Here is a 56,317-nt window from a genome sequence, read left to right on the forward strand (position 1 = left end):
TATGAAACGCAGAACCCGTACGACCCGCACCACCCGCACGACACCTACGAGGAGAGCGACGTGCTACGTCGCGCATTCATGACCGGCGGGGGCGCCACGGTGGCCGCCGCCTCGCTGGGTCCCGTCGGCCTCGCCCTCGACGCAGCGGCGGCGCAGCGCCCCGTGCGCCGCGTCGGGGCGAGTGACGCGGGTGCCCTGGAAGAAGCCGTCCGCCGTATCCGGCTGCTCGACGACCGGCACGGGGCCGACGGCCTCTACCGCCGCGCGGCGGCCCCGCTGCGTGCCGCCTACGCCCTGCTGGACGCCGGTACGACCCGGCAGACGACGGCGGACCGGCTGTACGCGGGCGCCGGTGAACTGGCCATCTCCGTGGGCTGGCTGGCCCACGACTCGGGACGCTTCGACGACGCCCGCTCCCACTACGCGGAGGCGCTGGCGACCGCCCGGATGACCGGCGATCCCGGCCTGGAGGCGCACGCCTTCTGCAACACCGCCTTCCTCGCGCGCGACGCGGGCCGGCCGCGCGAGGCGGTCCGGGCCGCCCAGGCCGCGCAGCGCGTCGCCCGGCCCGTGGGCTCGGCCCGGCTGATGTCGCTGCTCGCGCTGCGCGAGGCGGGCGGCTGGGCGGGCCTCGCCGACCGCGTCGGCTGCGAGCAGGCACTGGCCCGGGCGCAGGCCCTCTTCGAACGGGGCCCCTCGGACGACGACCCCGAGTGGATGAGCTTCTACGGGGAGGCCGAACTGGAGGGTCTGGAGGCGCAGTGCTGGTCCACGCTCGGCGACTGGCCCCGGGCCGCACGGCACGCGCGGCGGGCGGCGGAGCTCCAGGATCCGCACTTCACGCGGAACATCGCGCTGTACACGGCGGAGCTGGCGGACGACCTCGCTCGGGGCGGTCGGCCGGACGAGGCCGCCGTGGCGGGGATGCGGGTGCTGGATCTGCTGGAGGAGGTCCAGTCGTCCCGGATCCAGACGATGCTGGCGGCCACGGCGCGGGTGTTGTCACCGCACCGGCGGGCTTCGGGGGTGTCGGCGTTTCTGGAGCGGCACGCGTCGATGCCGAGGGTGGTGTGAACCGGCTCAGCCCATGAGGTGCCCCGAGTCGTTCCAGCTCTCGATCGCCGGCTCGCCGTAAGCCCACCCCAGCACCGACAGCGAGGTCGGGTTCAGCCGTATCCGCGCCGCGAAGTCGATCGGCAGGCCCAGCCACCGCGCCCCGATGGAGCGCAGGATGTGCCCGTGGGCGAAGACCAGGACGTCCCGGTCCTCGGCGCGTGCCCAGGAGACCACCTCGTCCGCCCGGGCCGTGATCCCGGCGAGGGTCTCGCCCTCGGGGACACCGTCGCGCCAGATGAACCAGCCGGGCCGGACGGCCTGGATGTCCGCCGGGGTCATGCCCTCGTACGCCCCGTAGTCCCATTCCAGCAACGCGTCCCACGCCCGCGCGCGGTCGCCGAAGCCGGCCAGTTCGCAGGTCTCACGCGCGCGTGCCAGCGGGCTGGTGCGCACCTCGACGCCGGGCAGGCCGTCGTACGGCGCCCGGTGCAGGCGCTCGCCGAGCAGCTTGGCCCCGCGCCGGCCCTCCTCCAGGAGCGGCACGTCGGTCCGGCCCGTGTGCTTGCCGGACAGGGACCACTCGGTCTGTCCGTGGCGGGCCAGGAGGATGCGCGGAGCCATGGGGGACCTTTCCGGAAGAAAAACGCAAGCGGAACTCGTCCATCATCGCGCACCCTGTTCCCGGGCAACCCGGGGGGCGATCTCTGCGTCTTTGAGGTCCGGAGGGCGCCCCCAGGGCGCGCACCCACGCCGTAAAGTGGCACGACCGACCGGCCGGGCGCCGCGTGGAGATGAAGGGGGAGGGCGATCGGATGCCGCACACCGAGACACCGGGCACCGAGGCGGCCCCTGCGCTCCGGCTGCGCTGGTGGACGGAGCTGCCGCTGATCCTGCTGGTGTACGCCTGCTACACGGCGGGCCGGCTCCTCGCCCGGGGCGACGTGTCCGGTGCGGTCGACAACGGCCTGGCGCTCCTGCGCGCCGAGAAGGCGCTGTATCTCAACTTCGAGCACCCGCTCAACCGCCTCTTCACCCGCGAGGCCTGGATAGGCATACCGGCGGACTTCTGGTACGCGTCGCTGCACTACCTGGTCACGCCGGCGATCCTCGTGTGGCTCTTCCGCTCCCGGACGGTGCGCTACCGCGCCGCGCGCACGTGGCTGATGACGTCCACCCTCATAGGCCTGGTCGGCTTCACACTGATGCCGACCTGCCCGCCCCGGCTCCTCGACGCGAGTCACGGCTTCGTGGACACGATGGCCCAGTACAGCTCGTACGGCTGGTGGGGCGGCGCGGCAAGTGCCCCGCGGGGCATGGGGGGCATGACCAACCAGTACGCGGCGATGCCGAGTCTGCACGTGGGCTGGGCCCTGTGGTGCGGAGTGATGCTGTGGCGCCACGGCGGTACGCGCGCGGCGAAGATCGCAGGAGTCGCCTACCCGCTGATCACGACCATCGTGGTGATGGGCACCGCCAACCACTACTTCCTCGACGCGGTCGCGGGCGCGGCCGTCATGGGCGTCGGGCTGCTGCTGGCCCCGGTCGTGATGCGCGCGGCGGACCGGGTCAGGGCGCGTTTCGTGCCGCGGGTCGCACCGGTCACGGCGGCATCTTCCGCCGCGGGTTCCCCGATTGTCAGTGCCGGATGCCAGACTTCCGCGGGTGAGCGAATTCCACGGCAGCGCGAGTCGCGGCTCGGAGCGGGAGCCGAGCCGAGTGCCTCCCCCAAGGACGCGGGGGACGGCGCTCCGGCACCGGCTCGCTGAGCTGCGCGGTCCCGACGTACCGGCGAAGGCCCTGGACGCGCGCGCGTTGGCGGCGCTGGCCGCCAACCCCGGTTGTGCGCGCAGAGCGATCCTCGACGGGGCCGGGGTGAACAAGGCGGCGCTGGCGAGCGCGCTGGGCTCGCCGTCGGCCTTCGGGCAGTCCCAGTTCGCGCTCACGCGGGGCAACGCCTTCGAGGCGAAGGTCAAGGCCGACGGCGGCGCGGAGCTGCTGCGGCTCGTGCACGAGAAGCTCGACCGTTCCGCCGAACCGCCCGCCGAGGCGCGCGTGCCCGACCTGACCGCGACCGGCCCCCAGGGGCGCACGGCCCGTACGGCGCTGGAGCTGCGGGAGGCCACATCGCACCCGGGCGCGTGGACGCTGCTCGACCACCCGATGCTCGCGCTCGACGTCGCGGGCTCCCCCGCGTTCCTGGAGCCGGATGCCGTGGTGGTGCATCCGGACGGCAGCTGGACCGTGGTCGAGATCAAGTCGTTTCCGCTGCTGGACGGTTCGGCGGACCCGGCGAAGGTCGGGGCGGCGGCCCGGCAGGCGGCGGTGTACGTGCTGGCGCTGGAGGAGGTCGCGGCCCGTCTGGATCCGTCCCCGCACGTGCGGCACCGGATCCTGCTCGTCTGCCCCAGGGACTTCTCCAACCTGCCGGCCGCGTCCGCCGTGGACATCCGCAAGCAGCGCGCGGTGACGGCCCGCCAGCTGACCCGGCTGACCCGCATCGAGGACATCGCCGAGACGCTCCCCGAGGGCACGTGTTTCTCCCCCGAGCTGCCCGCCGACGAACTGACGGCCGCCGTCGAGTCGGTCCCGGCGACGTACGCGCCGGAGTGCCTGTCCGCGTGCGAGCTGGCCTTCCACTGCCGGGCCCGCTCCCGTGAGACGGGCGCGGTGACCTCGCTCGGGCGGCCGGTGCGGGCGGAGCTGGGCGGGCTGACGACCGTGGCGGACGTCCTCGCGGCGGCCCGCGGCGAGGCGGGCGACCCCGCCGATCCGGCGGTGGCGGCACTCAGGCGGGCGGCGGCCCTGCGTGCCGAGGCACTGGAGGCGGCGTGTCGCTGATCTCCACCCTGGCCCGGCTCGAAGCCGTCAGCACGGGCCGTGCCCAGCCCGCCGCGACGGTCCGGCACCGGCACCTGTCCGGCCACCCGCTGGTGTTCGTGCCGCTCACCACCGCCGGTGAGGCCGGCGCCCCGCTCGGCGCGCTGGTCGGCACCGACCGGGACGCGCCGCGTCTGCTGGTCGTCCCGCAGCCCCGCGACCGCGACCTCAGGTTCGCCTTCCTGGCCGAACTGGCCGACGTGGTGCTGCCGTACGTCGACGCGTACGCCGAGGTCGTGGAGGCAGCCGAGCGCACCGAGAGCGACCCGGAGACCGGCAAGCGGGTCAAGGTCGAGGTCGACCTGTGCGCGGACGCGCCGCAGCTGATCGTGCCGAGCCGGGCGGGCATCGACCTGGTGCGGCTGCTCGGGCGATCCATGCGCTTCCGGCGGACGGCCGAGCAGGACCCGGAGGCTCCGTATCCGGCGCCGCCCCGGGTGCCGCTGCTCGGGCGGTGGCTGACGCACTTCGGGGAGCGGGCCCGGGTGCCGGGCTCCTCGCTGCTGCTGGCCATGACCGACGTACTGGGCCGGCACTGGGCGACCGGGCAGTCCACGCTGGAGGACCAGCACCTTGGGGCGCTGCTCGCCTGGATCGACCCGCCGGAGGGCCTGCCCGGCGCCGAGGCGGCGCTGCGGGCCGAGCTGGAGCGGGACGCGCAGGGCCAGCTGACGTGTCCCCCGGCCGGTCCCGCCACCGACCCGGCGTTCGACAACAAGCTGCTCGCCCCGGCCATCGAGCGCTACGACCGTGCCCGCACGGCCCTGGCCGCCGCCGAGGACGGCCTGGAGGCCGACGACCGGCTCGGTGCGCTGACCGCCGCCGAGCGGGAGATCCGGGACCTGGTGCTCAGCCGCACCCTGCCCACCTGGGAGAAGGTCTGGCAGGGCCTCGACCTGCTGCGGGAGCTGCCCGAAGGGGCGCATGTCGAGGAGCGGTGGACCCGCGACCGCTGGTCCTTCACCGGCCACCGCGACCGGGTCCTGGCCGGCGAACCCCCGCAGCCGCGCCGCGACGACGCGGTCACCGCGGCGAACAAGCTGGCCACACGCGAGCGCGAGCAGGCCCGGCTGGAGGCGCAGGAGGCCCTCGACGACCCGCTGGTCATGGCCGGGCGGCGGCTGTCCGGCGAGGCGTTCGCGGGTGAGGTCACCGACGTCGTGATGGCGTACAGCGAGGGCAAGCGGCCCAGCCCGCGCCCCCTGGTCACGGTCCGCACGGACGACCGGCCCCATCTCGGGGAGCGGACGAAGGTGTACCGGTCGCTGGGCGGGAAGCCGCAGTCGGCGGAGTTCGCCGGGGCCGAGGAGGACGGCGCGTACGTCGTGCTGCGGATCCTCGACAAGATGGGCCGCGGCAAGGAGCCCGAGCCGGGGTCGGTGCCGGAGAAGGGCCACCGGGTCTGCTTCACGCTCTTCGAGCACGAGCAGCGGGGCGGCGCGAAGCTGCCCGACCCGGAGGAGACACCCTGGACGCACGGCGGGCCGCCCGGTGAGGCGACCCTGGAGGCCGCCGATCCGGTGACCGCGGAGGACCTGCTGTGACGACGCTGTTCGATCCCTCCGCCGCCGCGGCCCAGGCCACCGACGCGATCCTCCACGACACGCTGCACGGCACCGCGCGCGGTGTCGTCGTCGACTCCCCGCCCGGCGCCGGCAAGTCCACGCTCGTGGTCCGCGCGGCCCTGGAGCTGGCCGGGGCCGGCCATCCGCTGATGGTGGTGGCGCAGACCAACGCCCAGGTCGACGACCTGGTCCTGCGGCTCGCCGAGAAGAACCCGGAGCTGCCGGTGGGCCGGCTGCACAGCAGCGACGCCGACCCGTACGACAAGGCGCTCGACGGCCTGGAGAACGTCCGCAAGTCGGCGAAGGCGGCCGATCTCGCCGGGCTGGCCGTGGTGATCTCGACGGCGGCGAAGTGGGCGCATGTGAAGACCGACGAGCCGTGGCGGTACGCGATCGTCGACGAGGCGTACCAGATGCGCTCGGACGCGCTGCTCGCGGTGGCGGGGCTGTTCGAGCGGGCGCTGTTCGTGGGCGACCCGGGGCAGCTGGACCCGTTCGCCGTCGTGGGCAGCGAGCAGTGGGCGGGGCTCACCTACGACCCGTCGGCCTCGGCGGTGACGACCCTGCTCGCGCACAACCCCGACCTGCCCCAGCACCGTCTGCCGGTGTCCTGGCGGCTCCCGGCCTCGGCCGCACCGCTGGTGTCGGACGCGTTCTATCCCTACACCCCGTTCCGCAGCGGCACCGGGCACGACGACCGCCGCCTGTCCTTCGCCGTGCCGTCGGACGGTTCGGGCCCGGACCGGGTGATCGACGAGGCGGCCGAGTCCGGCTGGGGCCTGCTGGAGCTGCCCGCGCGGCACACCCCGCGCACGGACCCGGAGGCGGTACGGGCGGTGGCGACGGTCGTACGGCGCCTGCTGGACCGCGGTGGCGCGGCGACCTCGGAACGCTCACCGGACCCCGCCCCGCTGACCGCCGACCGGATCGCCGTCGGCACGGCACACCGGGACCAGGCGGCGGCGGTCCGTGCCGCCCTGGCCGACCTCGGCGTCACCGACGTGGTCGTGGACACGGCGAACCGGCTCCAGGGCCGCGAGTACGACGTCACCGTGGTCCTGCACCCGCTCTCCGGCCGCCCCGACGCCACGGCCTTCCACCTGGAGACGGGCCGCCTGTGCGTCCTGGCCTCCCGCCACCGGCATGCGTGCGTCGTGGTCTGCCGGGCAGGGGTCGGCGACCTGCTGGACGACTATCCGTCGACGGAGCCGGTGCAGCTGGGGACGGTGGTGAAGTTCCCGGACGGCTGGGAGGCGAATCACGCGGTGCTGGCGCATCTGGCAGAGCACCGCGTGGTGTGGCGGCCATGACCCGCACCAGCGGACACGCCGTCCCTGCCACTCTCCGCCGGCCGGAGGCCGGCACGCCGCCGGAGGCGGCCGATGAACACAGCCCGGATGGCTGGGAGGCGAATCACGCGGTGCTCGGGCACTTGGCCGAACATCGCGTGTCCTGGCAGCCATGACGAACGCCGGGGGGTGTCGCAGCCGTACCCACTACCGCGATGCCCACTTGCGCGCCCGCGAGACAATGGACGGTGGCCCACTCCACCTGGAGGGTCAGCGCGACGTACGAGGAGGAGTAGACATGGCGGAGCCCACGCCGCGTCGGAACGAACCGCGGCTACGCCCCGCGCCCCTGCTCTTCGAGCCCGCGGAGGCGGCCTCCGATCCTGAGCACTTCTTCGATCTCGAGTCGATCGACGACCCGCGCGCGCTGCTGTCCCGCGCGACGGAGCTGACGCTGGCGTTCCGGGCCGCGGCGGACCGGGCGGTGGAGTTCCAGGCGATCGCGGCGGCGCAGCTGGCCGATCCGCGGCGGTTCGACCGGCTGACGACCGCGGACATCGCCGAGCGGGCCGAGTGGACCGAGGACTACGCCAAGAAGATGGTGGAGTTCGGACGGGACCTGATGCGGGGCGGCGGCGAGGGCCTCGGGCCCGTCGACCCGGTGTGAGACCGGGGAGATCCCGCCCCTTCTCGATCTACCTGGCATATGCCAGGCGGGCAAGATACTCCCTCCCACCCCCTCCTGTCCCGATTTCCCGCAACCCTCGGGAACCGCGCGTTCACGGCCGGTAGACCTTGATGCCATGAGCAGCGCATGGAACGCCTCCTATGTCACCCCGGACGGGGCCGCCTGGCTCGCTTCGGCAGGAACGTATCCGCGGAGCACGCTCGCCCTCTGGGAGGAGCGGCCGGCCGCGCCGGTCGTGCTGCCCTGCGGGTCGGTCTTCGACGTCGTCAGCGCACCCGCGACGTTCGGGCGGCGGATGCTCGACCGGCTGTGGGACGACGGGCCCGGCTCGGGGCCGGTCGCGGAGTTCCGCGGCCGGATGCTGCTGTTCGCCGCGCCCGGCACGGCCCAGCGGCTGCCGGCACTGCTGGAGTGGGAGGAGTGGGGCAAGCACGGCGGGGACACCCGGGAGCCCGGCCGCACGGGCGGGGTCCCGCCCCTGCTGTGCCACGGCACGGGCGACGCGGTGACCGTCCCGGCGGCGGGGGACGACGCCTCCCCCAGCCGCTCCGGCGCCCGCTGGCTCGTCGCCCCCGACACCCGTCAGCCCTGGCTGCCCGGCCCCGAGGTACTGCTGTGGGCGGCCGTCCGGGCGGCCCGTCCGGCCGTGCGGATATCGATTTTTCCTCCCGCCGACCAGGGTGCTAAGGTCTACGACGTCAGCAGGCGCCGCTAGCTCAGTTGGTTAGAGCAGCTGACTCTTAATCAGCGGGTCCGGGGTTCGAGTCCCTGGCGGCGCACAGACGGCAAAGGCCCCTCGCGAGAGCGAGGGGCCTTCTGCGTGCCCGTGACGGAGCACCTTCAACGGCCCGCCGTGATCTTCACCGTCCAGGCCCCGGACGCCGTACGTCCCTCCACCTCCACCCGGACACCCTCCCCCGGCACCGTGAAGCTCTCCCCGGGGCCGATCGGCGCATCCGCGAGGGGCGGGTAGACCGAGTCCTCCCAGCAGGCCTCGGTGCCCGGGTGGGCGTCGATCACCTCGATCGGCCCGCCCCCGGACTGCGCCCCGCCCCGCACCCGGTACACGAGCACCCCCTGCCGGCAGGCGGCCAGGTCGTTGCCCACCGGCCCGCGCGCCTCGAAGGCGAGCACACTGTCGCGGCCCGTCCGCAGCACCGCGAGCTTGGTGCCCCGCCCGAGACCGAAGGCCGGCGCCCCCGCCGCACCCGCCACCGGCACCCCCGGCCCGGCCGCCAGCGGCTCCAGGGTCAGCCGGGCGGGCCCGGCGTCCTGCACGCACCGCACCTGCCGCCGGCCCAGCCAGCCCAGCTTCCACTTGTGCCAGCCGAACAGGTCGGGTGCCAGTCCGAACTGGCTGCCCATCAGGTCCCAGTCGCCGACGTGCGTGTCCCAGTCGCCCTTGCCGTCCACAGGCCGGTGGTAGAGGTCGGGCAGGTCGAACACATGCCCGGTCTCATGGGCGAGAACGAGCCGGTCCGGCGGATGCTGCTCGAACACCGTGACAACCCGGCGCAGATCGGTGCCGTCGGCCCGCATCGGACTCGTGAGGTTGACCACCTTGGTCGCGTCGGAGTCCACACCGGGCGCGTCCGGGTCGGCGACGAAGTACACGACGTCGTAGCGGGAGAAGTCGACCTGCGGATCGGCCACGGAGAGCGCGTCCCGCAGGTACGCGGCCCGGTGCGCGGCGCTCCAGTCGCGCTGTATGTCGTACGCCGTGGACGGCTGGGGCATCTGGATCCAGTGCCCGAGCGGATGCGGGCGCAGGGTGAAGCGGCCGTAGGAGGCGCGTTCGAAGAACCGGGTGGTGGCCGGGAAATGGTCGGCGGTCAGCTCCTGCGGCGTGGTCAGCGGATGGGCGTCCGGGAACGACAGGAAGACCATGACCGCGTCCAGGGCCCGGGCCGGGCGCGGATAGGCGGCGTTCCAGGTGTCCAGACCCTCGGAGTGGTGGGCATCGGTGCGGGTCAGGGCGCAGGGCGCGGCCGAGTCGGGTTCGGCGGCCGACGGGCCGGTGCCGAGGGAGGTCGCAGCGAGCGCCGACATGGTGGTGAACACGGCCGCGGTGCTGCGCAGTCGGGCGCGCGGAAACTGACGCGGCACGGGTACCTCCGGGTACGGTTCGCGGGACACCGCACCCAGCCTGTGATGATTTGTCGTACTGCGTCCTGTTTGCTTGCACCAGTCGGGTGAAGAAGCCGAAGAATCGCGGACGCCGACACCCGCGAAGCACTCACAGAACGTCACAACTGGTCGGGGGCCTGAAGAAGCCGTCCAGGCGTGAGCAGAAACGATCTGGCAGAAGGGCGGGTTGGCCCGGGACACTGGACACCGGCTGGAAGGCCCTGGGGCCAGCCTCTATGATCGGCACACTTTCCTGACCTTTCCTGCACGGACAGAGATCGAATACATGCGGGAGCGAGCGGTGAGCGGAACCTCCGAAGGGCCGGCGCCCGCGGCAGACCTCGACCGGCCGGTCGTCACAGAGAGTGAGATCGACACGTCTCCCCGTACCGAGCCCCGGGCGCATCCGCCCTACCGCTCCGTCTTCACGGCCGCCCCGCTCGCCATGGCCGTCGTCGACCGCGAGGGGATGGTCGTCAGCGCCAACGACTCGCTCGGCGCGCTGCTCGGCACCGCGCCGGACGAGCTGGCCGGGGCCGTCGCAGCCGACCTGGTCGACCTCACCTCCGACGCCCGCACCTGGCACGCGTACCGCGAGGTGCTGCGCGGCCGGGAGTCCCGGCTGCGCTGCACCCGCCGCCTCAAACATCCCGACGGGCACTCGCTGTGGGTGCAGGTGACGGTCGCCCCGCTGCCCGCCGAGGACCGGGCCGTCCTGCTGTCCGTCGCCGACATCAGCTCCCGCCGCGAACTCCATGACCGGCTACGGCACTTGCAGATGCACGACCCGGTGACCCGGCTGCCCAACCGCACGCTGTTCTTCGAACGACTGTCGGCCGCGCTGGAGGCGGAGTCGTACGAGCGGAGCGGCACGGGCCGGGTCGGGCTGTGCTATCTGGACCTGGACGGTTTCAAGGCCATCAACGACACCCTGGGCCATCGCGTGGGCGACCGGCTGCTGGCCGCCGTCGCCGAGCGCCTCACGCGCTGCGCGGACGAGGCCGGGCAGGCCCGGCCCAGCAACCCGCTGGTGGCCCGGCTCGGCGGTGACGAGTTCGCGCTGTTCGTCGAGGACTCCACGGGCACCGAGCAACTGGCCGAGCTCGCCGAGTCGGTGCTGGAGGCGATCCAGGACCCGTTCGACATCTCCGGGCAGCGGCTGTCGGTCTCGGCGTCGATCGGCGTGGTGGAGCGGCACGCGGCCGGCACGACCCCGACCGCCCTGATGCAGGCGGCGGACACCACGCTCTACTGGGCGAAGGCCGACGGCAAGGCCCGCTGGACGCTGTTCGACCCGGAGCGCAACGCCCACCGCATGACCCGCCAGGCCCTCGCCTCCACCCTGCGGCCGGCCATCGACCGGGGCGAGTTCCGGCTGGAGTACCAGCCGCTGGTCGGCATGGAGGACGACCGGCTGCACGGGGTCGAGGCGCTCATCCGCTGGAATCATCCTCAGTTCGGCGTACTGACGCCGAATCGGTTCATCGGACTTGCCGAGGAGGACGGCTCGATCGTTCCGCTGGGCCGCTGGGTGCTGCGGACGGCGTGCCGGCAGGCCCGTCGCTGGCAGTTGGACCACCCCGACGAACCGCCGATCTTCGTGAGCGTGAATGTGGCGGTGCGTCAGGTCTGGGACTCCGACCTGGTCGCCGACGTGGCGGAGACCCTGGCCGAGACGGGCCTCGCGCCGCACCTGCTCCAGCTGGAGCTCACCGAGTCGGCGGTGATGGGCTCGGCGGGCCGGCCGCTCCAGGCCCTGAAGGCCCTCAGCGACATGGGCGTGCGCATCGCCATCGACGACTTCGGCACCGGCTACTCGAACCTGGCCTACCTCAGCCGCCTGCCGGTGTCCGTACTGAAGCTGGACGGCACCTTCGTCCGCGGGTTCCAGTACGACGACCGGGACAACACGGCCACCCGCCCGAACCCGGCCGACGAGGTCGTGGTCGAGGCGATGATCCAGCTCGCACACCGGCTGGGCCTGACCGTCACGGCCGAGTGCGTGGAGACCTCGGACCAGGCGACCCGGCTGCGGCGCATCGGCTGCGACACCGGACAGGGCTGGCTCTACTCCCGTCCGGTGCCGCCGGATCGCATCTCCGAGCTGCTGGGCACGCCGGGTGTTCAGGCGGGCGTCGGCAACCCGTAGGCGTCGGCGATGAGTTCGTAGGAGCGCACGCGTACGTCGCCGCCGTGCGCGTTGGCCGTGATCATCAGCTCGTCGGCGCCGGTGCGCTTGTGCAAGTCGTCCAGGCCGGAGCGGACCTCGTCCGGGGTGCCGTGGATGACGTTGGCGTTCCAGGAGTCGACGAAGTCCCGCTCCATCGGGCTGAACTCGTAGGCCTCCGCCTCTTCGGGGCTGGGCACGAGGCCGGGGCGTCCGGTGCGCAGCCGGACCATGCTGAGGGCGGCGGCCAGCACCTGGCGGCGGGCCTCCTTCTCCTCGTCGGCGGCGAGCGCGGAGACGCCGATGAGGGCGTAGGGCTCGTCGAGCACGGCGGACGGCTTGAAGGACTCCCGGTACAGGTCCAGGGCCGGGACGGTGTTCTGCGCCGAGAAGTGGTGCGCGAAGGCGAAGGGCAGTCCGAGGGCACCGGCCAGCCGGGCGCTGAAGCCGGAGGAGCCGAGCAGCCAGACGGGCGGGCGGTGCGGGGACTGGACGCCGCCGGGGCTGGTCGCCTGGATCGGACCGGGGACGGCGTGGATACGGCGGTAGGGATGCCCGTCGGGGAAGTCGTCGTCGAGGAACCGGGTCAGCTCGGCGAGCTGCTCGGGGAAGTCGTCGGCGCCTTCGCGCAGCCGGTCGGTGCGGCGCAGGGCGGCGGCCGTGGCACCGTCCGTACCCGGCGCGCGGCCGAGCCCGAGGTCGATGCGGCCCGGGGCCATGGCCTCCAGGGTCCCGAACTGCTCGGCGATGACGAGCGGGGCGTGGTTGGGCAGCATCACGCCGCCCGAGCCGAGGCGGATGCGGCCGGTGTGGGCGGCGAGGTGGGCCAGGATCACGGCCGGGGACGACGAGGCCACACCGGGCATGGAGTGGTGCTCGGCGACCCAGTAGCGGTGGAAGCCGCGGTCCTCGGCGAGACGGGCCAGGTCGACGCTGGTGCGCAGCGCGTCGGAGGCGGTGCGGCCGGCCCCGACGGTGACCAGGTCCAGTACGGAGAGGGGGACGGGGGCGCTGCCCTGCGCTGCGCCGCGTATCTCGTCTGCCGCCACGGTGGGGTGCCTCCTGCTGTGGGCCGTGTGCTGTCGTTCCGGCCTTAACAGGGGACTGTCTCCGGTTATTCCCGGGAAGTGCCGCCGGGGCCCTTCTGATGGATCTCAGGCGGCCCGCTCCCAGTCGCGCTGCACTCCGCCGGACGGAGGCCGCCGGGCGGCCTTCTCGCGGACGCGGAGCACGATCCACGCCAGGGCGGCTCCACAGGCGAGCCACCAGGGCAGGGACCACACGGCACCCCACCAGCGCACGTGCGGATCGAGGACGGCGTCCACGGCGGCGGTGATCATCGCTGCGGCCAGGCACCAGCACAGCAGGCACCCGGACAGCCGGACAGCGCTTACAGGGGATCTGAACGGGCCCGTTTCGGCCATCGGGGAGTCCTTCACGGCACGACTGGCTGCGGACGTGGCCAGTGTGCACGGGATGGACAACTGAAGGGGAACGCGCTTTCGGTCAACTCAAGGGCCCCACGAGACGGCGGAGTTGAAGGTTCCTCACCTCTGGGCGGCTCGTTCACCCCCTATGCCCGGATCTGCCCCACCGAAGAGGTGGGACCGATTCCGGGCGTCGGTGGCGGGCACGGCGCCCGGACTCAGGCCTGGACGAGCGGCTCCCTGGTGAACAGGGCGCCCAGTTCCGGCGCGTTCACACGGCGGTCCGCCAGGCGGAGGCCTTCCCAGACCGAGACCTGGTTGGCGGTGAGGACCGGCTTGCCGAGCTCCTTCTCCAGGGCCGGGATGTGGGCCGCCGTGTGCAGGGCCGTGTCGGGCAGGAGCAGGGCCTCGGCTTCGGGGTGGTCGGAGTGCCGGGCCAGGGCGAGGAGTTCCGCCTCGCCCCAGGTGCCGACCTCGGCGGCCGTGATGATGCCGGAGCTCTTCACCGAGACGACGTCGACGCCGTCAGCCCGCAGGAACTCGGCGAACAGCTGGGCCACGTCGTCCGGGTACGTCGCGCCGATCGCGACCCGGCGCGCCCCCAGCTCCCGTACCGCGTGCACGAACGCGAAGGACGTCGAGGAGGCCGGCATGCCCGCGGTCTGCGCCAGGGTGCGCACCTGGTCCTGGGCGCCGTCCCAGCCGTAGACGAAGCTGCCGCTGGTGCAGGCCCACACCACGGCGTCCGCGCCGGCGTGCCGCAGCTCCTGGACGCCCGCCGCGAGTCGCCCGGCCGAGCCCATCTCCAGCAGCGCGTCCACCCGGTGCGCGTCCTCACCGATGTCGGTGTGCACCAGGTCCACCCGGATGTCGCTGCCGAGCAACTGCTCGATGCGCGGATAGTCGTCCTCTGCGGAGTGGCCCGGGTAGAGAAATCCCAGTGCTGTCATGTCCAGCCTTCCTGCTGCTGCTCTTCTTCCGGCACGACGGGACCGGGGTCCGCCCCCGGCGATCCGAGACCGGCACGCGCCTCCGGATTGATCAGCGCTTGATACGGTCCCACCGCACGGGTACCCAGTCGGCGCAGCGCCGCCCACATCGTCACTTGGTTGGCCGAGATCACCGGGATCCGCAGTTCGGCCTCCAGTTGGGGGATGACGTCGTAGGTGGGCAGGTTGGTGCAGCTGATGAAGAGGGCGTCGGCGTCGTCGCGTACGGCCTGCCGCGCCATGTCCACCACCTCCCGGTAGGGGACCTTCCAGATGTGCCGGGTCAGGCCCATGAAGGCACACCCGGAGATCGTCACGCCGGCCTGCGCGACGTACGCCTCCAGCGACTGCGTCACCGACACCGTGTACGGCGTCACCAGCGCCACCCGCCGGACGTCCAGCTCCACGAGGGCTTCCAGCAGCCCGCCGGAGGTGGTGATCGCCGGGACGGCGCCCGCCCGGCTCATCGCCTCGCACATCGCGCGCTCGCCCATGACGCCGCCGACGAAACTGCCCGACGTACAGGCATAGGCGATGACCTCGGGGGCGATCGCGTTGAGCGTGCGGACCGCCTCGCTCAGCGTCTGGTGTTCGCTGACCATGCGGGCGAGGTCGAGGCTGACCTCGACCGGCACGAACGGTGTTCGCGTCATGTGCAGGGAGACCTCGTCCGGCACCCACCGCCACAGCTCGCGGTCGAGAGCGAAGTCGAAGGGGGCGACTACGCCGACCCCGCGCTGCGGGCTGGGCCCGCCGAGAAATGAGACGTCCATGGCAGGGCACCGGCCTCACACTGGGCAACGAGTGTGCAACGGATCGTGGGAACGCCCGTGTTGACGACGGTAGGTTCGGGTGCGAGCGTGGTCAATCCGCCCGGATCATTCCTTGGTCAACACCGTGTTAACTCGTCGTCACCGGCCGCCTTGCGAAGGCAGGCCGCCCCCGCCGCACGGCTGGAGAAACGGCTGCTCATGCCCACCCCCACCCTGCTCGTCCTGGACGCCGAGCCCCTCCCCCGCCTCGGCCGCCTCACCGGCCACGCCCGTATCGAACACACCGACGCGGAGGGGCTCGCCGCACGCCTCCCGCGTGCGGACGTACTCCTGGTGTGGGATTTCACCTCGCGCGCCGTGCGGGACGCCTGGCCCGGCGAGGGCCCACGGCCACGCTGGGTGCATACGGCGAGCGCCGGTGTGGACCATCTGATGTGCCCGGAACTCGCCGCCTCCGACACGGTGGTGACGAACGCGCGCGGCATCTTCGACCAGCCGATCGCCGAGTACGTCGCCGCGCTCGTGCTGGCGATGGCCAAGGACCTGCCGCGCACGCTGGAGCTGCAGCGGGAGCGGACCTGGCGGCACCGTGAGTCGCAGAAGGTCGCCGGGAGCCGGGCCGTCGTGGTCGGCACCGGTCCGATCGGCCGGGCGATCGCCCGCACGCTGGAGGCGCTGGACATCACGACGGCGCTCGTGGGCCGCGCCCCGCGCCCCGGCGTGCACGGCCCGGAGGACCTCGACCGGCTGCTGGCGCGCGCCGACTGGGTGATCGCCGCGGCGCCGCTCACGGAGCAGACGCACGGCATGTTCGACGCCCGCCGCTTCGGCGTGATGCAGCCCTCCGCCCGGTTCGTCAACATCGGTCGCGGCCAGCTGGTCGTCGAGGACGCGCTCGCCGAGGCCCTGGCCAAGCACTGGATCGCGGGCGCCGCCCTGGACGTCTTCGAGTCCGAGCCGCTGACCCCCGACAGCCCCTTGTGGCAGGTCCCGGGCCTGATCGTGTCCCCGCACATGAGCGGCGACGTCGTCGGCTGGCGGGACGAGCTCGGCGCCCAGTTCGTGGAGCTGTACGAGCTCTGGGCGGCCGGAAAGCCGCTGGAGAACGTGGTCGACAAACAGCGCGGGTATGTACCCGGACACTGACGTTCCTTGGAGGGTGCATGACCGAGCTCACCGAGCTGACCGCCGTACGGCTCCTCGACGGCTACCGCAAGGGCGAGTGGAGCCCTGTGGAGGCGACCCGCGCGGCGCTGGAGCGGGCCGAGGCCATCCAGCCGGAGGTGAACGCCTTCGTCCGGCTGACCGCCGAGGACGCGCTGGCCCGGGCCCGGGAGTCGGAGGAGCGATGGCGGCGCGGTGAGCCCCGGGGGCTGCTGGACGGGGTGCCGGTCACGGTCAAGGACATCCTGCTGCTGCGCGGCGCGCCGACCCTGCGCGGGTCGAAGGCCGTGGATCCGGCGGGGCGCTGGGACGAGGACGCCCCGTCCGTGGCCCGGCTGCGGGAGCACGGGGCGGTCTTCATCGGCAAGACGACGACCCCCGAGTACGGCTGGAAGGGCGTCACGGACTCCCCGCTGAGCGGGGTGACGCGCAACCCGTACGACCCGTCGCGCACCGCCGGCGGATCGAGCGGGGGCAGTGCGGCGGCCGTGGCGCTCGGCGCGGGACCGCTGTCGCTGGGCACGGACGGCGGCGGCAGTGTCCGTATCCCGGCGTCGTTCTGCGGAATCTTCGCATTGAAGCCGACGTACGGGCGGGTGCCGCTCTACCCGGCGAGCGCGTTCGGCACGCTGGCGCACGTCGGGCCGATGACCCGGGACGCGGCGGACGCGGCGCTGCTGATGGACGTCATCGGCCACCCCGACTCGCGTGACTGGTCGGCGCTCGCCCCGCCGCCCGGTGCGTACACGGACGGCCTGACGGGCGGGGTGCGCGGGCTGCGCGTGGCCTACTCGCCGTCACTGGGCGGGCAGGTGGCGGTACGCCCGGACGTCGCGAGGGCGGTGCGGCGGGCCGTGGAGCGGCTGGCGGAACTCGGCGCCTACGTCACGGAGACCGACCCGGACCTCACCGAACCGGTGGAGGCCTTCCACACGCTGTGGTTCAGCGGGGCGGCCCGGGTGACCGAGCACCTGGGACCGAAGCAGCGGGAACTGCTGGACCCGGGTCTGCGCGAGATCTGCACACAGGGCGCCCGCTACTCGGCGCTGGACTATCTGGCCGCGGTGGACGTCCGGATGGACCTGGGGCGCCGGATGGGCCGCTTCCACGACACCTACGATCTGCTCGTCACGCCGACCCTGCCGATCACGGCGTTCGAGGCGGGCGCGGAGGTACCGAAGGGATCCGGCCATCGGCGCTGGACGGGGTGGACGCCGTTCACGTACCCGTTCAACATGACGCAGCAGCCCGCGGCGAGCGTGCCGGTCGGCGCCGACGGGGACGGCCTGCCGATCGGACTCCAGCTCGTGGCCGCCCGGCACCGGGACGATCTGGTGCTGCGGGCGGCCCACGCGTTGTACGAGGCCGGCGTGGCGTCCGCCGGCCGGCTCAGGCCCTCCGGAAGCTGAGCGTCTCCCCCGCCGCTCCCGACCTCCACAGGTCGTTGCACGCCTCGGCCATGGTGTCCAGGCCCTCGACGATCTGGCCCCAGACGGTGCCGGGGACCCAGCCGACATCGCCGTTCAGCAGCAGGTTGTTGCGCTCGTAGAACAGGGCCAGGTCGACGAGCGTGGTCCCGGCGCGGACCTCGCGGTCGTAGCCATAGGCCTTGGTCCCCAGCTCCGCGCCCGCGAAGGCGAAATAGCACAGGTCGCCCGGAATGGGAGTGACGGTCGGGTTTTCCAGGGGTGGTTCGGTTTCGGCGAAGGGCGGGAAAAGGGCGTAGATCTCGTTGCGGGCGTACTTCGCGTGGTAGACGTCGCCGGCCAGCGGAAGGGCGTCCCAGACGGCCGCGCAGGTGATCGGCGCGCGGTCGTCCAGGAGCCTGGCCCTGCAGGTCACGTCGCGCTTGACCAGCGAGACTTCGATATAGCGATCAGCCATGCCTCCATGGGAGTGCCCGCCGCCCCCGCGGTCAAGGGCGCACCGGGAGACGTGCGGGGCTTGAAAAGATCGGCATAACCCGGATGCGGTCGGGTAGCCGCGCGCCCATGGCTCCACCACAGAGAAGCCCACTGAGAAGTCCGGAACCCATATCCCAGGCCGCCTCCAGGCCCACACGCCGGTCGCTGCTCGCGGGGGTCGCGGCGCTCGGCGCGCTGGGCGCCGCCGGATGCAGCCGCGTGGCCACGGCGTCGAGCACCGAGGGCGGTGACCTGCTCGGCCGGCTCCGGGCGGCGGGCGTCGTCCGGCTCGGCATCGCCGGTGAGATCCCGTTCGGCTTCATCGACACGAACGGCGAGCTGACCGGTGAGGCACCGGAACTGGCCAAGGTGATCTTCAAGCGTCTCGGCGTAGACCGGGTACAGCCCGTGCCGACCGAGTTCGGCTCGCTCATCCCGGGCCTGAACTCCCAGCAGTTCGACGTCGTGGCCGCCGGGATGTACGTCAACCCCGAGCGCTGCGAGCAGGTCATCTTCTCCGACCCCGACTACCAGATGCTCGACTCGTTCATCGTCCGCAAGGGCAACCCCAAGGGGCTGCGCAGCTACAAGGACATCGTCGAGAAGAAGGCGAAGTTCGCCACCGGGACCGGATACGCCGAGATCCAGTACGCCGTCGACGCGGGGTACAAGGAGAGCGACATCCTCATCGTCCCGGACCAGGTGGCGGGGCTGAACGCCGTCGAGGCGGGCCGCGTGGACGTGTTCGCCGGTACGGCGCTCACCGTGCGCGAGGTCGTGAAGAAGTCCGCCAAGGCGGAGGCCACCGAGCCGTTCAAGCCGATCGTGGACGGCAAACCGCACGTCGACGGCGGCGCCTTCGCGTTCCGGCCGACCGAGACCAAGCTGCGGGACGCCTTCAACGTCGAGCTGCACAAGCTCAAGAAGAGCGGCGAACTGTTCCGCATCCTCAAGCCCTTCGGATTCACGGAGGCGGAGATGACGGATCTGACCGCGAAGGAGCTCTGCGGCGGATGACCTCAGGACTCTGGGAACTCGTACTCAAGGGCGTCTGGGTCACGATCCAGCTGCTCGTGTGCAGCGCGCTGCTGGCCACGGCGGTCTCCTTCGTCGTCGGTGTCCTGCGCACCCACCGGCTGTGGATCGTCCGCTTCCTCGCGGGCGTCTACACCGAGGTGTTCCGCGGGACCTCGGCCCTGGTGATGATCTTCTGGGTGTACTTCGTGCTGCCGATCTCCTTCGGCTGGCAGCTCGTGCCGCTGTGGGCCGGCTCCCTCGCACTCGGCCTGACCTTCGGGGCGTACGGCTCCGAGATCGTGCGCGGCGCGCTGAACGCGGTCGACCCGGCGCAGAAAGAGGGCGGGATCGCGCTCAGCTTCACGCCCTGGCAGCGGATGCGGCTGATCCTGCTGCCGCAGGCGGTGCCGGAGATGATCCCGCCGTTCTCCAACCTGCTCATCGAGCTGCTCAAGGGCACCGCCCTGGTGTCGATCATGGGTATGGGTGACCTGGCCTTCAGCGGCAACCTGGTGCGTCTGGCGCTCCAGGAGAGCGCGGAGATCTACACGATCGTGCTGCTGATCTACTTCGCCATCGCCTTCCTGCTGACCCGCGGCATGCGCGGCCTGGAGCGCAAGCTCAAGGCCGGCACGGGCAAGCCGGTCGGGTCGACGGCCGACCAGGAACTGAGCCGGCCGGAGACGACCGGTGTGGGAGGTGCTGTCGCGTGAAGTGGGACTGGAGCGCAGTCAGCGGCTTCATGCCGCAGTTCTGGGAGGGTCTGCTGGTCACCCTGCAGATCCTGGCCCTCGGTTCGCTGATCTCGTTCGCCCTGGGCCTGGTGTGGGCGCTGCTCATGCGGGTGCCCTCGCGATGGGTGACCTGGCCGCTCGGCGTGGTCACGGAGTTCGTCCGCAACACCCCGCTGCTGGTGCAGCTGTTCTTCCTCTTCTACGTGCTGCCCGAGTGGGGCCTGACCTTCTCGGCGCTGGCCACCGGTGTCTTCGCCATCGGGCTGCACTACTCGACGTACACCATGCAGGTCTACCGCGCCGGTATCGAGGCCGTGCCGGTCGGCCAGTGGGAGGCGGCGACGGCACTGAACCTGCCGCTGCGCCGGACGTGGACCGCGGTGATCCTTCCGCAGGCGGTGCGCCGGGTCGTCCCCGCGCTCGGCAACTACGTCATCTCGATGCTCAAGGACACCCCGATGGTGATGGCGATCACCGTGCTGGAGCTGCTCGGCCAGGCGCGTCTGTACTCGCAGGAGCACTTCCAGTTCACCGAGCCGCTCACCGTGATCGGCGTGGCCTTCATCCTCATCTCCTATCTGGCCTCCCTTCTCATGCGAGCCCTGGAGCGACGCCTTGCCCACTGACACTCTCCCCAACCCCGAGAAGAACCCCGCCAGGAGTACCGGCGAGCTGATCCGGCTGGAGCAGGTCACCAAGCGGTTCGGGAGCAACACCGTCCTGGACCACCTGGACTTCTCGGTCGACGCCGGCAAGCACGTCACCCTGATCGGACCGTCCGGGTCCGGCAAGACCACGATCCTGCGGCTGCTGATGACCCTGCTCAAGCCCGACGAGGGCACGATCACGGTCGACGGGCAGAAGCTGTTCCCGGCCTCCGACAAGGAGGTCCGGGAGGTCCGCAAGAAGATCGGGATGGTCTTCCAGCAGTTCAACCTGTTCCCCAACATGTCGGTGCTGCGGAACATCACCGAGGCACCGGTCACCGTCCTCGGCATGTCGAAGGACGAGGCCGTGGAGCGGGCCAAGGGCCTGCTGGAGATGGTGGGCCTGTCCGACAAGTGCGACGCGCACCCGGCGCAGCTGTCCGGCGGGCAGCAGCAGCGGGTGGCGATCGCCCGGGCGCTGGCGATGCGGCCGCAGGTGCTGCTCCTGGACGAGGTGACCTCCGCGCTCGACCCGGAGCTGGTCGCGGGCGTCCTCGACGTGCTGCGGGACATCGCCCGTTCCACGGACATCACCATGCTCTGTGTGACCCACGAGATGAACTTCGCCCGGGACATCTCCGACCAGGTACTCATGTTCGACTCGGGCCGGGTCATCGAGTCGGGCCCGCCGGAGAAGATCTTCAGCGAGCCGGAGCACGACCGCACGCGGGAGTTCCTCAGCGCGGTCCTCTGACTACACCGGGTGACCAGGCGGAACGTCCGGGCCCGGCGACTGGGGCATGCTCCTGGCATATGCCAGGGGATCGATGCCCCAGTCCGGGGGCCCGGGAATCTTGTCAACCCCCGCTCTCCGCAGGCCCTTTGCCGGTTATCGTGGAGGGGAATCGCTGTCCGGATCCACGGCCCAACAGCAAGCGCAGGGGGAGACCACCGTGGCGCTGAAGCACGAGCCGCCGACCACCCCGTACCACTCGGCCCAGGAAGCCCTGCGCGTCCTGGAGACAGTGGCGCGGAGTTCCACCGGAGTCACCGACACCGAGCTCGCCCGGCACACCCGCATAGCACCGGAGCGGCTGACCGCACTGCTGCGCATGCTGCGCCGCGAGGGCTACGTCGAGCAGGTCGACGACGGCGCGTACGTCACGGGCGAGACGCTGGCCCGCCTCGGCTCGGCCCAGCACCGCGAGCAGGCCCTGCGCGACAAGCTCCAGCACACCCTCGACCGGCTGCGCGACTCGGTCGGCGCCGCCGTCTACATGAGCCGGTACGTCGACGGCGAGATCAGCGTCACCCAGTACGCCGACAGCCCGGCCATGCCCAAGGTCAACGAGTGGGTCGACTTCCGCTCCTCGGCCCACGCCACCGCGATCGGCAAGAGCCTGCTCACCCAGCTCGACCACGCCGGCCGCCGCGACCACCTCGCCCGGCACAAGATGGCCCGCCTCACCTCGCGCACCATCACCAGCGACCGGCTGCTGCTCTCCCGGCTGGAGTCCCAGCCGCCCACCGTGCCGGTCCTGGACCTCCAGGAGTACGCGGTCGGCACGGTCTGCGCGGCCGTCCCCGTCACGGCCGGCTCCTCCGTCGGCTGCCTGGCCCTGTCCCTCCCGGTCGAGCACGCCCACCGGCTCCGCCAGGCCGCGGACGCCCTCAACCGCAACGCGGCGCCGGTCCTGCTGTCCATGGCGATCTAGCCACCCGGACCCCGCTCCGGGTGGTCCGAAGCACCCCTCAGGACCAGGTATTATTTTTCCGTCGCCAGCCGCGAGAACGCGATGCGAACGCGGTCGGCGGGAGTCATGCGCCGCTAGCTCAGTTGGTTAGAGCAGCTGACTCTTAATCAGCGGGTCCGGGGTTCGAGTCCCTGGCGGCGCACCGATGAAGGGCCTCTCGTGGGAGCGGGAGGCCCTTCGGCGTGTTCGAGATCCTCCCTGGTCAGCAGGCGGTACGCGCTCTCCCCCGGCGGCCGCCACCACACCGGGTCCGCGCACCGCAGGCCCTCCCGCCGTAACGCCGCCCGATGGATCTTGTTCGTGGCCGTCACCGGCATCCGCCCCGCCACCCGCACGAACCGGGGCGCCATCTTCGTCCCCAGGTCGGGCTGCGCGAGCAGGAAGCGCGCGAACCCCTCCGGGTCGAAGGTCCCGGCGATCGTCGCCATCACCTGGTCCCCGGTCACCGGGTCCGGCACCGCGTACACGGCGACGGCGGCGGCCCCCTCGTACCGGGCGAGGATGTTCTCGATCATCGCCGCGGCCAGGTTCTCGCCGTCGACGCGGAGGCGGTCGTCGGTGCGACCGGCGAAGTAGAGGTAGCCGTCGGCGTCCCGGAAGAAGAGGTCGCCCGTCCAGTACCAGCCCTCCCTGCGCCGCTCCGCCTCCGCCGCCGCATTGCGCCAGTAGCCCTCGAAGGGGCTGGGCCCCTGATTGACCAGTTCGCCGATCGCCTCGTCCCCGTTGAGCAGCCGCCCCGCCGCGTCGAAACGGGCCGGCGGGCACTCCTCGCGGCTCTCCGGGTCGAGGACGACGAGCCCCGAAGCCGCCCGGCCGACCGCGCCCGGCGGTGTCCCCGGCGACCACTGCACCGCCGCCCCGCCCTCCGAGGAGCCGTATCCCTCCACCAGCCGCACGCCGAACCGCCGCTCGAAGGCCGCCGCGTCCACCGCACCGGCCTCCGTGCCGAAGCCCAGGCGCAGCGGGTTGTCCCGGTCGTCGGGGCCGGGCTCGGTGGCCAGGACGTACTGGATCGCCCGGCCGACGTAGGTGAAGTACGTCGCCCCGTGACGGCGGACGTCCGGCAGGAAGCGGGACGCCGAGAAGCGCCGGCGCAGTGCCACGCCCGCCCCCGTCACCAGCGCGGGTGCCCAGCCGGCGATCACCGCGTTGCCGTGGAACATCGGCATGCACAGGTAGTGCACGTCCTCCGGGCCCAGGGAGAACTGGCCGGCCAGGGAGCGTCCGGCGGCTGCCAGGCGGCCCTGGGAGCAGAGTGCGGCCTTGGGCGCGCCGGTCGAGCCGGAGGTGAAGTAGAGGAGGAAGCGGTCGTCGGGAGTGGCGCGGGAGGCGTCCGGGCGGGCGTCGGCGTAGGGGGCCAGGAGGTCGGCGTATTCGTCCCCGTCCGTCACCAGCAGGCGCACTCCGGGCAGGTCCAGGCCCTTGAGCAGCGGCAGGTGGGTCCGCCCGGTGACCAGGATCCGGCACTCGGTGTGCAGGATGTCGCGGGCGAGTTCGGCGCCCCGCCGGGTGGGGTTGACGCCGGCGACGGCCGCCCCGGCCAGGGCCGCCGCGCCCAGCCACAGGGGGAACTCGGGGGTGTTGCCGAGGAGCACCCCGATGTGGGGTTCGGCGTCCGGCGGCAGCAGGTCGGCGAGCAGTGCCGCCCGGGCCGCGGCTCCGGCCGCCACCTCGTGGTGGGTCAGGACCTCGTCCTCGCACCACAGTCCCGGCCGGTGGTCGCCCCACCGATCGGCCATGAGTTCCGCGACCGTACCCGCCGCCGCCCTGGTGTCCATGGCCGGGCAGGTTAATTGACGAACCGTCAGATGTGGAGGGTCACGGCGCCAGGCTCGTCCCGCTGCCGCCGCTGAAGAGGAAGTCGCCGTACGGGGCGAAGATCTGGACGTACGTGACGATGAAGCCGGCGCAGAAGACGACGACCACGCCGAGGAAGGCCAGGATGCCGAAGGCGGCCACCGCGCGCTTCGTCCGACTCGGCGGCTGCGCCGTGGCCACGACCTGGCCGCGGTCGGCGTAGTAGACCGTGACGTAGTCGCCCTCGACGATCGTCCCCGGGCCGCCCTCCTCCTCGAACCGGATGACCCGGCCGTCGCGCGTGATGAACTCGTACACGTGCCGGAGCGCGGTCCGCACGGCCGTGTCGCCGTGCCCGCCGCCGACCGTCGCGTACGCGCGCAGGCACCGGCCCTCGGCCGTCAGCCCGCTGTTCCAGGCACCCCGGATCTGGAACCAGCGCCGCACGACCCGGTACGCCATGAAGACCGCCACGGCCATGATCAGGCCGGGCACGACGTAGAAGATCACGTCCATCGCGCATCCCCCGAGGTCGATGCGCCGGCCCCGATCGGCCGGCGTGGGAGGAACCTACCCACGCCGGCCGCACCGGTGACTCAAGGGAACCTCAGAAGGTTCAGAAGGTGACGTCCGAGCACGCGTAGAACGCGTTGCCCGTGTCGGCGATCGTCCACACCGCCAGGATGACGTGGTGGCCGCTCAGCCCGGACGGCAGTCTGCCGCTGTGGGAGAGCGTCGACGGCGGCCGCTGGCCGTTGTACGGCACCGTGAAGAACGGCGTGAGGTTGAGGTCGGACCGGGCCAGGTTGTGGTTCTGGTTCCAGCCCGGCTTGGTGATGTAGTACTTGAAGTCGGTCGTGGCGTGCATGGCCGTGAACTGCCAGCGGAACGTGTAGGTCTGGCCGCCCGTCACCCTGGTGGTGGGCCAGGCCCCGCCGGACGGTGTCCGCGGTGCGCTGAGCTGGCTGAACTGGCCGAGTCCGGCGTTGCATATCTGTCCGTCGGCCGGACCGGAGGCCGGGAAGCCCTTCGGGCCCTCGACGCTCTGCGGTTCCCATTGGATCGGACCGCAGTTGGTCACGGTGCCGTTCTGGCAGAGCTTCTGCCGGCTGACGGGGAGGTCGGTGTAGCCGTGGCCGCTGGCGCCGCCGGAGGAGAGTACGAGGGCTCCGGTCGTGGCCAGTCCCACCGCGGCTGCGGACAACTTGGTCCTTGTGCGCATGCTGCCGCTCCTGGAGAACGTGGGGGAGGTTCAGTGAGCTGTGCAGGTAGGTCTAGACCAAGTCTGAGGGTAAGGACGCTAGTTGAACATGTCCATACCAATCACGGAGCTGTTTCTCCCCGGCCCGCGCAGAACGCCACCGTCAGGTCCCGCACCAGCACCTTCCGCTCGTAGTCGTCGAGTTCGACCAGCCCCCGCATGGTCAGCCGGGTCACCGTGTCCTCCACCGAGTCCACGACCGAGGTGAGCACGCTCGCCCGGTGCCGGGCGTCCAGCGCGGCGATGTGGCGGCGGTGCATCGCGGCGGCGACCTCGGGCGCGTACTCGACCCGCAGCGGCTGCACCGAGAACACCTCCAGGCCGACCGGCGCCGCGTCGCCCGCAACCAGCCGGGTCAGCGCCTCGGCCGCCGCGTCCGTGGAGCCCTTGGTCCCGCCGGGCATCTCCACCGGCACGCGGGTCAGGGCCGCCTCGACGCACTCGCGCAGATACGTCTCGTGATCCTCGACGCCCAGCGTGGCCCGCGCGGTGTCCCGCACCCGCCACACCACCTGCACGACCACCCGCAGCGCGACCCCGCTCGCGTCGACGGCCGGCACCGGCTCGCTGCGCCAGTGCCGCAGCCGGACGTCCACCCGGCGGCGCAGCAGCAGCGGGTTGACCCACAGCAGACCCGAGCGCCGGACGGTTCCCCGGTAACGGCCGAACAGATCCAGCACCCAGGCCCGCCCCGTCCGGCCCCGGGCCAGCCCGCCGAACCCGAACAGCCCGAGCGCGCCGGCCCCCGCGTACGCCGCCCACTGCGCCGGACCGAGTCCGGCCCCGGCGTGCGCGGGCAGCCGCAGTGCCTCCAGCGCGAGCGGCGGGAGCAGCCCGGCCCACCAGGAGGTGGCCACACACCCCGCCGCCCCGCACACCCCGGCCAGCACACCCGCCGCCCCGGGCAGCACCCGCGCGGGCCGCTCCACCAGGTCGGCATCGACCTGCGGCGCGGGACGCGGTGCCACGGGCGCCGGGCGTCTGAGGCGCGGCTGCTCCCCCGTGCCCTGCCGACGGGCGATGACCGCCGGCTTCAGCGGTTGCGGCGCCGGGTCGGGTTCGTCGCGGAACAGCAGGTGGACGGGGATCTCGGTGGTGGACTCGTTCTGGATGAGCCGGGCGGGTCTGGCCGGCCCGTCCGCCGGCCCGTCGGGGTCGGACGTGTGGGAAGTGGTCGTACTCATGGGTGCCTCCAGCCTCCGCGCCAGATGCGTCACAACGGTGGTCCCCGGTGTGTGCCGGGGCCTACGAGAAGAGCCGCCGCCAGGTCTCCGGGCCCGGGTAGCCGTCCGCCGCGCCGCCCCGCCAGCCCTGGGTGCGCTGGAAGGCCTCGACGGCGCGCCGGTCCGCCTCACCCCAGCGCGGCCCCGGCCCGGCCGGGTAGAACCCGCCGAACCCCTTCCGCACCAGTTGCCTCCCCAGCCGGGTGACGTGGGCGTTGTCGGCGCCGGGCCGGAACATCGCCCGCCCCGGGTAGCCGGGGACGCCGTGGGAGGAGGGCGACGGCCCGGCCGCCCCGGCCTGCACGTCCTCGTCCCCGAGGAGCGTCAGGCCGTGCAGCGTGACGTACGCGCTGTGCGCGCCGGGGCCGGAATACGCCGCTCCCGGGTAGGGCGTGGCGGTCGGTGCGCCCCCGCTGACCGGTTCCTTGCCCGGTACCGTCCCCGGTTCCGTCGCCGGCGCCTCCGCGGTGACGCCCTTGTACCGGTAGGGGACGTACCGGTCGGAGTCGTTCCAGTAGGCGTACGGGGTGGACTTCCGGCGGGTGTGCGGGCGGGTCTGCTCGTAAGCGGTGTAGTAGGTGTGCGTGCGGTTCTTCCAGCCGCCGAAAATGACGACGTGCGAGCCGCTCTCCGGGTCGGCCGTATTGTGGAACAGCAGGATGTCGCCCGGCTGGAGTTCCTCCTTGGAAATCCGCTCACCGTATTGGGCGAGGCTGCCCGTCCATTCGTTTCCGGGCAGCTTCCAGGCCATCGAGACATATCCCGAGCAGTCCTGCCGGTAGCCGTCGGACCAGTACCCGTTCATGCTGTACGGGACCTTCGCGGCGACCCAGGTCTTGGCCCGGTTGATGATCTCCGTACGGGTGATGGCGGCGGGCTTGAGGGTGGCGGAGGGCACCGCGGGACGGCCGCCGGGACCGTACAGCGGGGCTTGGCCGCCCTGGGGGGTGTCATGCTCGTCACCTGCGGAAACGCCGGGTCGGTGGGGTGCGTGCGGAGCGGCTGCGGCCGGTACGGCGTGGCCCGCGCCGAGCGCCGCCGAGGCCACGGCGGCCAGGGCGAGGGCACGGTGTGCGGCCGGGTGGGCGGTGGTGCGGCCGGCCCGGGAATGCGGCAGGACGCGGCGCCAGTGGACGCATCCCGGGCAGTCGCAGTCGCTCCCGGGATCGAATTCCTCGAATACCGGAGACCTCATGCGACACACCTCACACTTCCGACGGAAAAGGCCGCGCCTGTATCCGTCCGGGCGCGCGTCGTCAGTTTCTCAACTGTCATCCGCACGCGCATGCTGACGGTCCGAATGATGTACGCCGCGCCGTACGGGCCCCTTCCCGGGGCCGCGCCGGGTGGTCCGGAGCACCTCCCGGCGTCCTGTAGAGTTACGTCGTCAGCGCGCGCCGCTAGCTCAGTTGGTTAGAGCAGCTGACTCTTAATCAGCGGGTCCGGGGTTCGAGTCCCTGGCGGCGCACCGACTGGAGGGCCCCTCGCGGAAGCGGGGGGCTTTTCTCATGCCCGGGTACAGCCCTGGTGCGGTCTGGCCGGAACCCGGCCCACCGTGCGATTGGCCGGATACCCTCTCGCCATGGCAGCGCGTGACCTCCAGGAGCGGATCAAGAAGCTCATCATCGACCGCCGGCTGGCCTCCGGGGCCCCGCTGCCGACCGAGCCCGAGCTGATGGAGTACCTCGGCGCGAGCCGGAACTCGGTGCGGGAGGCGCTGAAGGCGCTCCAGGCCATGGGCATCGTGGAGATCCGGCACGGCTTCGGCACCTACGTCGGCCCGATGTCCCTGGCCCCGATGATCGAGGGCCTCGCCTTCCGGACGGTCGCCGGGCACTACCGGGGCGAGGACTCCCTGCTCCAGCTGCTGGAACTGCGGGAGGCCGTGGAGACCGGGCTGGTCTCCCGGCTCGCGGGGCGGATACCGGAACCGGACTTCGCTGAACTGGACGGGCTCGTCGACCGTATGGAAGAGCAGGCCGCGCGCGGAGCCGGTCTGGCCGAGACCGACCGGGCCTTCCACGCCACCCTCTACCGAGGGCTGGACAACGTGCTGCTGAGCGAGGTCCTGGAGGCGTTCTGGGACGCCTTCCACCGGGTCCGCACCGACCTCGGAGGCGAGCCGCAGGACCCGAAGGTGACCTGCCGGCAGCACCGGGAGATCCTCGACGCGGTCCGGTCCGGTGACTCGATGCGGGCGGAGGACGCCATAAGAGAGCACTTCGGGAACATCCGCGCACGCCTGTCCACAACGGCTCCACAGGGCCCCCACACCCGCCACAATGAACGCGTATGACCGGTAAACACCGCGTTTCGCATCTTGCGATCATGATGAACGCCGTAGAACCCTGGTTTTCTGGTTTTTCAAGATGCTGCGGTTTCGCGGCAGTTGGGGGGATTCAGAGCCGGTTGCGGGCCGGGTGGGGGTAGGGGCCCCGTACCTGAAGCGATGCCGAGGGGGGCATCATGCAACCGGAAGGTCGCGTTGCCATGTCTATAAGGTGTGGATGACGTGGTGACAGCGACCCACCACTGATACGTCTGTGAAGGTCGAGGGGGACCTTCCGCAGACGGAAGGAAGCGACGAAACACGCGGTGTCCGCGTGTGGGGGGAATGACTCATGACGTCGAGGCCGACGGGCGCCCGGCAGCAGGACCACGACCCGTCCCAGACCACCCAGCTCAGGGTTCCGGCGCATCGGATGAGCACCACGGGGACGTTCCGGCGGATCAAGAAGACGCTGCCGAGATACGACTACGAGCACTACAGCCGGCTCGCTGGTCCCCTCACCCAGCCTGATCCGACCAAGCCGTACAAGGTGCAGTACCGGTCGCTGATCTCGCAGGAACCGCACCGGATAAGAGTCGCGCTGATGCTGGCCGCGGCCCCGGTGCTGTCCCTGGTGCTGCTGGTGTGGCTGCTCCAGCCCGAGCACTGGACCGAGCGCGACTACCCGGCCTTCGACTGGCTGCCCGCGCTCGACATCGTGATGCTGGTCGCGATCGGTCTGATCGAGTTCTTCCGCTGCATGAACGTGGTCTCGAACGCGCACGCCACGCTGGTCGCCCGCGACCCGATCCCGGTGGTGCCCGAGACCGGCACCAGAGTGGCCTTCCTCACCTCCTTCGTGCCCGGCAAGGAACCGCTGGAGATGGTGACGAAGACCCTGGAGGCGGCCGTCAAGATCCGCCACCGGGGCCTGATGCACGTGTGGCTGCTCGACGAGGGCGACGACCCCGAGGTGAAGGCGGTCTGCGAGCGTCTCGGCGTGCACCACTTCTCCCGCAAGGGCGTCGCCAAGTGGAACCAGGCCAAGGGCCCGCACCGCGCCAAGACCAAGCACGGCAACTACAACGCCTGGCTGGAGGCGCACGGCGACGACTACGACTTCTTCGCCTCGGTCGACACCGACCACGTGCCGCTGCCCAACTACCTGGAGCGGATGCTCGGCTTCTTCCGCGACCCGGACGTCGGCTTCGTCATCGGCCCGCAGGTCTACGGCAACTACGACAACCCCATCACCAAGGCCGCCGAGTCGCAGCAGTTCCTCTTCCACGCGCTGATCCAGCGCGCGGGCAACCGCTATGGCTCCCCGATGTTCGTCGGCACCTCCAACGCCGTGCGCATCAAGGCGCTGAAGCAGATCGGCGGTCTGTACGACTCGATCACCGAGGACATGGCGACCGGCTTCGAGATGCACCGCCACAAGAACCCGGCGACGGGCAGGAAGTGGCGCTCGGTGTACACGCCGGACGTGCTCGCGGTCGGTGAGGGCCCCAGCGCCTGGACGGACTTCTTCACCCAGCAGATGCGCTGGTCGCGAGGGACGTACGAGACGATCATCGGGCAGTACTGGAAGGGCTGGTACTCGCTGCCGCCGAGCAAGCTCTTCAACTACACGATGATGATCATCTTCTATCCGATGTCGGCCCTGAACTGGATCCTGGCGGCGCTGAGCTGCTGCCTGTTCCTGGGCCTTGGCGCCTCGGGTGTGAACATCGACCCGGCGGTCTGGCTGATGCTCTACGGCAACGCCTCCGCCCTGCAGATCGGCCTGTACGTCTGGAACCGCCGGCACAACGTCTCGCCGCACGAGCCGGAGGGCTCCGGCGGTGTGGCCGGCATGGTGATGTCCGCGCTGTCGGCGCCGCTGTACGCGAAGGCGCTGATCGACTCCGTGCTGCGGCGCAAGAGCAAGTTCGTGGTCACGCCCAAGGGCGACTCGGCGAGCCCGGACCGCTGGTTCGGCACGTTCCGCTACCACTGGTACTTCGTCGCGATCTTCGGTGGGTCGATCGCCGCCGGCTTCGTCTTCGGCCACTCCCACCCCGCGATGATCATCTGGGCGACGTTCGCGCTGCTGATCACGGCCTCGCCGGTGTTCGCCTGGCGCTGGCAGCTGCGGCAGGACGCGAAGAAGCCCGCCGCTCCCGCCGCGGAGCAGCCGCAGGACCCTGCGGGGCCGCACCGGACGCAGCCGCTGCCCATCCCGCAGCAGCCGTCGGCGGAGCACGCCCCGCAGCACAAGCCCAGTTGGGCCGCCGCCCCTGGCGGAAACGGGGAGGTCGGGGGGACCGACCAGACCATGCAGATCGCCCTTGGTGGACTTGGGGGACGTAAGGAATGAACGACCGTGCAGGCCGCCGCCGGGCCCGTCGACTCGCGATCGGCACGGCGGTGGTACTCGCGCTGGCCGGGATGAACGGGCCGTGGCTCTACCGCTTCGGCACCGAGAAATACCACCAGTACAAAATCAACAAGCCGGAGTACAAGGCCGCGAACGGCAAGTGGGAGATCATCGAGTTTCCCGAGGAGTACCGGCAGAACACGATCCACGCGGCGCTGCTGCGCACCGGCAAGGTGCTGCTCGTCGCGGGGTCGGGCAACAACCAGGACAACTTCGACGCGAAGAAGTTCGACACCCGGATCTGGGACCCGGTCAAGGGCACCATCAAGAAGGTCCCGACGCCCAGCGACCTGTTCTGCACGGGCCACACCCAGCTCGCCAACGGCAATCTGCTCATCGCGGGCGGCACCAAGCGGTACGAGAAGCTGCAGGGTGACGTCACCAAGGCCGGCGGCCTGATGATCGTCCACAACGAGAACCCGGACAAGCCGATAACCCTGCCCGCGGGCACCAAGTTCACCGGCAAGCAGAACGGCAAGACCTTCGTCTCGAAGGACCCGGTGCTCGTGCCGCGGGCGAAGAAGGTCTTCGACAAGGCGACCGGCAAGTTCCTGCGCAACGACCCCGGCCTCGGCCGGATCTACGTCGAGGCGCAGAAGCGGGGCCAGAAGTACGAGACGGGCACGCAGGACAACTACCGCGTGCACGGCCTGAAGGGCGCCGACGCCAAGAACACCTACGGCATCGCGCAGAAACTCGCCCTCGACAAGAAGGACTTCCAGGGCATCCGGGACGCCTTCGAGTTCGACCCCGTAGCCGAGAAGTACATCAAGGTCGACCCGATGAAGGAGGCCCGCTGGTACCCGACGCTCACCACCCTGAGCGACGGGAAGATCCTCAGCGTCTCCGGCCTCGACGACATCGGCCAGCTCGTCCCGGGCAAGAACGAGGTCTTCGACCCGAAGACCAAGAAGTGGACCTACACGGACAAGGTCCGGCAGTTCCCGACCTACCCGGCGCTGTTCCTCATGCAGAACGGCAAGGTCTTCTACTCGGGTTCCAACGCGGGCTACGGGCCGGACGACGTGGGCCGTGAGCCGGGCGTGTGGGACGTGGAGACCAACAAGTTCACGAAGATCCCCGGCCTGAGCGACTCCAAGCTGATGGAGACATCGGGCACGGTGCTGCTGCCGCCCGCGCAGGACGAGAAGTACATGGTGATCGGCGGCGGTGGCGTCGGCGAGTCCAAGGAGTCCAGCGAGAAGACCCGGATCGTCGACCTGAAGGCCGACGACCCGCGCTTCGTGGACGGCCCGTCCCTGGACAAGGGCACGCGCTACCCGAACGCCTCGATCCTGCCCGACGACAGCGTGCTGATCTCCGGCGGTTCGGAGGACTACCGGGGCCGCAGCGACTCCAACATCTTCGAGGCGCGGCTCTACGACACCGAGAAGAACGAGCTCCGGCGGGTCGCCGACCCGCTGGTCGGCCGCAACTACCACTCCGGGTCGATCCTGCTGCCCGACGGCCGCGTGATGTTCTTCGGCTCGGACTCGCTGTACGGCGACAAGGCCAACACCAAACCGGGCAAGTTCGAGCAGCGCATCGAGATCTACACGCCGCCGTACCTCTACGGCGACGGGGACCAGCCCTCGCTGTCGGGCGGGCCGCAGACCATCGAGCGCGGCGGGACGGGCACGTTCACCTCGTCGGACGCGGCCAAGGTCAAGAAGGTCCGGCTGATCCGCCCGAGCGCCGCCACGCACGTCACGGACGTCGACCAGCGGTCGATCGCCCTGGACTTCAAGGCGTCCGGCGACAAGCTGACGGTGACCGTGCCGGAGAACCGGAACCTGGTCCAGGCGGGCTGGTACATGCTGTTCGTGACGGACGACCGGGGCACGCCGAGCAAGGCGCAGTGGGTCAAGGTGCCGTAGGAACCGGCTGACCGGGGCGCTCTCCTGTGCGGAGGGCGCCCCTTTCGCATGTCCGGGCGTTGTCGGAAAACCGGCTTGACCCGCGCACGGCATCCGGTGTGCCCTCGGTACGAGATCGACACGTGTGGTCAACGGTGGCGGGGGAAACGGGAGATGACCGAGTCGACCACGTCGGACCCGGTGGCCGAGGAGGTCCTGGCCGCCGCGACCGTCCAGGTCACGGGCACGGACGGGCACATCGGCGGCCTCGGGGTGCTCATCGCGCCCACACTGGTGCTGACCTGCGCCCATGTCGTACTGGAGGCCTCGGGGCGGCCGGCCCATCAGGAGGAGCGCCCCGGCGGGCCCCTCGGTGTCCGCCTGGTCCTGCGCGAGGGCGAGCCGGTGGACGCCGTCGTCCGCGACTGGGTCCCCGTACGCGCGAACGGCACCGGGGACGTCGCCGTACTGTCCCTGTCCCGCCCGCTTACGGAAGCCCGGCCGGTCCTGATGGTGGCGCCCCGGGACGTCTGGGACCACAGAGCCATCGTTTTCGGACTGCCGAGGGACGACACCGGCGGCGGCTGGCACACCGCCCGGCTGCGCGCCCGGACCGGCACCGGCCGGCTTCAGATGTCGCCGCTCGACGGGCAGTCGGACCCGATCCAGCCCGGCTTCAGCGGCTCCGCCGTGTGGGACGAGGACCTCGGTGCCGTGGTCGGCATCGTCGCCTCGATCTCACCGGCGCACCGCGGGCAGAGCTTCTGCATCCCGACCCGCACGGTCCTCGACGAACTCCCCGGTCTGGCCGAACTGCTCGCGCCCGACTCCCCGTTCCCGGGCCTGCGCCCGTACACCGAGGAGCACAGCGCGCACTTCTTCGGCCGGGACGAGGACGTCACCGCGGTCGTCGACCTGCTCTGCCCGCACGGGTCGCCCGAAGGCTGCGTGACCCTGACCGGCCCCTCCGGCTCCGGCAAGTCCTCCCTCCTCATGGCGGGCGTCCTGCCCCGCCTGAAGGAGCAGGAGGCGGAGGTCGTCACCCTGCGCGCGGAAGGCCGCCAACCGGACGCCGCGACGGTCCGGGACGCGATTCGGACCCACCGCTCGGCACGCGGACTCGTGCTGGCACTCGACCAGGCGGAGGCGCTGCTGCTGCGCCCCGAGGAGGAGCTGCGCGCCCTGGTGGACGCACTCCTCGACGCCTGCCGTCACCCAGGAGTGGCGGTCCTGGTCGCGCTGCGGACCGACTTCCAGGACGCGGCCCTGCGCCACCCGGAGCTGAGCCGGCTGGTCGGCGGGGCGCCCGCGCACCAGTTGGGCCTGATGACCCGCGAGCAGCTCACCGAGGTGGTCCGGCTGCCGCTGCGGGCCTTCCCCGGCGTGGAGTACGACAGCGGACTGGCCGACCGGCTCATCGAGGACGCGGCGGGCCGGCCGGGAGCCCTGCCCCTGCTCGGGTTCGTCCTGACCACTCTGTGGGAACGGCAGGTCGGCGGCCGGCTCCGCCTCGACACCTACCGCGAACTCGGCGGCCTCGGCGGGGTGCTGAGCAGCAGGGCGGACTCCGCGTGGCAGCGGGCGCTGCGGGGCACGGCGGAGGAAGCCGCGACCGGGCTGCTCCGCGCGCTGGTCCAGATCCCGCCCGGCAGCGGCACGGCCCTGCGCGCCCGGCTCGCCCGCCGCGACGTGGGCGAGGAGCAGTGGGCCATCGCCCGCGCCCTCGCCGAGGCCCGGGTCCTGGTCCTGGGCGCGGATCCCGAGCGGGGCGAGACGGTCGAGCTGGCCCACGAGGCCCTCATCGAACACTGGCAGCCGCTCGCGCAGCAGCTGGAGAAGGACCGTACGTTCCTCACCTGGCGCGGCGAACTGCGCTACGACCGTGCCCGGTGGTGGCGGGCGGGGCGGCCGGACGGGCTGTTGCTGGAGGATCCGGCGCTGTCGGTGGCGGAAGGGTGGCTCGCGCAGCGGGGTGCCGAACTGACGGCGGAAGACAGGGAGTTCATCGAGGCGAGTGCCGGGCTGCGGGCTCGTAAGCAGCAGGAGACCGCGAGATCCGAGCGCCGCAAACGGTATCTGCGGGTGCTGTGGGCGGTGGTCACGGTGCTGGCGGTGGTAGCGGCGACGGTGGTGTCCGTGCTGTATCTGAATCTGCTGACGGAGCAGCGGCGGTTGGCTTCGGACCGGTTGGCGCAGCAGGCCGCGAGTCTCGACAGCACGTCCCTGACCATCTCCTCGCTGTATGCGGTCGGGGCGTATCGGGCCGAGGGCCGGCCGGACGCGCGTTCGGCGCTGCTCGCGCAGTACTTGCGGTTGCAGGATGTGGATCGGGTGGTGATGGAGGGGCGTAACGACGTCGAGGACATCGCCCTCACGGACGACGGCTCGTTCGCGTACACCGTGCTGGCCAACGGCGACTTCGTGCGGCTTGACCTGCGGGGGAAGAAGCGGCCCGTACCCCGCCTCTTCTCGAAACGGCAGGACACCGAGCGGATCGCCGTGTCGGCCGACGGGCGGAGGGTGGCCCGGGCGAGCGATTGGGGTCTGATCTCCCTCGGCGTACCGCTCTCCTCTGACCCGGAGAAGTTCCGGACCATCGCCCTGCGCGAGGGCGAGGCCGTGGAGAAGAACCCGCGCGCCCCCAACGACCTGCGTTTCGACGGGGACAGGAAGCGGATCCTCGCCGCGATCCCCCGCGAGGGCGTGCTCGTGTGGAACGCGGACGACGGCCGCCGCACGGGCCGTGCCCTGGCCCCGCCGCGCGGTTGGGACGCGGCGCAGGCCTGGTTCGCCGCGGACGACACGGTCGTGGCGCGGATCGTGCCCTCCGGAGCGGAAGCGGACGACGTACGGGGCCGGCTTGTCTCCTGGGATGTCAACCGGGGTTCGCTGCGCCGTCCCTGGGACGAGCGCGCCACCGCCTCCGCGACGGTCAGCGGCAACGGCCGCGTCCTGGTCACCTGCACCGAGCAGGGCGCACTCGAAGCGTGGCGGCTGGGCACCACACCCCGGCGCTTCCAGAACTGGAGCAACAGCTTCCCGGGCCTGTGCCCGCTCTACACGCCCCGGCTCGACGCCACCGGCCGCTACCTGGTCAATCCCACCGGGCGCATCGGCAGCGACCTCGGCAGGATGCGGTTCCTGGTCATCGATCTGGAGAAGGGCTGGCCCGCCACCTTCGACACCCCTGCCGCAGCTCCCGAGGACCAGAACATCACCGGCCGCTCGTTCGCTCCGGCGGTCGCGCTCGCCGGCCCTCCGGACGACCTGCGCGCCGCCGTCTCCGTCGGCGGCAGCATCGTCACCGTACGCGTCAAGCCGCCCACGTCCTTCGACTCCAACTCCTTGATCAACCGCATCCGCACACCGGACGGACCGAGCGGCAGAATGGCGGTCGTCGACACCAGCGGCAGCGGACTGCAACTGTGGAACCTGGCCGACCACCGCCTCCTCGCGACCGCGCGACCGTCCCGGCCGCTGGCCCGTCTGTACGCGGCCTTCAGCCCGGACGGGCGGCGGATGCTGACCATCGCCCAGGACCAGCGGACGGTCCTCCTCTGGCAGATCGACAGCGGTTCCCTCAGGGAGGAGCGCGTCCTCGAACTGCCCGCCCCTCCCGGCATCACGGCTTCCGGAGCGGACCCCCAGACGGGGCTCGTCCCGTCCTGGATCAACCTGAGCTTCTCCGACGACGACCACGCCGTGATCTCGGGGCTGTCGTACGTCTCCCGCTGGAATCTCGACACGGGCAAGCCGGAGGGCGAGATCTACCGGCCTCCCGTCCAGGAGCGCGCGCAGCTCGCCAACGAGGCGGCCGGCACCTTCGCCACCGCCATACCCGGCAAACCGCAGGCGGTGGTGCGGACGGTGGCCGAGATCGGCGTCTGGGACTTCACCACCGGTGAGTTCAAGCGGTGGATCAAGAGGGAAGACAAGGACCGGTCAGTCCGGTCGTTCGCCCTCTCCCCCGACGGCAAAATCCTTGCCGTCCAGTACTCCGGCGGCCGGGTACAGCTGTGGGACGTCGAGAAAAAGCGGGACCTCCCCGGACTCACCTACAACGGCGCCTACTACCTCGGCCGCTTCCTCGGCGACCGCCTCCTCCACACCACCACCGCCGCCGGCGAACAAGTCGTCTGGGACATCGACAAGCGCCAGGACACCTACCGCTACTACGTGGGCTACGGCTCGGTCCTCTCACCGAGCACCGACGGCAAGTCCCTCACGATGGTCGACGGCTCCCGCACCTCCGTGATCCCGCTCGAACCCGAACGGTGGATGGACCGGCTGTGCGCCCTGGCGGGGCGGGAGCTGACCGAGGACGAGAAGAAACTGGCCGTCGAACCCGACCTGGTCGACGACGTGTGCCCGGCCCTCTAGTCAGGAACTCGCCCTGGCCAGCTTCAGCGCATAGTCCGCCCACCACTGCCCCGCCTTGGGCCCGCCCTTGCACTCGCCGTCCGACTCGCCCGGCCGCTTGACCCACAGGTACGCGTCGACCAGCGGGTCCGCCGTCTTCGTCGTCGGCGTCTCGCCCAGCGCGCGGCCCGGCGGGTTGCACCAGCGTTCGTCCGGGTTGCCCTGGGTGTAGGGGCCCTTGCCGTTGCGGCTGGTGTCGATGACGAAGTGCTTGCCCGCGACCTTGGCGGAGAGCTGCTTGCCGTAGGCGATGGAGTCTTCGGTGGAGTAGAAGTTCGAGACGTTGACGGAGAAGCCGTCGGCCTGTTCGATGCCGGCCCACTTCAGCGGCTCGAAGATCTGGTCGGGGTTCTGCCAGCCGGCGTTGCCCGCGTCCAGGTACACCTTCGTCTTCTTCAGGGACTTCAGCTTCGTGACGGCGCCCTTGAGGAGGTCGTAGCGCTCCTCGTGGAACTGCTCCGGCGTGCAGCCGTCCACCAGGTGCAGCAGCGCGTCCGGTTCGAGGATGACCGTGGCCGGGCGGTCGCCGATGCCCGCCGCCACGCCGTCGAGCCACTCGCGGTAGGCGTTGCCGTCGGCGGCGCCGCCCTGCGAGTACTGGCCGCAGTCGCGGTGCGGGATGTTGTAGAGGACGAGCAGTGCCGTACGGCCGGCCTTCTCGGCTGCCTCGGTGAAGCCCCGGGTCTGCTCCTCGGGGTTGTCCGGGCCGATCCACTCGGCGACCGGCTGCTCGGCGATCTTGCGGATGTGCTCGGCGTCCTGCTTCTTGCCCGCCTTCTCCAGGGCGGCGACCTGCTGAGCCGCGGTGCCGTCCGGGTTGACCCAGAACGGGGCGGTTTCCTTGGGCTGCTGTGTGATCCCGGCGCCCGCGTCGGCGCCGGTGTCCGATCCGTCCCCCCCGTCGGACGAACATCCCGTGATCAGCAGTGCCGCCCCCAGCACCACTGCGGACACCCGCCTCCCGGCGGACGCCCCTGCCCCCCTGCTGCCGTACATCCAACTCCCCCTTGGGTGCACCGTTCCAAGCCCCAATCCTGACATACGTCCCTCGACACCCACGAGGCCGAACCCACCTGCACCGATGACGCAGAGCCACCGTATCGGGACTTGGCGTCATTCAACCTCTAGGCCCGGACGGCCCTTTGGTTCTAGAGTCTTCTCAGCAGGGCCCGGCCTCCGGCCAGAGTTTCACCCACCGTGGCTCCCGCGGCCTCCCGCGCAGCTCGCCGGGTTACTCCCGCAGCCCGTGCGCGCGCGGTAGAGGACCGGCCCGGTCGGCGACTTCAGGGGGAGCGGGTCGTCGACCGGGTTGGGTGGGCGCCCGGGGGCGCTAGAGGCCGGTTCCCGTCAGGTACGCCGACACCACCACGTTCGCCGTGTAGCTGCGGGTCGTACGGTCGAAGCTGCCGCCGCAGGTGACCAGCCGCAGCTCGGCACGGCCCGACTCGCGGGGCCCGTAGGCCTGGTGGGCGTCGAAGCGGTCGCGGGTGAGGACCTGGACGGACTCGACGGTGAACTCCGCGACCTTGGCGTCGGCCCGGATCACCCGGATCGTCTGGCCCGGACGCATGGCACTGACCTTGTAGAAGACGGCGGGCCGCGTGTCGGTGTCGGCGTGACCGACCATCAGCGCGGTCCCCGGCGCCCCGGGTGCCACGCCACCCGCGTACCAGCCGACCGTGCCCGGCTGGTCGTACGGCGGCGGATCGAGCGCGCCGCGCGCGTCCAGTCCCCGCGCCACCACGGGCGCCTGCACTCCGAGCCCGGGAATGTCGACGCGCTGCGGCAGCGCGTCGCCCAACGGGCGGTGCGCGGGCGGCAGTTTCACGTCCGGGGGCCGTCCGGCCGCCGCCATGTCGCCCGTGGTGGGGGCGGAGATACCGTGCCGTACGTCGGTCACCTCGCGGCCCCACAGCCACAGCCCGAGCAGCAGCGCCACCCAGGCCACGCCGGCCAGCAGACGGCCGGTGCCCGAGAAGCGGCCCTTGGTTCGACCCTGTTCGGACATGGTCAGTCCGTTCCACGGCCCCGGCGGACACCGCCCAGCGCGACGACCACCGCGGCCACGCCCGCGAGAACCAGACCGGTCACCCCCTGCGCCGTACCGGGACCGGCCCCCCGGTCCTCGGCGGCGACGAGGTCCGCCGCGCCACCGCCGCCGGCCTGGACCGGGGCGACGGGAGAGGCGTACGGGCCCGGTCGCCGGGAGGCGGACTGCTGCTCATCGTCATCGGGGGCGGACGACTGCCCACCGCCCTCGGGCATGGGCGGCTGCCCGACGGTGCCGGGTGCGGGGGGCTGCCCGACCGTCCCGGGCGCGGGCGGCTGCCCGATCGTCCCGGACACGGGCGCATGCTCGTCCGTCGCGGGCACGGACGCGTGCTCGTCGGTCCCGGGCACGGGCGCGTGCTCGTCCGTCCCGGGCGCCGAGTGCCGCCGTCCCTCACCATCCCGGATGGTGAACGTGCCGGTCCGTTCGGCGCCACCGCAGGTGACCTTCACGGCGTACGTCCCGGCGTCGAGCGTGGAGCGGACGCGGCTCTCGCCGACGAGTTCACCGTCGTGGACGGTGAGCCGCGCGTCCGCGACGAACGCCGCCGAGCGGGCGACGGCCGTCCTCTCCGCACAGTCGGGCACGCGGAGCGTGACGTCACTGCCGGGCGCGGGGGCCGACGGGGTCACCGAGATGCCCCCTGCGTCCACCGCGTACGCCGCCGGGGTGAGGGCGGCCGCGAACAGGACGCTCGTACAGACAGTGACTCTCAGAGAACCCATCGTGAACCTCCAGACGCCTGGAGCCTCCCCCGCACGGGGGGCCCCCGCATCCTCAGGGACGCGGCGACTGCTCCGTACGGGTGGCGACGGGTTTGAGCTCCGGCCCGCTGCCTCGGGCCCGGAGGCCCGCTGCCTCCCGGGCTCAGACCCGGTCGACGAGGTCCGCGATCGAGTCCACGACCTGCGACGGCCGGTACGGGAAGCCCTCGACCTGGTCGGGCCGGGTCAGGCCGGTGAGCACCAGGAACGTCTGCATCCCGGCCTCCATGCCCGCCAGCACGTCCGTGTCCATGCGGTCGCCGATCATCGCGCTGCTCTCGGAGTGCGCGCCGATGGCGTTCAGCCCGGTCCGCATCATCAGCGGGTTCGGCTTGCCCGCGAAGTACGGCTTCTTGCCGGTCGCCTGGGTGATCAGCGCGGCCACCGCGCCGGTGGCGGGCAGCGGGCCCTCGGTGGACGGGCCCGTCTCGTCGGGGTTGGTGCAGATGAAACGGGCGCCGCCGAGGATGAGCCGTACGGCCTTCGTCATGGCCTCGAAGGAGTAGGTGCGGGTCTCGCCGAGGACGACGTAGTCCGGCTCGTGGTCGGTCAGGATGTAGCCGATGTCGTGCAGCGCGGTGGTCAGGCCGGCCTCGCCGATGACGTACGCCGATCCGCCCGGCCGCTGGTCGTCCAGGAACTGGGCGGTGGCCAGGGCCGAGGTCCAGATGCTCTCGATCGGCACGTCCAGGCCCATGCGGCGCAGCCGGGCGTGCAGGTCGCGCGGGGTGTACATCGAGTTGTTGGTGAGGACCAGGAAGGGCTTGCCGGACTCACGCAGCTTCTTGAGGAAGGCGTCGGCGCCGGGGATCGGTACGCCCTCGTGGATGAGCACACCGTCCATGTCGGTGAGCCACGACTCGATGGGCTTGCGGTCTGCCATGTGCGGGATCTCCTGCCGTACGCGTGCCAGCATGCGCCTTGGGGCCAGGCAGCCCCCAGCCTAAACAGTGGCCGGATCTTGGGGAATGGCCCGCATACGGCATCCCGACAGGCGGGACGGCTCTGCGCCCAGCGACTCAGCGGCTCAGCGGCTCAGCGGCGCCGGCGCGCGAGGAGCACTGCCCCGGCCCCGACGAGCAGCAGCGCCGCTGCGGCCGCGGCTACCTGGCCGCCGGTTCCCGTACCGGCGAGTTCCTCGGCGAACGGGAAGCGGTCCTCCCGGGGCGGGGCGGAGGCGTCGGGGTCGGGGTCGGGGTCCGGCTGGGAGGTGGTGCCGCCGTCGTCCTCCGGCTCGTCCCCGTCGATCGGCCGTTCGACGTCGATCCCGAAGCGGTAGTCGTTCGACTGCCCGACCCAGTCACCGTCGTCGTCGTGCCGCTGCACCACGGCGGCGTTGACGGTGACCTCGTTCGGCACGGCGTCCGAGGTGACCGCGAGCCGCACCTTCACGGAGACGGTCTTCCCCGGCCCGACGGTGAACCCCGCGAAGCGGTCCTGGTCGTCGGCGAAGACCCCGATGAGCTCGTCCTCACCCGTCTTCTCGAACCGCACGGGGTGCGCCCGCGCCCCCTCGAAGAACTCCAGCCGGGGCTGCGAAGGCTCCAGCACCCGCTTGTCGTCGACGAGCACGACGACGGGGTGGATTCCGGTGCACGGCCGGTCGGTCGTGTTGGTCAGATCGACGTACCAGGTCCCGAACCCGCCCCCGGCCTCGTAGGCGCCGGGCCCGCCGTGAATGCGGGTGGTGAGCGGGAAGGTGTGGTCGTCGGGAGCGGCACAGGCGGGCGCCGGCTCGTCCGCGTACGCCGGATGGGCCCCGGTGAGCAGGACGGTGGTGGCTGCCGCCGCCAGGCAGAGGTGAGCGGGCGTGCAGAGTCGCATGGATTTGTGACATTGCCGGATGGAGCCGTCGGCGAGCCGACATCGCCGGGAACACCCCCGAACGGCGGCGCGAATCCGCCCGGTCGGCGGACTCCCGAGGCGGCGGGACAGGATCCTCAGCGGCGACCCAGCGCCTTCGCACGCGAGTGGGCCCAGCCGGTCAGGAGAACACCGGCGGCGGTGAGAACCGCGTAGGCCAGCAACGTGGGGAGGAAGCCGCCGGGGAGCCCGTCCAGCAGCCCTCGGTCACCGTTGTCGACGAGGAGCCGGATGAGCGCCTGGGCGCAGACGACCAGCATCACCATGCCGAGGATTTGAAGGACGTCGTACTTCATGGCCTTCCCTTTCGGGGGAGAGATTGGAGGAGGGGTGCGTGTCTGTCGACGTTACGAACGTATCAATCGCCAAGGGGATGCATGCCGCTTAATAGCAGCCAATCCTCGCTTTACGTCACACTTTCTCGGCGCGCTATCGTGAAGGCGTGCGTGACGAAAAGAAGCGGGCGTGCCCGATGTGCGGCACGCCCACGGTCCGTCCGGGCCGGGGCCGCCCGCCCGTCTACTGCTCCCGGAGCTGTCAGGCCCGGGCGTACCGCCGGCGCCGGCAGCCGCTGCCCGCTCCGGGCACTCCGCCGGCTCCCCGGCCGACGGACGTACGGGCCCGGCAGCGGCGCCGGATCGCCGAGGCGGTGTGGCGCATCGCGGCCGAGCAGGGGCTGGACGCGGCGAGCATGCGCAGGATCGCGGCGGAGGCCAGGGTGTCGCTGCGGGTCGTGCAGTACCACTTCGACTCCAAGCACGCCCTGATGGTCGACGCGCTGCGGCTGCTGCACGAGGAGAACGAACGGCTGGCCCAGGGGCGCATTCCGTACGACATGACGGAGCCGTGCGCGCTGCTGCGGGCGGTGCTGGACGAGTTCCTGCCGCTGGACGAGCAACGTGCCTTCGCGCTGCGGGTGTTCACGGCGTACTACGCCCGGAGCCTCACCGATCCCGTACTCGCCGAGGTCTTCCTGACCGCCGAGCAGCCGCTGGAACGGCTCGTCGCGGACATCATCGGGGTGGGCGAGGCGGCGGGGAGCACCGCGCCGGGCATCGACCGGGTGTACGAGGCCGACCTGCTGGTGTCGGGCGCGATCGGGCTGGGCCTGGACGTGCTGCATGGCCGCCGCTCACTCGCGGACGTACGGACGGTACTGGACTACCACCTGGGGCGGATCTTCCCGGACGCCACGGGCACGCCCCAGCGGAATCCGACCGCTACGGCGGATCCGTCCCCCAGGGCGAAACCGACCGCTACGGCAGAACCGGCCCACACGCCGAATCCGGCCCACGCCCCTCAGCCGGCCCCCACACGCAATTCGGCCCTCACACCCGGTCAAGCCTCCGCACCCGGTCAAGCCCCCGCACCCAGTCAAGCCCCCGCATCGAACCCCGCCCCCACCCCTCACCCGGCCCCGCGCCCGAACACCGGCCCCAGCACCAGCTGAGCCGCCCCCGCCGCGACGACCTGCCCTCCACCCGGCGCGACCCGTACCGGCACGGCGTCCTCCCCCGTCCGCCGCGCCCGCGCCGCCAGTACCGCCCCGACCCCCCGCACGAACGCCTCCGGCGCCGAGGCCACCGTCCGGCCGCCCAGCAGGACGACGTCGATGTCGAGCAGCCCCACCAGGTTCGCCGCGCCCGCTCCCAGCACCCGCGCCGCCTCCTCCACATCACCGCGCGCCACCGAGCCGAGGCACAGTGCCTCCACGCAGCCCCGGTCGCCGCAGGTGCACGGCGGGCCGTCCAGCTGGATCACCTGGTGGCCGAACTCCCCGGCCCCGGTCCGGGCTCCCCGGTGCACACTCCCGCCGATGACCAGACCGGCCCCCAGCCCCGTACCGAGGTGCAGGTACGCGAAGGAGCCGCTCTCGCCCCCGGCCGCCAGGCCCAGTGCCGCCGCGTTGGTGTCCTTGTCGACCACGACAGGCACCCCGAGCCGCTGCGCCAGCGCCTCCCGCAGCGGAAAGCCGTCCCACTCGGGAAAACCGGTCACCCGGTGCAGCACACCCCGCACATGGTCGAGCGGCCCGGGCAGCGCCACCCCCACCCCGAGCAGGGAACCGGCAGGCCCGAGGGACGGCCCGGCGGCCGGCACCCCGACCCCCGCCACCCGGACGAACTCCGCACCCGCCCCCCGCGGGGCTTCCGACGCCACCTCCCCGACGGACTCCGAGCCCGTCGCCCGCAAGCCCTCCGCCCCCGCCTGCCCGACGGACTCCGACCCCGCCCCCCGGAAAACGTCCGCCACTATCACCCGCACGGTCTCCGTCACCGCCGCCAGCACCGCCCCCGCCCCGGCCCTCAGATCCAGCGCGGCCCGCCGCTCCCCCACCACCGTCCCGCGCAGATCCACGAGCACGGCCCGGACCTCGTCCCGGTCCAGGTGGACCCCCACCGCGTGCCCCGCCTCGGGCACCAGCCGCAGCACCGTGCGCGGCTTGCCCCCGGTCGACGCGCGGCGCCCCGCCTCCGCCGCGAGCCCGGCCTCCCGCAGCCGGGCCGTGATCTTGCTGACCGCCTGTGGGGTGAGACCGGTCCGCTCGGCGAGTTCGAGCCGGCTGATGCCGTCGGGCCCGGCTGTCCGCAGCAGTTCGAGCACCAGTGCGGCGTTGTGGCTGCGCAGGGCGAGCAGGTTCGCCCCGCCCCCTGTCCCTCCGGTCCCTGTCCTTCCGGCGCCGTGCATGCCGCCCACTCCACCCGTACGGTCGTCCGCCCTGTTCACGCCCCTATTGTCCCCGGCGCTTGCACTTTGGCAACAGCGTTGCGAAAGTGGTGCCATGACTGGCACACCCCTCCGCGTCGGCCTCGTCGGCTACGGCCTCGCCGGCTCCGTCTTCCACGCCCCGCTGATCGCCGCCACCGAGGGCCTCGTCCTCGACACGGTGGTCACCTCGAACCCCGAGCGGCAGCAGCAGGCCCGCGCCAAGTTCCCGGACGTGCGCCTCGCCGCCGGCCCGGACGAGCTGTTCGACCGGGCCGGCGAGCTGGACCTGATCGTCGTCGCGTCCCCGAACAAGACGCACGTGCCGCTCGCGACCACCGCCCTCCGGGCCGGTCTGCCGGTCGTGGTCGACAAGCCCGTCGCGGGCACGGCGGCCGAGGCCCGGGAGCTGGCCGCCCTGGCCGAGGAGCGCGGCCTGCTCCTCTCCGTCTTCCAGAACCGCCGCTGGGACAACGACTTCCTCACCCTGCGCAAGCTGCTGTCCGAGGGCGAGTTGGGCGACGTCTGGCGTTTCGAATCCCGCTTCGAGCGCTGGCGTCCGAAGCCGAAGGGCGGCTGGCGGGAGTCCGGCGACCCCGCAGAGATCGGAGGTCTGCTGTACGACCTCGGCAGTCATGTCGTCGACCAGGCGCTGGTCCTCTTCGGCCCGGCTGCCGCCGTGTACGCGGAGTCGGACATCCGCCGCCCGGGCGCCGAGACGGACGACGACACGTTCATCGCGATCACGCACACGAGCGGCGTCCGCTCCCACCTCTACGTCTCCGCGACGACCGCCCAGCTCGGCCCCCGCTTCCGCGTCCTCGGCTCCGCCGCGGGCTACGTCAAGTACGGCCTCGACCCCCAGGAGGCGGCCCTGCGCGAAGGCCACCGCCCAGGGCCCGGCTGGGGCGCGGAGCCCGAGTCGCTGTGGGGCCGCGTGGGCTCCGGCGAGTCCCCGGTCACGGGAGGCGGCCGGCCCGAACCCACCCTCCCGGGCGACTACCCCGCTTACTATGCGGCCGTGGCGAAGGCCCTGCTGGAAGGGGCCCCGAACCCGGTGACCGCCCTGGAGGCGGCCGCCGCCCTGGACGTACTGGAAGCCGCCCGTCGTTCGGCCCGCGAGAAGGTGACGGTGACCCTGTGACCCACAAGAGCAACCCTTCGCACAGCCAGGAGCTCACCCCGAAGTTCCACCCGGAGCTCACCCCGAGCCTGGAGGAGCTGGAGAAGGAGGAACGCCGCCTGGTGTTCCGCCAGTTCACCCACGACGACGCCTGGGAGCTCGGCTCGCTCCTCGTCGGCATGGCCCGGGAGCGGCAGGCCCCGGTCGCGATCGACATCCACCGCGCCGGCCAGCAGCTCTTCCACGCGGCGCTGCCCGGCTCCACGCCCGACAACGACGCGTGGATCGCCCGCAAGCGCCGGGTGGTGGAGCGCTACGGCTCCGCCTCCTACCTGGTGGGCGCCCGCTTCCGCGCCAAGGGCACGACGTTCGAGGAGTCGTCGCGCCTCGACCCCGATACGTACGCGGCACACGGCGGTTCCTTCCCGATCACCGTCGAGGGCGCCGGCGTGATCGGCGCGGTGACGGTCTCCGGGCTGCCTCAGCTCCAGGACCACCGGTTCGTGGTGGAGGCCCTGGAGCGGTTCCTGGACCGCTAGGAGCCTTGGGATCAGGGCCTGTTGGAATCATCGGCGGCCCCCTCCGGTTGGCACTGCCGTACGCGTGATCAAACATGGCGCCCAACCGGAGGGATCCCAACCGATGACCACCGCTCTGAAGGAAACCGTCGGCCGGTACGGCATCTGGAGCGTAGGCCTGCGCTCGGAGGACCCGGACCGGCGCGGCGAACTCGCCGAGGCCGCCGCGGAACTGGAGGAACTCGGCTACGGCGCCGTCTGGCTGGGCGGCAACAGCTCCGCCGCCAACGCCGCCCCGCTGATCGAGGCGACCTCGAAGCTCGCGTTCGGCACCAGCATCCAGAGCATCTGGCAGCACGAGCCGGACGCCGCCGCCACGGCCTTCGCGGAGCTGGAGTCGACCCACCCCGGGCGTTTCCTGCTGGGCCTCGGCGTGAGCCACGCCAAGCGCGAGGAGCAGTACTCGCGCCCCTACTCGGCCCTCGTCGGCCACCTCGACGGCCTGGACGCCGCCGGAGTGCCGGCGGACCGCCGCCTCCTGGCCGCCCTTGGCCCGAAGTCGCTCCGGCTGGCCCGCGACCGGGCGGCGGGCTCGATCCCGTACCTGGTCACCCCGGAGCACACCGCGCACGCCCGCGAGATCCTGGGCGAGGCGCCGCTGCTGGCCCCGGAGCTGGGCGTCGTCCTGGAGACGGACCCGGCCCGCGCCCGCGCCCTGGCCCGCGAGTTCCTCGCGATCTACCTCCCGCTGCCGAACTACACCAACAACTTCCTCCGGCACGGCTTCACCGAGGACGACCTGACAGACGGCGGCAGCGACCGCCTGGTCGACGCCCTGTTCGCCTGGGGCGACGAGACCGCGATCCGCGCCAAGGCCGACGCCTTCTTCGAGGCAGGAGCCGACCACCTCGCCCTCCAGGTCCTGGACGGCGAGCCGCGGGACTCCCTCCCGAGGAAGGCCTGGCGCGACCTGGCAGCGCTGCTGGGCTGACCCTTCAGGGGCGCGGGGAACTGCGCGAACAACCACGACGGACCCGCAGTCGCGAACGATCCGCAGCTCCCCGCCCCTCAGGCGTCCTTGAACTCCTGCCGCTGCCGCCCCAGCCCCTCGATCTCCAGCTCCACGACATCCCCGGCCCGCAGGAACGGCTTCGGCTCGGGCGCCCCCAGCGCCACCCCCGCCGGCGTCCCCGTGTTGATCACATCACCGGGGTACAGCGTCATGAACTGACTGAGATACCGCACGACCTCCCCCACCGGGAAGATCTGCTCAGCCGTCGTCCCGTCCTGCTTCAGCTCACCGTTGACCCACAGCCGCAACGACAGCCGCTGCGGATCCGGCACCTCGTCCGCCGTCACCAGCCACGGCCCCAGCGGATTGAACGTCTCGCAGTTCTTGCCCTTGTCCCAGGTCCCGCCCCGCTCGATCTGGAACTCCCGCTCGGACACGTCGTGCGCCACCGCGTACCCGGCGACATGCGCGAGCCCTTCCTCGGCGGACCCCAGGTACCTGGCCGTACGCCCGATGACGACGGCCAGCTCGACCTCCCAGTCGGTCTTGCGGGACGCGCGGGGCACGAGCACCGTGTCGTTCGGCCCGACCACGGTGTCCGGCGCCTTCATGAAGAGGACCGGCTCGCCGGGCGGCTCGGCTCCCGTCTCGCGGGCGTGGTCGTGGTAGTTCAGCCCAATGCAGACGATCTTGCCGATCCGTCCCAGCGGCGGCCCGATCCGCAGCCCGGTGGCGTCCAGTACGGGCAGCTCACCGGCGCCGGCGGCGGCACGGACGCGGTCGAGCGCCGCGTCGTCCGCGAGCAACGCCCCGTCGATGTCCGGCACGACGCCCGACAGGTCCCGCAGGGTCCCGTCGGCGTCGAGCAGTGCGGGCCGCTCGGCCCCGGCCGTACCGACTCGCAGCAGCTTCATGATCACGTCTCCCTCGATCGCGGGCGCCCGCCGGAGGCATACGACCCGGTTGCGGCGGGGCAGCCATCGGAGGACTGGTCGATCCTCCAAGCTGGGAGTCCACTCCGCAATACCCAGTTCACGTACTGGACCGTCACGTACGGGTCCGGCCGGCGGCCACCGGCTACCGGCTACCGGTACAGAACAGCGCGCTCGACGACACTCCACGTCGTGCTGGTCACGACGTACAGCGCGGCGGCCAGCGGTACGACGGCCACGGTGACGAGCGTGAAGAAGGACATGAACGGCATCACCTTGGTCACCGCCCCGAGCCCCGCCACCTGCTGCTCACCAGCCGGGAGGGCCGGGCTCGCGGCCATCATCCGCTTGCTGAGGCGGTAGCTGAACACGGCGACCCCGGCGACGACCACGAACAACCCGGCGTAGACGAGCCCCGGACCACCGAGCGGACCGCCCGACCCGAGCGCGTCCGCCCACCGCCCGCTCAGCGGCGCCGCGAACAGCTCGTGGCCGAGCAGCGCGTTGGCCCGGCCGCCGATCGTGTCGCTGGAGAACAGGTGGTAGAGCAGGAAGAACGCGGGCACCTGGAGCAGCCCGGGCAGACAGCCGGCCAGCGGCGACACCTTCTCCTCGGCGTGCAGCTCCAGCACGGCCTTCTGGAGCTTCTCGGGGTTCTTCCCGTGCTTCTTCCGCAGCTCGGCGATCTTCGGCTGGAGCGCGGTGCGGGCCTTCTGGCCGCGCGCGGCGGCCCGGGACAGGGGGTGGACGAGGAGTCGTACGAGCGCGGTGAACAGGACGATCGCGGCGGCGGCCGCGGAGGCGCCGAACAACGGCTGGAGGAGGTCGGCGAGTCGCTCGACCAGGGTGGCGAAGACGGACATGGGTGAGCCCTCCGGGGGTCTCGTCGTGCCGGGAGTGGGACATGGCGGCATGACGACCCGCGCGGGGTCACCGGGAAAGCGGTGGAGTCCCTACGCGACGGTCGCCCGGAGGGCGTGTCCGGGTGCCCGGGGCCGGGTGCGCCCCCGGGCGTCGGGATCGCGTTGCGGCAGGAAGGCCGTACGGAGGTCACGATCGCGGATGGCCGTACGCACCCGGGTGCGCGGCACGACGGGCGCGCAGCGCGAGGCGACGACGGCGCAGACCGCGAGGGCGGCGGAGGCCGCGGCGGTCGCGGCGGTCGCGGCGAGCGCGACGAGCGCGACGGTGGCGTAGAGGCTGCCGGTGTCCAGCAGCGCCACTTCCAGGACCAGGAAGAGCAGCACGAGAGCGGGACGCAGACTCGCCCAACTCCGGACCATCGGCCGCCCTCCTCTCGAACGCTCGCTCGCTCGACTACCCGTTCGCTTCGCTCTGTTCGTTATACAGGATCGCTCCACCGATCACGTCCGAGACTTCGTACACGGGTTTTAGAAAGGTTCGTCACAACTCTCGACAACACACCCGCCACACCTGATGCTTCTCGATGCCATGAACGGGCCAACCCGCGACGCCGGGCCGGGGGGACCGGCGCCTGCCCCGATTTCCCCTACGGAGGAGCCGTGATACGACGCAGAACCCTGCTGACCGCAGCAGGCGGTACGTTCCTCGGCAGCGCCCTGGCGACAGGAACCGCGCACGCGGACGCCACGATCGCCGTCAACCCCTCGACGACGTACGGCACCTGGGAGGGCTGGGGCACCTCCCTCGCCTGGTGGGCCAACGTCTTCGGCGCCCGGGACGACTTCGCGGACCTCTTCTTCACCACCAAGTCGGTGACGTACAACGGCAGGTCGCTCCCCGGCCTGGGCCTGAACATCGCCCGCTACAACCTGGGCGCGTGCAGCTGGAACAGCGTCGGCGGCGAGACCATGGTCGAGTCGCCGAACATCCCCGCCTTCAAGCAGATCGAGGGCTTCTGGCAGGACTGGAACAACGAGGACCCCGCCTCCTCGGCCTGGAAGTGGTCGGCGGACGCCAACCAGCGCGCGATGCTGGTGAAGGCGACCCAGCGGGGCGCGATCACCGAGCTGTTCGCCAACTCGCCGATGTGGTGGATGTGCAGCAACCACAACCCCTCGGGCGCGGCGGGCGGCGGCAACAACCTCCAGACCTGGAACTACCGCCAGCACGCCTCCCACCTGGCGGCGACGGCCCTGTACGCCCGCGACAACTGGGGCGTGAACTTCGCGACGGTAGACCCCTTCAACGAGCCGGCCTCCACCTGGTGGACCGCGACCGGCACGCAGGAGGGCTGCCACATGGACCCCGCGGTCCAGGCGGCCGTACTCCCGTACATGCGCAGCGAGTTGGACAAACGCGGCCTGACGGGCCTGCGCATCGCGGCCTCGGACGAGACGAACTACGACACGGCCCGCTCCACGTGGGCGTCGTTCGACTCGTCCACCAAGGCCCTGGTCTCCCAGGTCAACGTGCACGGCTACCAGGGCTCGGGCGGCCGCCGCGACCTCCTCTACACCGACGTGGTGACGACCTCCCGCAAGAAGCTGTGGAACTCCGAGACGGGCGACAGCGACGGCACGGGCCTGACCATGGCGTCGAACCTCTGCTACGACTTCCGCTGGCTGCACCCCACGGCATGGTGCTACTGGCAGGTCATGGACCCGTCGACGGGCTGGGCGATGATCGCCTACGACGCGAACACCCTCCAGCCGACCACGGTCCAGACGAAGCACTACGTGCTGGCCCAGTTCAGCCGCCACATCCGCCCCGGCATGACGATCCTGGACACGGGCGTGAGCTACGCCGTCGCGGCGTACTCGGCGTCGGCCCGCCGCCTGGTGATCGTCGCGGTGAACACGTCCACATCCGCCCAGACCCTCACCTTCGACCTCTCCCGCTTCTCGACGGTGACGGGCGGCACGAACGGCGCGGTGCCCCGCTGGAACACGGTGACGACGGGCGGCGGCGACCTCTACACCCCCCGCTCGGACATCCGCCTCAACGGAAAATCGGTGAGCGTCCCCTTCGCGGCGAAGTCGGTCCAAACGCTCCAGATCGACGGAGTGACCCTGTAAGCCGACGGTATGGCGGCGGTTCGGGGCGAACTGTAGAGCCGGGGTGGCGAGCATGGGGAACCCGCGCAGGCCAGCGGTCTGGCCTGCGCATCTCTCACGCTCGTCACCTCCCGGCAGTACGGTGTCCCCCATGCGCCCCGACACGCCTGCCGAAAACGTCGACCACACCGCCGAGGCGGCACGCCTGGAGCGGACCGCCGGCCTGTATCCCGAGGACGCCGAGGCCCTGCTGCTGCGCGCCGCGGCCCACCTGGAACTCGCCGGCGACCGCTCCACGGCCACAGCCCTCTACGACCGTCTGCTGTCCGCCACGGACGGCCTGGAGAACCCCCACCTGGTACGGGCGCTCAAGGCGTCGAACCTCTGGGAGTACGGCCACGAGGCCGAGGCCAGGGCGATCATCGAGGGCATCCGGGTGGCGTCCCCGCGGGACCCGGCCCCCTGGGTGATCGTCGCCGAGGCCCTGGAGGCCCACGACGAGCTGGAAGCGGCGCACGACACGTTCACGGCGGCCGTCCGCCTCCTCCTGACCGACGTACCGGAACCCCCGCAGCCGACCCACCCCCTCCTCTTCGGCCGCCACAGGATCCGCCGCATGCTGGGCAAGTCCCACGACGAGTGGGACGCGCTGGCGGACACGGTCCACTCCCTCCCGATCACCCTGGACGAACTCCACGATCCCAAGCGTGTCTGGTCTCTGGGCTCGGAGAACCCGGCGGAACTGGAGGCGGAGATCACCCGCCTCCGAGCCGAACTGGGCGCCTACCGGGAGGCCCTCTCGCGCCCCTTCCCGGTAGCGATCCTCCACTGGCCGGCGACGGAACTCTCGGAACTCCTGGAGGCGTACCCGACCCTGACCTCGGAGTACCCCTCCCACGAGACCCACCTCGCGACCATAGAGTCCGCCCTGCGGGAACTCGCGTCCTCCGGCACCCCGAACCTGGGCATCGTCACCGGCACGGTCCCGTCCTACGAGGCCTTCGCAGCCTCGGAACTCTCCTCCCCGTCGGACGCGACCCTGCTCCCCCAGTACGCGACGACCCTGGCGGCCCGGGGCCGAGCGGTGTCGTGGCCACCCCAGCAGGGTTCACCTTGCTGGTGCGGCTCGGGACAGACGTACGGCGCCTGCCACGGACGCACAGCCTGACACGGGCACGGGGTCCTCCGGCCCACCACGGACGACCCGGGAACTGCCACGACACGACCCCCGTCTTCCCGGACGACAGACGACTGACGTCGACTCCGGGGGGAACGTCACGTGGACCAGCCCTGGCTCACGATCGCACTCATCATGGCCGCTGCCATGACGGCCTTCGGCATCTGGAACCTACGCATAGCCCAACGCCAGCGCCGAGCCCTCTCCCGCCTCGGCGTCCGGGGCATCCGCACCAGGGGCGAGGTGGCCCGGGGCCCCCGCCGAGAGGGCCCCACCCTCCACCCGCCCCAGGTCCGCTACAAAGCCCCACCGGTCGACCGCCCCAACGCCCCGGCCGACCAGACGTACCGCCGCACCCCCCTCAACCACGAGCAGCACCCTCTCCACGCCGGAGTCCCGGTCGTCCTCCGCTACGACCCGAGGGACCCACGCCGGGTGGTGGTCGTACACCAGAAGGACGGAAGGCCGGCGAACGTGTCGTACTCGGCGGGGGCACATCTGGCTTGGGGGGTCTCTTGCGTGCTGCTCGGGTTGGGGATGGGAGCGGGCACGTTCTGGTGACGCCAGCACAGCTGGTCCTCTTTCGAGACAGCCCCTCTAGTGACAGTGATTGCTGTTAGAACAGATCCATCGGCACGGGTGGTCGTGTACGAGAAGCACGAGGGATCAGGGGAGCAGCGTGGCAGAGCAGGGGGGCGCATCGAAGCCGATCGCGGGGGTCTACGAGAAGCTAATCACCCACGACCTGCACGGCGAGTTGGAGAAATTCACGGCCGCAGGCTGGAAGGCAATCGACGCTGAAGTCACACCCGAGTCCGCCCCGCACGTGCTGGCACGCTACATCGGTGAAGCCGTCCATCAACGCCTGAGCGAGCTTCCGCCCGAAGACCGCGTGACGGTCGCGAACCGGATCCTCTCGGCCCTTGCCGCCAGCGCACCCAACCCGAGCGAAGCTGAAAGCCCAAACAGAATCGTCGAGGGTCCTCGGCAGCTCCTGGCACTCGCTCAGCAAGAGGCACCAGGCGTCTACGCCCTTCGCCCTCTGACTCCCTTGTCCGAGACATCGCTCATCACAAACTCCCCCGACGACCTCAGTCTCGGCACCGAGTTGAGGGCAGAGCTCGCTACGGCAGACCGCATCGACCTGCTCTGCGCGTTCGTGAAGTGGTACGGCATTCGTGTCCTGGAAGACTCATTGCGTGCCGCGAAGGAGCGGGGCGTGCCGATCCGAGTCATCACGACCACCTACATCGGCGCCACTGACCGCCACGCACTCGATCGTCTCGTCCGTGACTTCGGCGCTACCGTCAAGGTGAACTACGAGATTCGATCCACTCGACTGCATGCAAAAGCTTGGCTTTTCCGACGGGACACAGGCTTTGACACCGCATACGTCGGCAGCTCGAACCTCTCAAAAGCTGCGCTCCTCGACGGCTTGGAGTGGAACGTCCGTCTCTCCTCCATCGCCACACCGGCCGTACTCAACAAGTTCGAGGCGACCTTCGACGCGTACTGGAACGACTCCGCGTTCGAGACGTACGACCCCGATCACCACGCCGACCGCCTCGATCAAGCCCTGACCCAAGCGAGCGGCACCACCTCTACCACTGACTTGAAGATCAACCTGTCCGGGCTGGAGGTCCGCCCCTTCCCCTACCAGCAGGACATGCTGGAACGCCTACGAGTAGAGCGCGAGCTCCGCGGACGCAACCGCAACCTGCTGGTCGCCGCCACCGGTACAGGTAAGACCGTCATGGCCGCCCTGGACTACCGAAGCCTCTCCAAGAGCTTCAATAACCACCGTCCAAAGCTGCTGTTCGTCGCCCACCGCAAGGAGATCCTCAAGCAGTCTCTGCGTACCTACCGAGAGGTGCTGGACGACGCCTCATTCGGCGAGTTGCTCTACAGCGGTGAGGAACCGCAAGCCTGGGACCACGTCTTTGCGAGCGTCCAGTCGCTGAACATCCAGCGACTTGAAGAGCTGGCTCCCGACCACTTCGACATCATCGTCATCGACGAGTTCCATCACGCCACGGCCGGCACCTATCGCCGCGTCATCGACCACTTCAAGCCCAAGGAACTACTCGGCCTGACCGCGACGCCCGAGCGGATGGACGGGCTCAACGTGCAGGATGAGTTCTTCGAGGGCCGCATCGCCGCCGAGATGCGACTCTGGGAGGCCCTTGAGAATGACCTGCTATGTCCCTTCCACTACTTCGGTATCCCCGATGGCACAGACCTGACGAACCTCACCTGGCAGAGGGGTACCTACACGGACCAGGAGCTCGGGAACCTCTACACGGGCAACGAGGCGCGTGCCCGCATCGTCGTTAAGCAGATCCGAGACAAGGTCTCCCAGCCGGGAGCCATGCGTGCGCTGGGCTTCTGCGTGGACAAGAAGCACGCACGCTTCATGGCCGACTTCTTCCAAAAGGCCGGCTTCCAAGCAACCGCACTCACCAGCGACTCCCCTGCCGCAGTACGAGCACAAGCACTCGCCGACCTGCGAGCGGGTAAGTTGCAAGTCATCTTCTCTGTGGACCTGTTCAATGAGGGCCTCGACATTCCCGATGTCGACACACTCCTGCTCCTGCGCCCCACCAACAGCGCCACGGTTTTCCTCCAGCAACTGGGACGTGGACTACGGCGTACTGAGACGAAGCCCGTGCTCACGGTCCTCGACTTCATCGGACAGCATCGGGCGGAGTTCCGCTTCGAAGAGCAGTTCCGAGCTCTGACGAACCTCTCCAGGAACAGGCTCGTCGATCACATCGAGCACGACTTTCCGCTCCTGCCCTCCGGATGCCAGATCATTTTGGAGGGCAAGGCCAAGGACCTGGTGCTGGGCAACATCCGGACCCAGTTGAGCGCTACCGTCAAGACGCTGGTCAACGAAGTCAAGGCCTATGACACGCCGCAGCTAGCGGACTACCTGCGGGAGAGCCGCAGGGAGATCAAAGAGCTGTACAAGAGCGACAACTCCTGGACGTCTGTCCTTCGCCGAGCCGGTCTGATAAAAGCGGCTGCTCCGGCTGGCGAGTCGGCGCTCCTCAAGCGCGTCCATGCCTTCCTGCACGTCGATGACCCTGATCGCGCGAACGCATACATCCGCCTCCTCGCCGACGACGTACCCGCCTACGAGGAACTGGACCCCACGGACCAGGCGTACGCCCGGATGCTCTTCTTCAACCTGTGGGACAACGCGGGCGGTTTCACCAGCTTCCAGCAAGGCCTCGATGCACTCCGCGATCAACGAAACGTCCGCGATGAGCTCCGCCAGGTCCTTTCCTACGTCATGGAACAGGCGGACCACTTCCCGATCCCCCTATCGGGCACCCACGACCAGGTCCCTCTGCAGGTCCACTGCTCCTATAACCGTTCTGAGATCCTGGCGGCTCTCGGGGTAGCACGCTTCGGCGGCCAGATGCCCAGGTCCTTCGCACAGGGCGTCCAGTGGGTCGAGGACCTCCAGACAGACGCCCTCCTGATCACCTTGGAGAAGAACGAGAAGGACTTCTCCCCCACTGTCCGATACAAGGACTACGCCCTGAGCCAGACCCTCTTCCATTGGGAGTCGCAGAACTCCACGGCCGAAAGCTCCCCAACAGGACTGCGCTACCAGCACCACGCCCAGCGGGGCAGCCATGTCCTGCTCTTCATGCGCCGGTACAAGAACACCGACATCGGTAAGTCTCAGCCCTGGATGCTCCTCGGCCCCGCCACCTACGAAGGCCACACGGGCAGCAAGCCGATGGCGATCACATGGCGCCTG

The 56,317-nt window shown here is 71.2% G+C and carries 49 protein-coding genes and 3 tRNA genes (2 of these 52 cut by a window edge); 30 read left to right on the forward strand and 22 right to left on the reverse strand.

The window, feature by feature from the left end:
• On the forward strand, positions 1-1,074 hold the 3' portion of the coding sequence (locus ACH4G3_RS09530) for an NsdA family TPR-like regulatory protein (RefSeq protein WP_397623929.1). The gene continues 378 nt to the left of window position 1, outside the view; 1,074 of the gene's 1,452 nt are visible here — the last part of the coding sequence; the start codon falls outside the window, past its left edge; it ends in the stop codon at positions 1,072-1,074.
• A gap of 6 nt (positions 1,075-1,080) precedes the next feature.
• On the opposite strand, the gene ACH4G3_RS09535 is transcribed toward ACH4G3_RS09530, so the two are convergent.
• Positions 1,081-1,677, reverse strand: a complete 597-nt coding sequence (locus ACH4G3_RS09535) for a histidine phosphatase family protein (RefSeq protein ID WP_397617734.1) — start codon at positions 1,675-1,677, stop codon at positions 1,081-1,083.
• Between the two features lie 191 nt (positions 1,678-1,868).
• On the opposite strand from ACH4G3_RS09535, the gene ACH4G3_RS09540 reads away from it, so the two are divergent.
• The 7 genes from ACH4G3_RS09540 to ACH4G3_RS09570 all read left to right on the forward strand — a co-directional run bounded on the left by ACH4G3_RS09540 (position 1,869) and on the right by ACH4G3_RS09570 (position 8,254).
• On the forward strand, positions 1,869-2,822 hold the full coding sequence (locus tag ACH4G3_RS09540) for a phosphatase PAP2 family protein (protein WP_397623930.1): 954 nt from the start codon (positions 1,869-1,871) through the stop codon (positions 2,820-2,822).
• Entirely contained in the window at positions 2,773-3,894 is a 1,122-nt protein-coding gene (locus tag ACH4G3_RS09545) for a hypothetical protein (RefSeq protein ID WP_397623931.1), read from the forward strand. Before ACH4G3_RS09540 ends, ACH4G3_RS09545 begins: the two co-directional genes overlap by 50 nt.
• Entirely contained in the window at positions 3,885-5,477 is a 1,593-nt protein-coding gene (locus ACH4G3_RS09550) for a hypothetical protein (RefSeq protein ID WP_397623932.1), read from the forward strand. The genes ACH4G3_RS09545 and ACH4G3_RS09550 overlap by 10 nt, the downstream gene beginning before the upstream one ends.
• Positions 5,474-6,808 (forward strand): AAA domain-containing protein, encoded by a 1,335-nt coding sequence (locus ACH4G3_RS09555; protein ID WP_397623933.1) that lies wholly within the window; start codon positions 5,474-5,476, stop codon positions 6,806-6,808. Before ACH4G3_RS09550 ends, ACH4G3_RS09555 begins: the two co-directional genes overlap by 4 nt.
• A 277-nt stretch (positions 6,809-7,085) precedes the next feature.
• Positions 7,086-7,454: a hypothetical protein gene (locus ACH4G3_RS09560; protein ID WP_020271403.1), complete on the forward strand. Its 369-nt coding sequence runs from the start codon at positions 7,086-7,088 to the stop codon at positions 7,452-7,454.
• Positions 7,455-7,590: 136 nt separating this feature from the next.
• Complete coding sequence (locus ACH4G3_RS09565; protein ID WP_397623934.1) at positions 7,591-8,190, forward strand: bifunctional DNA primase/polymerase; 600 nt, start codon at positions 7,591-7,593, stop codon at positions 8,188-8,190.
• Positions 8,181-8,254, forward strand: a tRNA-Lys gene (locus ACH4G3_RS09570). Before ACH4G3_RS09565 ends, ACH4G3_RS09570 begins: the two co-directional genes overlap by 10 nt.
• A 61-nt stretch (positions 8,255-8,315) precedes the next feature.
• On the opposite strand, the gene ACH4G3_RS09575 is transcribed toward ACH4G3_RS09570, so the two are convergent.
• Positions 8,316-9,581, reverse strand: a complete 1,266-nt coding sequence (locus tag ACH4G3_RS09575; RefSeq protein WP_397623935.1) for a M6 family metalloprotease domain-containing protein — start codon at positions 9,579-9,581, stop codon at positions 8,316-8,318.
• Between the two features lie 307 nt (positions 9,582-9,888).
• Here ACH4G3_RS09575 and ACH4G3_RS09580 point away from each other — a divergent pair, with 307 nt between their 5' ends.
• A complete protein-coding gene (locus ACH4G3_RS09580; RefSeq protein WP_397623936.1) occupies positions 9,889-11,751 on the forward strand; it encodes a putative bifunctional diguanylate cyclase/phosphodiesterase in 1,863 nt (620 codons plus the stop codon).
• Here ACH4G3_RS09580 and ACH4G3_RS09585 read toward each other — a convergent pair.
• The 4 genes from ACH4G3_RS09585 to ACH4G3_RS09600 all read right to left on the reverse strand — a co-directional run bounded on the left by ACH4G3_RS09585 (position 11,727) and on the right by ACH4G3_RS09600 (position 14,958).
• The gene (locus ACH4G3_RS09585; RefSeq protein WP_397623937.1) at positions 11,727-12,818 is read right to left on the reverse strand and encodes an LLM class flavin-dependent oxidoreductase; all 1,092 of its coding nucleotides are present in this window, start codon (positions 12,816-12,818) and stop codon (positions 11,727-11,729) included. The genes ACH4G3_RS09580 and ACH4G3_RS09585 overlap by 25 nt on opposite strands.
• Positions 12,819-12,923: 105 nt before the next feature.
• Positions 12,924-13,193, reverse strand: a complete 270-nt coding sequence (locus ACH4G3_RS09590) for a hypothetical protein (RefSeq protein WP_397623938.1) — start codon at positions 13,191-13,193, stop codon at positions 12,924-12,926.
• A 221-nt stretch (positions 13,194-13,414) separates the two neighbouring features.
• Positions 13,415-14,146: a maleate cis-trans isomerase family protein gene (locus ACH4G3_RS09595; protein ID WP_397623939.1), complete on the reverse strand. Its 732-nt coding sequence runs from the start codon at positions 14,144-14,146 to the stop codon at positions 13,415-13,417.
• Positions 14,143-14,958, reverse strand: a complete 816-nt coding sequence (locus ACH4G3_RS09600; RefSeq protein WP_020271395.1) for a maleate cis-trans isomerase family protein — start codon at positions 14,956-14,958, stop codon at positions 14,143-14,145. The genes ACH4G3_RS09595 and ACH4G3_RS09600 overlap by 4 nt, the downstream gene beginning before the upstream one ends.
• A gap of 198 nt (positions 14,959-15,156) precedes the next feature.
• Between ACH4G3_RS09600 and ACH4G3_RS09605 the strand changes: the two genes are divergently transcribed.
• Together ACH4G3_RS09605 and ACH4G3_RS09610 are read left to right on the forward strand one after the other, a co-directional pair.
• Positions 15,157-16,104, forward strand: a complete 948-nt coding sequence (locus tag ACH4G3_RS09605; protein ID WP_397623940.1) for a D-2-hydroxyacid dehydrogenase — start codon at positions 15,157-15,159, stop codon at positions 16,102-16,104.
• Positions 16,105-16,121: 17 nt separating this feature from the next.
• Positions 16,122-17,531: an amidase gene (locus tag ACH4G3_RS09610; RefSeq protein WP_397623941.1), complete on the forward strand. Its 1,410-nt coding sequence runs from the start codon at positions 16,122-16,124 to the stop codon at positions 17,529-17,531.
• Here the strand turns inward: ACH4G3_RS09610 and ACH4G3_RS09615 are convergent.
• Positions 17,512-18,006: a DUF3830 family protein gene (locus ACH4G3_RS09615; protein ID WP_397623942.1), complete on the reverse strand. Its 495-nt coding sequence runs from the start codon at positions 18,004-18,006 to the stop codon at positions 17,512-17,514. The genes ACH4G3_RS09610 and ACH4G3_RS09615 overlap by 20 nt on opposite strands.
• Before the next feature lie 107 nt (positions 18,007-18,113).
• On the opposite strand from ACH4G3_RS09615, the gene ehuB reads away from it, so the two are divergent.
• The 6 genes from ehuB (at position 18,114) to ACH4G3_RS09645 (ending at position 22,320) form a co-directional block, all read left to right on the forward strand.
• A complete protein-coding gene (gene ehuB / locus ACH4G3_RS09620; RefSeq protein ID WP_397623943.1) occupies positions 18,114-19,043 on the forward strand; it encodes an ectoine/hydroxyectoine ABC transporter substrate-binding protein EhuB in 930 nt (309 codons plus the stop codon).
• The gene (gene ehuC, locus ACH4G3_RS09625; protein ID WP_397623944.1) at positions 19,040-19,756 is read left to right on the forward strand and encodes an ectoine/hydroxyectoine ABC transporter permease subunit EhuC; all 717 of its coding nucleotides are present in this window, start codon (positions 19,040-19,042) and stop codon (positions 19,754-19,756) included. Before ehuB ends, ehuC begins: the two co-directional genes overlap by 4 nt.
• Positions 19,753-20,403 (forward strand): ectoine/hydroxyectoine ABC transporter permease subunit EhuD, encoded by a 651-nt coding sequence (gene ehuD, locus ACH4G3_RS09630; RefSeq protein ID WP_307175393.1) that lies wholly within the window; start codon positions 19,753-19,755, stop codon positions 20,401-20,403. Before ehuC ends, ehuD begins: the two co-directional genes overlap by 4 nt.
• Positions 20,393-21,178, forward strand: coding sequence for an ectoine/hydroxyectoine ABC transporter ATP-binding protein EhuA (ehuA, locus tag ACH4G3_RS09635; RefSeq protein WP_397623945.1), 786 nt, complete (start codon positions 20,393-20,395; stop codon positions 21,176-21,178). Before ehuD ends, ehuA begins: the two co-directional genes overlap by 11 nt.
• A gap of 199 nt (positions 21,179-21,377) precedes the next feature.
• On the forward strand, positions 21,378-22,139 hold the full coding sequence (locus tag ACH4G3_RS09640; RefSeq protein ID WP_397623946.1) for an IclR family transcriptional regulator: 762 nt from the start codon (positions 21,378-21,380) through the stop codon (positions 22,137-22,139).
• Between the two features lie 107 nt (positions 22,140-22,246).
• A tRNA-Lys gene (locus tag ACH4G3_RS09645) sits at positions 22,247-22,320 on the forward strand.
• Here ACH4G3_RS09645 and ACH4G3_RS09650 read toward each other — a convergent pair.
• From ACH4G3_RS09650 to ACH4G3_RS09670, 5 genes are all read right to left on the reverse strand, one after another.
• Entirely contained in the window at positions 22,286-23,956 is a 1,671-nt protein-coding gene (locus ACH4G3_RS09650) for an AMP-binding protein (protein WP_397623947.1), read from the reverse strand. The two genes, ACH4G3_RS09645 and ACH4G3_RS09650, sit on opposite strands and share 35 nt — an antisense overlap.
• 40 nt (positions 23,957-23,996) lie before the next feature.
• The gene (locus ACH4G3_RS09655; protein WP_397623948.1) at positions 23,997-24,491 is read right to left on the reverse strand and encodes a hypothetical protein; all 495 of its coding nucleotides are present in this window, start codon (positions 24,489-24,491) and stop codon (positions 23,997-23,999) included.
• Positions 24,492-24,591: 100 nt separating this feature from the next.
• Positions 24,592-25,197: a lytic polysaccharide monooxygenase auxiliary activity family 9 protein gene (locus ACH4G3_RS09660; protein ID WP_020271731.1), complete on the reverse strand. Its 606-nt coding sequence runs from the start codon at positions 25,195-25,197 to the stop codon at positions 24,592-24,594.
• Between the two features lie 101 nt (positions 25,198-25,298).
• Positions 25,299-26,420 carry an SPFH domain-containing protein gene (locus ACH4G3_RS09665; protein WP_397623949.1) on the reverse strand — a complete coding sequence of 374 codons (1,122 nt, stop codon included), beginning with the start codon at positions 26,418-26,420 and terminating at the stop codon, positions 25,299-25,301.
• A gap of 61 nt (positions 26,421-26,481) precedes the next feature.
• A complete protein-coding gene (locus ACH4G3_RS09670; protein WP_397623950.1) occupies positions 26,482-27,654 on the reverse strand; it encodes a peptidoglycan-binding protein in 1,173 nt (390 codons plus the stop codon).
• Positions 27,655-27,853: 199 nt separating this feature from the next.
• Between ACH4G3_RS09670 and ACH4G3_RS09675 the strand changes: the two genes are divergently transcribed.
• The 5 genes from ACH4G3_RS09675 (at position 27,854) to ACH4G3_RS09695 (ending at position 37,383) form a co-directional block, all read left to right on the forward strand.
• Positions 27,854-27,927 (forward strand) — tRNA-Lys (locus ACH4G3_RS09675).
• 114 nt (positions 27,928-28,041) lie between these two features.
• Positions 28,042-28,755 (forward strand): FadR/GntR family transcriptional regulator, encoded by a 714-nt coding sequence (locus tag ACH4G3_RS09680; protein ID WP_397623951.1) that lies wholly within the window; start codon positions 28,042-28,044, stop codon positions 28,753-28,755.
• 325 nt (positions 28,756-29,080) lie between these two features.
• Complete coding sequence (locus ACH4G3_RS09685; protein ID WP_397623952.1) at positions 29,081-31,087, forward strand: glycosyltransferase family 2 protein; 2,007 nt, start codon at positions 29,081-29,083, stop codon at positions 31,085-31,087.
• Positions 31,084-33,024, forward strand: a complete 1,941-nt coding sequence (locus tag ACH4G3_RS09690) for a radical copper oxidase GlxA (protein ID WP_397623953.1) — start codon at positions 31,084-31,086, stop codon at positions 33,022-33,024. The genes ACH4G3_RS09685 and ACH4G3_RS09690 overlap by 4 nt, the downstream gene beginning before the upstream one ends.
• A 153-nt stretch (positions 33,025-33,177) precedes the next feature.
• On the forward strand, positions 33,178-37,383 hold the full coding sequence (locus ACH4G3_RS09695; RefSeq protein WP_397623954.1) for an nSTAND1 domain-containing NTPase: 4,206 nt from the start codon (positions 33,178-33,180) through the stop codon (positions 37,381-37,383).
• Here ACH4G3_RS09695 and ACH4G3_RS09700 read toward each other — a convergent pair whose 3' ends face one another.
• From ACH4G3_RS09700 to ACH4G3_RS09725, 6 genes are all read right to left on the reverse strand, one after another.
• On the reverse strand, positions 37,384-38,418 hold the full coding sequence (locus ACH4G3_RS09700; protein WP_397623955.1) for a glycoside hydrolase family 6 protein: 1,035 nt from the start codon (positions 38,416-38,418) through the stop codon (positions 37,384-37,386).
• Positions 38,419-38,752: 334 nt separating this feature from the next.
• A complete protein-coding gene (locus tag ACH4G3_RS09705; protein ID WP_397623956.1) occupies positions 38,753-39,430 on the reverse strand; it encodes a class F sortase in 678 nt (225 codons plus the stop codon).
• Between the two features lie 2 nt (positions 39,431-39,432).
• Positions 39,433-40,197, reverse strand: a complete 765-nt coding sequence (locus tag ACH4G3_RS09710) for a hypothetical protein (RefSeq protein ID WP_397623957.1) — start codon at positions 40,195-40,197, stop codon at positions 39,433-39,435.
• 142 nt (positions 40,198-40,339) lie between these two features.
• A complete protein-coding gene (locus ACH4G3_RS09715; RefSeq protein ID WP_020274149.1) occupies positions 40,340-41,119 on the reverse strand; it encodes an HAD-IIA family hydrolase in 780 nt (259 codons plus the stop codon).
• 152 nt (positions 41,120-41,271) lie between these two features.
• Positions 41,272-42,060: an LPXTG cell wall anchor domain-containing protein gene (locus ACH4G3_RS09720; RefSeq protein WP_397623958.1), complete on the reverse strand. Its 789-nt coding sequence runs from the start codon at positions 42,058-42,060 to the stop codon at positions 41,272-41,274.
• Between the two features lie 116 nt (positions 42,061-42,176).
• The gene (locus ACH4G3_RS09725; protein ID WP_397623959.1) at positions 42,177-42,395 is read right to left on the reverse strand and encodes a hypothetical protein; all 219 of its coding nucleotides are present in this window, start codon (positions 42,393-42,395) and stop codon (positions 42,177-42,179) included.
• A gap of 146 nt (positions 42,396-42,541) precedes the next feature.
• Between ACH4G3_RS09725 and ACH4G3_RS09730 the strand changes: the two genes are divergently transcribed.
• Positions 42,542-43,549 carry a TetR/AcrR family transcriptional regulator gene (locus ACH4G3_RS09730; RefSeq protein ID WP_397623960.1) on the forward strand — a complete coding sequence of 336 codons (1,008 nt, stop codon included), beginning with the start codon at positions 42,542-42,544 and terminating at the stop codon, positions 43,547-43,549.
• Here the strand turns inward: ACH4G3_RS09730 and ACH4G3_RS09735 are convergent.
• Positions 43,507-44,787, reverse strand: coding sequence for an ROK family transcriptional regulator (locus tag ACH4G3_RS09735; protein WP_397624103.1), 1,281 nt, complete (start codon positions 44,785-44,787; stop codon positions 43,507-43,509). The genes ACH4G3_RS09730 and ACH4G3_RS09735 overlap by 43 nt on opposite strands.
• Before the next feature lie 94 nt (positions 44,788-44,881).
• Between ACH4G3_RS09735 and ACH4G3_RS09740 the strand changes: the two genes are divergently transcribed.
• From ACH4G3_RS09740 to ACH4G3_RS09750, 3 genes are all read left to right on the forward strand, one after another.
• The gene (locus ACH4G3_RS09740; RefSeq protein ID WP_397623961.1) at positions 44,882-45,949 is read left to right on the forward strand and encodes a Gfo/Idh/MocA family protein; all 1,068 of its coding nucleotides are present in this window, start codon (positions 44,882-44,884) and stop codon (positions 45,947-45,949) included.
• Positions 45,946-46,467 carry a heme-degrading domain-containing protein gene (locus ACH4G3_RS09745; RefSeq protein ID WP_397617703.1) on the forward strand — a complete coding sequence of 174 codons (522 nt, stop codon included), beginning with the start codon at positions 45,946-45,948 and terminating at the stop codon, positions 46,465-46,467. Before ACH4G3_RS09740 ends, ACH4G3_RS09745 begins: the two co-directional genes overlap by 4 nt.
• A gap of 103 nt (positions 46,468-46,570) precedes the next feature.
• Positions 46,571-47,437 (forward strand): LLM class F420-dependent oxidoreductase, encoded by an 867-nt coding sequence (locus ACH4G3_RS09750; RefSeq protein ID WP_397623962.1) that lies wholly within the window; start codon positions 46,571-46,573, stop codon positions 47,435-47,437.
• A gap of 77 nt (positions 47,438-47,514) precedes the next feature.
• Here ACH4G3_RS09750 and ACH4G3_RS09755 read toward each other — a convergent pair whose 3' ends face one another.
• From ACH4G3_RS09755 to ACH4G3_RS09765, 3 genes are all read right to left on the reverse strand, one after another.
• Positions 47,515-48,372, reverse strand: a complete 858-nt coding sequence (locus ACH4G3_RS09755; protein ID WP_397623963.1) for a fumarylacetoacetate hydrolase family protein — start codon at positions 48,370-48,372, stop codon at positions 47,515-47,517.
• Between the two features lie 170 nt (positions 48,373-48,542).
• A complete protein-coding gene (locus ACH4G3_RS09760; RefSeq protein WP_397623964.1) occupies positions 48,543-49,253 on the reverse strand; it encodes a YidC/Oxa1 family membrane protein insertase in 711 nt (236 codons plus the stop codon).
• A 90-nt stretch (positions 49,254-49,343) separates the two neighbouring features.
• Positions 49,344-49,673, reverse strand: coding sequence for a DUF6412 domain-containing protein (locus ACH4G3_RS09765; protein ID WP_397623965.1), 330 nt, complete (start codon positions 49,671-49,673; stop codon positions 49,344-49,346).
• 240 nt (positions 49,674-49,913) lie between these two features.
• Between ACH4G3_RS09765 and ACH4G3_RS09770 the strand changes: the two genes are divergently transcribed.
• The 4 genes from ACH4G3_RS09770 to ACH4G3_RS09785 all read left to right on the forward strand — a co-directional run.
• A complete protein-coding gene (locus ACH4G3_RS09770) occupies positions 49,914-51,389 on the forward strand; it encodes a glycoside hydrolase (RefSeq protein ID WP_397623966.1) in 1,476 nt (491 codons plus the stop codon).
• Between the two features lie 130 nt (positions 51,390-51,519).
• Positions 51,520-52,536, forward strand: a complete 1,017-nt coding sequence (locus tag ACH4G3_RS09775) for an SEC-C domain-containing protein (protein ID WP_397623967.1) — start codon at positions 51,520-51,522, stop codon at positions 52,534-52,536.
• 111 nt (positions 52,537-52,647) lie between these two features.
• On the forward strand, positions 52,648-53,106 hold the full coding sequence (locus tag ACH4G3_RS09780) for a DUF3592 domain-containing protein (RefSeq protein ID WP_397623968.1): 459 nt from the start codon (positions 52,648-52,650) through the stop codon (positions 53,104-53,106).
• Positions 53,107-53,224: 118 nt separating this feature from the next.
• Positions 53,225-56,317, forward strand: the 5' portion of a protein-coding gene (locus ACH4G3_RS09785; RefSeq protein ID WP_397623969.1) for a DEAD/DEAH box helicase. It continues 54 nt past the right edge of the window; the window shows 3,093 of its 3,147 coding nt (coding positions 1-3,093); the start codon lies at positions 53,225-53,227; the stop codon falls past the right edge of the window.

Origin of the sequence: Streptomyces afghaniensis (genome assembly GCF_044327915.1) — a bacterium.
GTDB lineage: Bacteria > Actinomycetota > Actinomycetes > Streptomycetales > Streptomycetaceae > Streptomyces > Streptomyces afghaniensis.

Bases quoted from the DNA above. Each gene is read 5' to 3' on its own strand.
- ACH4G3_RS09605 (WP_397623940.1), top strand. From the start codon at position 15,157: ATGCCCACCCCCACCCTGCTCGTCCTGGACGCCGAGCCCCTCCCCCGC.
- ACH4G3_RS09740 (WP_397623961.1), top strand. From the start codon at position 44,882: ATGACTGGCACACCCCTCCGCGTCGGCCTCGTCGGCTACGGCCTCGCC.
- ACH4G3_RS09590 (WP_397623938.1), bottom strand. From the start codon at position 13,193: ATGGCCGAAACGGGCCCGTTCAGATCCCCTGTAAGCGCTGTCCGGCTG.
- ACH4G3_RS09655 (WP_397623948.1), bottom strand. From the start codon at position 24,491: ATGGACGTGATCTTCTACGTCGTGCCCGGCCTGATCATGGCCGTGGCG.
- ACH4G3_RS09720 (WP_397623958.1), bottom strand. From the start codon at position 42,060: ATGCGACTCTGCACGCCCGCTCACCTCTGCCTGGCGGCGGCAGCCACC.
- ACH4G3_RS09705 (WP_397623956.1), bottom strand. From the start codon at position 39,430: ATGTCCGAACAGGGTCGAACCAAGGGCCGCTTCTCGGGCACCGGCCGT.
- ACH4G3_RS09755 (WP_397623963.1), bottom strand. From the start codon at position 48,372: ATGAAGCTGCTGCGAGTCGGTACGGCCGGGGCCGAGCGGCCCGCACTG.
- ACH4G3_RS09710 (WP_397623957.1), bottom strand. From the start codon at position 40,197: ATGGGTTCTCTGAGAGTCACTGTCTGTACGAGCGTCCTGTTCGCGGCC.
- ACH4G3_RS09775 (WP_397623967.1), top strand. From the start codon at position 51,520: ATGCGCCCCGACACGCCTGCCGAAAACGTCGACCACACCGCCGAGGCG.
- ACH4G3_RS09560 (WP_020271403.1), top strand. From the start codon at position 7,086: ATGGCGGAGCCCACGCCGCGTCGGAACGAACCGCGGCTACGCCCCGCG.
- ACH4G3_RS09735 (WP_397624103.1), bottom strand. From the start codon at position 44,787: ATGCACGGCGCCGGAAGGACAGGGACCGGAGGGACAGGGGGCGGGGCG.
- ACH4G3_RS09765 (WP_397623965.1), bottom strand. From the start codon at position 49,673: ATGGTCCGGAGTTGGGCGAGTCTGCGTCCCGCTCTCGTGCTGCTCTTC.
- ACH4G3_RS09665 (WP_397623949.1), bottom strand. From the start codon at position 26,420: ATGAGTACGACCACTTCCCACACGTCCGACCCCGACGGGCCGGCGGAC.
- ACH4G3_RS09580 (WP_397623936.1), top strand. From the start codon at position 9,889: ATGCGGGAGCGAGCGGTGAGCGGAACCTCCGAAGGGCCGGCGCCCGCG.
- ACH4G3_RS09615 (WP_397623942.1), bottom strand. From the start codon at position 18,006: ATGGCTGATCGCTATATCGAAGTCTCGCTGGTCAAGCGCGACGTGACC.
- ACH4G3_RS09680 (WP_397623951.1), top strand. From the start codon at position 28,042: ATGGCAGCGCGTGACCTCCAGGAGCGGATCAAGAAGCTCATCATCGAC.
- ACH4G3_RS09650 (WP_397623947.1), bottom strand. From the start codon at position 23,956: ATGGACACCAGGGCGGCGGCGGGTACGGTCGCGGAACTCATGGCCGAT.
- ACH4G3_RS09715 (WP_020274149.1), bottom strand. From the start codon at position 41,119: ATGGCAGACCGCAAGCCCATCGAGTCGTGGCTCACCGACATGGACGGT.
- ACH4G3_RS09750 (WP_397623962.1), top strand. From the start codon at position 46,571: ATGACCACCGCTCTGAAGGAAACCGTCGGCCGGTACGGCATCTGGAGC.
- ACH4G3_RS09660 (WP_020271731.1), bottom strand. From the start codon at position 25,197: ATGCGCACAAGGACCAAGTTGTCCGCAGCCGCGGTGGGACTGGCCACG.
- ACH4G3_RS09535 (WP_397617734.1), bottom strand. From the start codon at position 1,677: ATGGCTCCGCGCATCCTCCTGGCCCGCCACGGACAGACCGAGTGGTCC.
- ACH4G3_RS09610 (WP_397623941.1), top strand. From the start codon at position 16,122: ATGACCGAGCTCACCGAGCTGACCGCCGTACGGCTCCTCGACGGCTAC.
- ACH4G3_RS09595 (WP_397623939.1), bottom strand. From the start codon at position 14,146: ATGACAGCACTGGGATTTCTCTACCCGGGCCACTCCGCAGAGGACGAC.
- ACH4G3_RS09700 (WP_397623955.1), bottom strand. From the start codon at position 38,418: ATGTACGGCAGCAGGGGGGCAGGGGCGTCCGCCGGGAGGCGGGTGTCC.
- ACH4G3_RS09670 (WP_397623950.1), bottom strand. From the start codon at position 27,654: ATGAGGTCTCCGGTATTCGAGGAATTCGATCCCGGGAGCGACTGCGAC.
- ACH4G3_RS09565 (WP_397623934.1), top strand. From the start codon at position 7,591: ATGAGCAGCGCATGGAACGCCTCCTATGTCACCCCGGACGGGGCCGCC.
- ehuC (WP_397623944.1), top strand. From the start codon at position 19,040: ATGACCTCAGGACTCTGGGAACTCGTACTCAAGGGCGTCTGGGTCACG.
- ACH4G3_RS09540 (WP_397623930.1), top strand. From the start codon at position 1,869: ATGCCGCACACCGAGACACCGGGCACCGAGGCGGCCCCTGCGCTCCGG.
- ACH4G3_RS09690 (WP_397623953.1), top strand. From the start codon at position 31,084: ATGAACGACCGTGCAGGCCGCCGCCGGGCCCGTCGACTCGCGATCGGC.
- ACH4G3_RS09760 (WP_397623964.1), bottom strand. From the start codon at position 49,253: ATGTCCGTCTTCGCCACCCTGGTCGAGCGACTCGCCGACCTCCTCCAG.
- ACH4G3_RS09695 (WP_397623954.1), top strand. From the start codon at position 33,178: ATGACCGAGTCGACCACGTCGGACCCGGTGGCCGAGGAGGTCCTGGCC.
- ehuB (WP_397623943.1), top strand. From the start codon at position 18,114: ATGGCTCCACCACAGAGAAGCCCACTGAGAAGTCCGGAACCCATATCC.
- ACH4G3_RS09685 (WP_397623952.1), top strand. From the start codon at position 29,081: ATGACGTCGAGGCCGACGGGCGCCCGGCAGCAGGACCACGACCCGTCC.
- ACH4G3_RS09725 (WP_397623959.1), bottom strand. From the start codon at position 42,395: ATGAAGTACGACGTCCTTCAAATCCTCGGCATGGTGATGCTGGTCGTC.
- ACH4G3_RS09600 (WP_020271395.1), bottom strand. From the start codon at position 14,958: ATGGACGTCTCATTTCTCGGCGGGCCCAGCCCGCAGCGCGGGGTCGGC.